Below are 57,671 nucleotides of genomic sequence, written 5' to 3'. Positions count from 1 at the left end.
GTGCGCGAGCTGATGGTCATCTCCCAGGACACCAGCGCCTATGGCCTGGACCTGCGCCATGCCGAGAGCGAGTTCAAGGGCCGCAAGGTCCGCGCCCACATGACCGACCTGGCCCGCGAGCTGGGCGGCTTGGGCGCCTGGGTGCGCCTGCACTACGTCTACCCCTACCCGCATGTGGACGAGGTCATCCCCCTGATGGCGGAAGGCCTGGTGCTGCCCTATCTGGACATTCCCTTCCAGCACGCCAGCCCCAACGTGCTGAAGGCCATGAAGCGGCCGGCCAACCAGGAGAAGGTGCTGGACCGGATTCGCGGCTGGCGCGACGTCTGCCCCGAACTGACCATCCGCTCCACCTTCATCGTCGGCTTCCCCGGCGAGACGGAGCAGGATTTCCAGTTCCTGCTGGACTGGCTGTCGGAAGCCAAGATCGACCGGCTGGGCTGCTTCAAGTATGAGGCCGTGGACGGCGCCCCCGCCAACGCCCTTGAGGGCGCCGTGCCGGAAGAGGTGAAGGAGGAGCGCTGGAACCGCCTGATGGCCCATCAGCAGGCCATCAGCGAGGAGCGCATGCAGGCCAAGGTGGGCCGCACCATCGACGTCATCATCGACGAGGTGGACGAGGAGGGCGCCATCGGCCGCTCCGCGGCGGACGCGCCGGAGATCGACGGCAGCGTCTTCCTGAACGGCGACACCAGCGTCGCGGTGGGCGACATCGTCCAGGTGACCGTGGAGCACGCCGAGGAATACGACCTGTGGGGCACCCGCGTGGACGCCTAAGTCCCCGCCCTGCCCCCTGTCCCACCAGTCCTTATTGAAGCGACGGGGCCGGCCAGTGATGGCCGGCCTTTTCCGTACAGGCATCGCGATCGGGCGATTGTCCCGCCATATCCAATATCCAACTTTCGTCAGCAGGCCCGCCCAGGGTCTTGGATTTCCGGCCGGTACCCCCGTATGCTCTCGCCCCAAGCGGCGCTATCGCGGGGGTAACCGCCGGCGACACGACCAAGACAATGGGGATTCGCACTTATGGGAGCCAGACTACGCACAGGGACCACGGCGCTGTTCGCCGCGGCCCTCGCGCTCGATGTCGGGGCCGCGGCGGTGGGGCAGGCCAAGGACGCCGCCCCGGTAACGCCCGAGGCCTTGTCGGCCCACGTCAAAATCCTCGCCTCCGACGATTTCCAGGGCCGCAAGCCGGGAACCGTGGGCGAGGAGAAGACCATCGCCTACATCCAGGACCAATTCAAAAAGATCGGGCTGAAGCCCGCGGCCGGTGCTAAGGGCTACCTTCAGGACGTGCCCATGACCGAGGTCACCAGCAAGGCCGACGGCCCCATGGTGTTCACGGCCACGGGCAAGGACGGCCAGGCCAAGAGCCTGTCGTACGAATACTTCAGCCAGATGATCGTCTGGAACCGGCAGCGCACCACCCATGCCGAGGTGAAGGACAGCGATCTGGTCTTCGTCGGCTACGGCATCACGGCACCGGAGTTCGGCTGGGACGACTATGCCGGCGTGGACGTGAAGGGCAAGACGGTCGTCATCCTGGTGAACGACCCGGGCTTCGCCACCGGCGACCCCGCCCTATTCGGCGGCGGCGCCATGACATGGTATGGCCGCTGGCCCTACAAGTACGAGGAAGCGGCCCGCCATGGTGCGGCCGCCGCCATCATCGTGCATGAGACGCGCGCCGCCGGTTACCCCTGGGGCGTGGTCGCCAACAGCAACAGCGTGCCCAAGCTGACCCTGATGCCCGCCGACGGCGGGCTGCAGAGCCGGTCGGCTGTGGAAGGCTGGGTGCAGCTGGACGTGGCCAAGGAGCTGTTCGCGGCGGCCGGCCTGGACTACGGCACGCTGAAGGACAGCGCCGCCCGGCGCGGCTTCAAGGCCGTGCCCATGAACGCCAAGATGTCGGTGGGCATCACCCCGGTGGTGCGCGACGTCGTCTCGCACAACGTGGTCGGCATCGTCCCCGGCGCCAAGCGTCCGGACGAGGTGGTGCTGGTGGGCGCGCACTGGGATCACCTGGGCGTGGGCCCGGCGGTCAACGGCGACACCATCTATAACGGCGCGCTGGACAACGCCACGGGCGTCGCCGGCCTGATCGAGATGGCCAAGCGCTATACCCACGGCCCCAAGCCGGACCGCACCCTGATGTTCATCGCCTACACGGCCGAGGAACAGGGCCTGCTGGGCTCGGAATACTATGCCCAGCACCCGCTGTACCCGGTGGGCAAGACGGTGGCCGGCTTCAACATGGACGGCCTGGGTGTGCTGGGTCCCGTGCATGACGTGGTCCTGGTCGGCGGCAAGAAGTCCGACCTGGAGGAACGGCTGAAGGCCTGGACCGATGCCCACGGCATGGTCGTGAATCCGGAGCCCTTCCCCGAGCGCGGCTATTACTACCGCTCCGACCACTTCAACCTGGCCAAGGTCGGCATCCCCGTCATCGACGCCGGCATGGGGATCGACAGCGTGGAGCACGGCGCGGAGTGGGGCAAGGCGAAGGAGGAGGAGTACACCCGCCTGCACTACCACCAGCCGTCCGACGAATGGTCGCCGGCCATGGACCTGCGCGGCGGCGCCGTCCAGGTCAACATGTGGTACGACATCAGCCGCGACCTGGCGTCCAGCGATGCCTGGCCCAAGTGGTACGACAAGGCCGAGTTCAAGGCCGCCCGGGACAAGTCCCAGGGCAAATGAGTGTAAAGGCCGCCATACCCCGGCAGAGGGGTGCGGCGGCCTTTTTTCAGTCGGGGGAGCGGCCCAACTGGGCCGTAACCCTGCCGGCGCCTGTAACCCCAGGCAGGGGGTATGGGCGGTTTGAGGGGCGCCAATGGACGCGCCCCGGGGAAAGATAAGGAACGCAAGAAACCCATGCGAACCCACACCAGAGGCGCCCGCCTGCTGAAAGGCACGGCGGCGCTGGCTCTCGCAGTGGCCGTGGCCACGCCGGCGCTGGCGGCCGGCAAGGTCACCAAGGACGTGGCCCCGGTGACGGCCCAGGCCCTGTCCGAGCACATCCGCATCCTGGCATCCGATGAATTCCAGGGCCGCAAGCCCGGCACGGCGGGCGAGGACAAGGCCATCGCCTACATCCAGGACCAGTTCAGGAAGATCGGCCTGAAGCCCGCCGTGGACGGCAGCTATCTGCAGGACGTCCCGCTGACGGAGATCGTCAGCAAGGCCGACGGCCCCATGGTCATCACCGGCCCCAAGGCCGCGCCGCTGTCGCTGGAGTATTTCAGCGACATGGTCGTCTGGACCCGCCAGCGCACCCCCCATGTCCAGGTCAAGGACAACGACATGGTGTTCGTGGGCTATGGCATCACGGCGCCGGAATTCGGCTGGGACGACTATGCCGGCGTCGATGTGCGCGGCAAGACGGTGGTCATCCTGGTGAACGACCCCGGCTATGCCACCGGCGATCCCGCCCTGTTCGGCGGCGGCGCCATGACCTGGTACGGCCGCTGGGTCTACAAGTTCGAGGAGGCCGCCCGCCATGGCGCCACCGCCGCCATCATCGTGCATGAGACGCGCGCCGCGGGTTATCCCTGGGGCGTGGTCGCCAACGGCGGCAGCATCCCCAAGCTGAGCCTGATGCCGGCCGACGGCGGACTGAAGACCCGGTCAGCCGTGGAAGGCTGGATGCAGCTGGACCAGGCCAAGGCCGTGTTCCAGGCCGCCGGGCTGGACTTCAACACCCTGAAGGACAGCGCCGCCCGCCGTGGCTTCAAGGCCGTGCCCCTGCCCCTGAAGATGTCGGTCGGCATCACGCCGACGGAGCGCGACGTCATCTCCCACAATGTCATCGGCACCATCCCGGGCACCAAGCACCCGGACGAGATGGTCCTGGTCGGCGCGCACTGGGACCACCTGGGTATCGGTCCGGCCATCAACGGCGACACCATCTACCACGGCGCCATGGACAACGCGTCCGGCGTCGCCGGCCTGATCGAGCTGGCCAAGCGCTACACCAAGGGTCCCAAGCCAGACCGCACCCTGCTGTTCATCGCCTACACGGCGGAGGAGCAGGGCCTGCTGGGGTCCGAGTACTATGCCCAGCATCCGCTGTTCGCGCCCAACAAGACGGTCGCGGGCTTCAACATGGACATGCTGAGCAGCGTCGGCCTGACCCGGGACATCGTGCTGGTGGGCGGACGCAAGTCCGACCTGGAGGACAGGCTGAAGGCCTGGACCGACGCCCATATGATGGCCCTGAACCAGGAGCCCTTCCCCGAGCGCGGCTACTACTACCGCTCCGACCACTTCAACCTGGCCAAGATCGGCATCCCGGTGATCTACGCCCACAGCGGCATCGACAGCGTGGCCAACGGCGCCGAGTGGGGCAAGACCAAGGAGGATGAGTTCACCCGCCTCCACTACCACCAGCCGTCCGACAAATGGTCGCCGGACCTGGACCTCAGCGGCGGCGCCATGGAGGTCAACATGATCTATGACCTCAGCCGCCCGCTGGCCTTCGGCACCGACTGGCCGAAATGGTACGACAAGGCGGAGTTCAAGGCCGCCCGCGACAAATCCATGGGGAAGTAGCCCCATGATGTGACGATAAGGGCCGCATCCCCACACCGGAAATGCGGCCCTCTCTTAATCCAGTCCGGCGCGTTCCGCCCGGTGCCTCAATTGATACGCGGCGCCAGCCCGGCCACCTGGGCCGTAATCTCGAACGACCGCCGCCGGGCGGCATGGTCGTGGATGGCGGCGGTCACCATGATCTCATCCGCGCCGGTCTGCTGCAGGATGGCGCCGAGGCCGTGGCGCACCGTCTCCGGCCCTCCCACGACGGAGTAGCGCAGCGCCCGGTCGGCCCAGGCGCGTTCCTCCGGGCTCCACTCCACACCCGGCTGCGGCGGGCGCAAGGGGCCGGGGTTGCCACGGGCCAAGGCCACGAACCGATCCTGCAGGGAGGTGAACAGCACCTCCGCCTCCTTATCCGTGTCGGCGGCGAAAACGTTGACGCCCACCATGGCATGGGGCTTGGGATTGGCGGCGGTGGGCTTGTAGTACTGGCGGTAGACGTGCAGCGCCTCCAGCAGCTGGTCGGGCGCGAAGTGGGAAGCGAAGGCGTAGGGCAACCCCAACTCCGCCGCCAGCCGAGCGCCGAAGGTACTGGAGCCCAGGATCCAGATCGGCACGTCCAGGCCGACGCCGGGCACGGCGCGCACCGCCTGCCCCGGCTGGGCCGGGCGGAAATAGGCCTGCAGTTCCTGCACGTCGCGGGGGAAGTTGTCGCCGTTGTCTGAGCGGTCGCGCCGCAGCGCCCAGGCGGTGCGCTGGTCGCTGCCCGGCGCGCGGCCCAGACCCAGGTCGATGCGGCCGGGGTAGAGGGACTCCAGTGTGCCGAACTGCTCCGCGATCACCAGCGGGGCATGATTGGGCAGCATGATGCCACCGGCGCCCACGCGGATGCTTTTGGTGCCGCCGGCGATGTAGCCGATGACCACCGAGGTGGCGGCGCTGGCGATGCCCGTCATGTTGTGATGCTCCGCCACCCAGAAGCGGCGGTAGCCCAGGGCCTCGGCATGGCGGGCGAGATCCAGCGTGTTGTGCAGGGCCTGGGCGGCGGTGCCGCCCTCGACGATGGGGGAAAGGTCCAGGACGGACAAGGGAATGGGAAGCGACACGGGGGGACCGGCCTTTCTTCGAACCGCGACGGAACTGCCAAGGGTTACCTAAGCACGCCCGCGCGGCTTTTCGAGGTGAGGCCGGTCACAGGGTTCCGGTTCCCGTTCAAGGCCGCTGCACCGCATCCACCGCCACCTTGAACGCCGCCAGTTCCAGGGCGTCCAGGTCACCGTCCCACAGCGACTGGTGCAGGCGCCCGCCGTCGTTGACCAGACGGTCGGACCCCACGACCACGCTGGCCGCCTTCAGGCCCATCAGGGTGGCCAGGGTGAAGAACGGCCCCTCCTCCATCTCCACGAAGGTGGGCTTATCCGGACCCTTGATGGCCAGCAGGTCGCGCAGGATGCTGCCCGGCTGGAAATAGTAGATGGGCATGGTGTAGCCGATGCCCCGGGCGCTGGGCAGGCCGGAGCGGGCGGCGGCGGCGCGCACCCGGGCGGTGAACTCCTGGTTCGGCCGTGCCACCTGCTGCTTGGCGTCGGGCGCCAGCAGGAAGGCACCGCCATCGCGGTAGGAGCCATCCGATACGATGATCTGGCCATAGGGCACGTCCGGCGACAGCAGGCCCGCCGTGCCGACATGGATGACGCGGCGCGCGCCCAGGGCCTGCAACTCCGCCACCTGGGTGGTGATGCCGCCGGCGCCGGGCAGGCCACGGGCCACGACGAAGGGGGCCGTGCCGGCCTTGCGCACCACCCACAGGTCGGTGGGGTCGGTGAAGCCGTAGGACAAACGGGTGTAGCTGCCCTGAAAGCCCGCCTGGTCCAGGTAGGTCTCCACATCCACCCGGTGCAGCACGATGGCGTCGGCCGGGAAATCGTCCAGCTCGCCATGTACGAAGCGGTTCTTGCGCAGCCAGTCCACCTCATCGGCCGGGGTGTTCAGCCGTTCCTGGTGGCCGTGACGGGCATAGCCGTCCAGCACCCGGTAGGGGGCATCGGCCGTGCCGGCCAGCGCCAAACCCGACATCTCTCCAGTGGCCGCACCCGCGGCGGCCATCATCAGGCCCGCCACCAACGCCGCGATCCCCTTCGCCATGCCCCGTCCCCTTCTTGGTCTTGATGGCTAAAGGGTCCGCAAAAACAAAGGGCTGCGCAATGGCCAAAGCGGCCCTGGCGCAGCCCCGGTTGTGAAGACCTCTTTTTACTTCGGCTTGCGGAACTTGAAGACGAACTGGTCGGTGTGGCCGCGCAGGGCGGGGTCGAAGACCTTGAGCGTGTGGTTATCCGCCGTGTTGTGCAGGGCGTCGTCCTGGCCCTCCAGCACGAAGCCCGCGGCCTCCACCTCCTTCTTCACCGTTTCGGGATCGATACGATGAAGGGTGTTGGTGTCGCGCACGCCGGAGCCGGCCTCGGCCACATGGTCCAGCACGATGTAGACGCCGCCGGGCTTCAGCGCGTTGAAGATGGCCTTGTTCACGGCCGCCGCCGCTTCCGCGCCCATGAAGGCGTGGACATCGTGGTAATTCTGCGAGGTCCAGACCACGTCCACCTTCTCAGGGAAGGTCAGCGCGTTCACGGGCTCGACCAGCGGCACGATGTTGCCATAGGCCTTGTCCCCCGCCAGCGCCTTCTGCCCGTCCACCGCTTTTTGCGAGCGGGTGGCGATCTCATTGGGCAGCAGGGAATAGACCCTGCCCTTGGGGCCGACCGCCTTGGCGAACAGGCGGGTGAAGTAGCCGGCGCCCGGCATGAAATCCACCACCTTGTCGCCCGCCTTCACGCCGGCGAAGGCCAGCATCTCGGCCGGCTTGCGATCGGCATCGCGATCCTTGTCGGCCTGGGGCCGGTTGCTGTCGGCGACGGCGGCGGTGATCGCGGGTGACGGCGCGGTGGCGGCGCTGGCGGTGAGCGCCAGGCTGGACACGGCCAGCCCCAGGGCCAGCGCGATGACGGAGACGCGAGACATTGTTCCCTTCCCTCCCTGGATGTCAGCCTTTGGCCAAGGATGGGCCCCCGATCAGGTTCCTCCCCGATCAAGTCCATTGCGGCCGGCTGCCGCTAGAAAGTGCGGAGCCGGCGCCATAAATCAATCCCGCGTCTCTGAAAAAACGACGGAATTGCAACCACCGGGTCATCGCGCCGCAGGGCAGACGGCCGGAGGCTGGATAGCCCTGGTGGCGCTTGCCTCCGCCCCCGGGGCGCCCGCCGTGGCACCCCGCCGCCGGGTGGCGGCCAGCAGCCCCAGGCCCGCAGCCATGAAACCGGCCGAAACCAGCGGCAGCGTGCCCACGCCGGCCAGGGGCTCTATCGCGCCGGCGGCAAAGGAGCCGGCGGCCATGCCGACATAGAGGGCCGACGAATTCAGGGCCAGCACCAGGCCGCGCACCTCCGGCGCCAGTTCCACCATGCGCCGCTGCTGCGAGGGCATGAAGAGGTCGTTGGCCAGCGCCCACAGCACCAGTAGGGCCAAGGCGGCCCACAGCCGGGCCGGGGCGCCGGCCATGGTCAGGAACATGACGGTCAGGCCCCCCAGGCTGAGGGCCACCAGCCGGTCGGCGGACCACAGGTCGGCCAGCCAGCGGGCGAGATAATTGCCGGCCAGACCAGACAGCCCCAGCACCATGAGGGCCAGCGACGTCTGCGCCGTATCGGCGCCGAAGCGGTCGCGCAGCAGCGGATTGATCAGGGTGATGGTGGTGAACAGTCCCGCCATCTGGCAGACCATGAGGGCGACGCCCCCCGCCACCCCCGGGCGCCGCAGGACGGTCGCCAGTTGCCCCAGACCCAGGGCATGACCCCGCCCCCGGTCCTTGACGCCCAACGCGACGGCCAGCGCCACGCCCCAGGTCCACACGCCCAGCCCGACGAACATGGGGCGCCAGCCGATCTGTTCCCCCAGCCAGGCGGACAGCGGCAGGCCGACGACCGACGCCATGGTCATGCCGCTGAAGACGATGGCCAGGGCGCGGCCTTGCCGCTGGGGCGGTACCAGGGTGCTGCCCAGGGCCGACACCACCGGCCCGACGCAGGCGGCCCCCACGCCCGAAATGATGCGCAGGATCAGCAACAAGGGATAGCTGGCCACCCCGGCCGACAGCAGGGTGCTGGCGCCCAGGATGCCCAGGCCGGCCAGCAACAGGGTGCGGCGCGGCAGGTGCCCCGCCACCATCTGCACCACCGGCGCGGCGACGGCGAAGGTGGCGGCGAAGGCGGACACCATCAGCGCCACCGCGCTGGGTGGCAAAGACAGCGAGGCGGCGATGGGGGGCAAGGCCCCGACCACCGCCAAGGTGCCGGTACCCATGGTGAAATAAGCCAGCGCCAGCAGGCGCAGGGGCCAAGCGGGCCATGGGGCGGCTGGGTCCGGGGAGCGGGATTGGGGCATGGTTGCCTCACGATCAGGGTTAGGCGGTGCCCTGGTGAGATAGGTCCCGCTTGGCTATAATTGAAATCGATCATCCATATTGGACCTATAACCATGATCGATCTCAAGGGAGTGGACCTGAACCTGCTGGTCTCGCTGGACGCTCTGCTGGACCAGGCCAACGTCACCCGGGCGGCCGCGCGCCTGGGCATCAGCCAGCCGGCCCTGTCGGCGCAATTGGCCCGCCTGCGCGACCTGTTCCACGATCCGCTGTTCGTGCCCTCGGAAACCGGCCGGGGCATGGTGCCCACCACCCGCGCGCTGGAACTGCAGGCGCCCTTGCGCGCCGCCTTGCAGGAGCTGGAGACGGTGGTGCGCCGGCCGCCGGGCTTCGACCCCCTGACGGCCACGCGCGATTTCGCCATCGCCGCCAGCGACAACAGCACGGTGGCGGTGGGGCTGGGCTTGATGGAGCGCCTGCGCGCCGTCGCGGGCCCGGGCATCCGCCTGTCCTTCCGCGCACCCAACGCCGAACGCGTCCTGGGCCAGATGCAGCGGGGCGAGGTCGATTTGCTGATCGGCTCGCAAAACATGGTCCAGGCCGGCATGACGGCGCGCCGCCTGGCGGGGGAGCGCTATCTGGTGGCCCAGCGCAAGGGCCATCCGCGCGGTGCCGGCCCCCTGGACCTGGACAGCTATTGCGCCCAGGAACATATCCTGGTGTCCACCGATGGCGGCGGCTTCGTCGGTTTCGTGGATGAGGTTCTGGAGCGGCTGGGGCGGCAGCGGCGGGTGGCCCTGTCCATCCACCAGTTCATGCTGGCCGTACCCATCCTGCTGGCCACCGACTATCTCTGCGTCCTGCCCAGCCGCTTGGCCCGCCGCTATGCCGAGAAGCTGGACCTGTTCGACCTGCCCCTGCCCAACCGGCACAGCTATGATTTCATGGCCGCCTGGCACCCCCGCCACCAAGCCGACCCCGGCCATGTCTGGCTGCGCCAGCAGGTGGCGGCGGTGGCGGAGGGGATGGGCTGCTGAGGGTCACCCGAACGCCGGCGGCGGGAACAGGCTGGCGATGATGCCCACCGACTGTTCGGCCAGTGGCCGGTCGGGCACGATGCTGTCGTCGTTGTAGCCGTAGTAGTCGTCCGGCCCCACCGCCTGGAAGACGAAGCCGTCGCGCCGGGGCACGAAGGACACGCCGTTGTAGAACAGGCCGTAGTGCACATCGTCCTGCGGGATCATGCGCGCCAGCTGGCCCCGCACCGGGATGATGGAGTTGTCGCCCATCAGGGAGCGGGCGCCGTAGCCGGTGCAGTTCACCAGCACCTTCTGAGCCACGCCGGCGAAATCCGCCGGGGTGTGGAATTCCCGCACCTCGATGCGGCCGCCGTTGGCGTGGAACTCATCCAGCAGAAGGCGGGTGTAGCTGGAAATGTTGAACACCATGTTGGTGTTGCGCCGAACAAAGCGCGCGCCGAAGGGATGCAGACCCGCCGGCACATCAACGGAATGGGGTGTCAGGGTTGGCAACAGCTCGTGCTGCAAGGCGTCGGCGAAGGGGGGCCGGCCGTCGGTCACCGGCTCGTGGCGCTCCCGGTTGGCCTGGTCCGAGACGTTGTAGTTGTCCACCCACTCGATGGGGGTGCCGGGCAGGCCCAGCAGGCTCTGGTAGGCCTGGAACGAGGTCAGGCACATGCGTGCCCACAGCGCCTTGAACTCAGGCGTGGCGTATTGTTCCAGGCAGATGCGCGAATCCGGTGACCAGACGCCGGTGGCGAAGCTGGACCGGGTGTCAGGCGGCAGGTCCTTGGCATAGATGGTGACCTTGGCGCCGGCGCGTTGCAGCTGCAGCGCCGTGGTCAGGCCGATAGCCCCGCAACCGATAACGGCGATGTCGCGCTCGCCCAAGGCCATGGCCTTCTCCGTGGCGACCAGACCCGTCCCCCAGGATAGGGACCAGCCGCTGCCGCCGTGGCCATAATGGTGGACCACCAGCTTCTGGCCGATGCGCTCCACCTCCAGCCGGGGGCCCTGGGCGCGGAAGGGGCGCGTGCAGACGGTGATGCGGGTGATACGGTCCGGCGTGGCCCGGATGGGCGTCAGCGCCAGGGGCGACCGCGCCGCCTCGGTCACGCCGCCATGCCGGCCCCCCTCCACATTGACCGCGCAACCCGCCAGCATCAGTGCCGCACCCGCACCGGCCAACAGATCGCGGCGGCCCACGCCGACGGCCAAACCCTTCATCCGCCCCACCGCCATGCCATCCCCCTTGTTGTTGCCGGACGGCGTCCAGGGCCGCTTGGAGAAGACGATACGGGAAAAGAAGGGCTTGAGAAACCGGGACTTGGCGGGGAAGGTAGACGCCGCTTATCGCGAGCTACGGGACCTGGCCGCCGCCATGTTCGAAAAGATCACCCACCTGGCGCGCGACTGATCCCGCGGCAGCCGGGCCGTTGGCCCGACCACCACTCCCAGGCAGCGCCCTTGTGACTACCAATCAGCGGACTGTTGACTTCCAATTAGCCGAGACTGATATTCCCAATCAGCCGACGCCTTGAGGGTAAGCATGTTCGAACGGTTTGTGGCGCATCGGGTGGAGGAAGCCCTTTCCGATACCCCCGTCGTCCTAGTCGTGGGGCCGCGCCGGGCGGGCAAGACCACGCTCGTCCGCAAGATGGGAACGAACAGCCGCGCCTATATCACGCTCGATGATCAAACCGCCCTCGCCGCCGCCCAATCCGATCCGGCTGGGTTCATCCGTGGGCTGGATCAGGCCATCATCGATGAGGTGCAGCGCGCGCCGGATCTGTTGCTGGCGATCAAGAAGACCGTTGATGAGGACTATCGCCCCGGTCGCTTCCTGCTCACGGGCTCCGCAAACGTGCTCACCCTGCCCAAGATCGCCGATAGCCTGGCGGGGCGGATGGAAACCATCCAGATGCTGCCCTTGGCCAGAGCCGAAATCGCCGGCCGGACACCCAGCTTCTTGGAACGCCTGTTCGACGGCAGGCTAGGCCCTCAACCGGACGCGCTTGTCGGTGACGAGCTGATCCGCGTCGTCTTGGCCGGGGGATTCCCGGAAGCGATCAGCCGCGACAAAGAACGGCGCCGGCAAGATTGGGCACGCGCCTACCTCACATCGATCCTGACGCGAGACCTGCGGGACATCGCCGATGTGGAAAAGCTCACCGAGCTGCCGAGGTTCGTGCGCCTGCTGGCCGAACACGCCGGCCAGTTGGTCAACTACTCGCAATTCGGCGCGGGCATCAACGTCAGCCACAAGACCGGCCAGCGCTATGTCGGGCTGCTGGAACAGGTCTTCCTGGTCGCAACGGTGCAACCCTGGTTCACCAACGCCCTGAAGCGGATCGTCAAGACGCCGAAACTGCATTTCCTCGACTCCGGCTTACTGGCGACCGTGCGGGGTCTGACGTTCGACCGGATCAAGTCCGACCGCACGGCCTTCGGCGCCCTGCTGGAAAGTTTCGTCTTCTCGGAAGTGCTGAAGCTCATCAGCGGCTCAGACCTGCGGGTGACCGCCCACCATTTCCGAGACCGCGATGGCCGCGAGGTGGACGTCATCCTTGAGCGTGACGACGGGATGGTCGTCGGCATCGAGGTGAAGGCCAGTGCCACCGTTAAGGCCACCGATTTCACCGGCCTGAAAGCACTGGCCGAGGCCTGCGGAGAGCGGTTCGCTTATGGCGTCATCCTGTATGACAGCGCCGACTTCGTTCCCTTTGGGGATAAGCTGGCGGCCGCGCCACTGTCATGCCTGTGGGGGTGAGCGGGAAAACTCAATAAAATTTCATCTGCTTGGGGCCAAAGTCAGTTCAAGATTAACAATTTATTGAACAATCAGCGACAAATACGACAGATATCGAGTGAAATTTAAATAGACCCCATAAAAGCAGATGAAATTCCAATAGATAATAGGAAATCTACCTAATTCTTTCTGAAGTCGATCATGGCGTATGGCCGCCGGTGGCTTTACATACCGATACAGGCCACCCTAGCTAACCGTCTGTTTAAATCATTAACTCGCTGGGAAGCCTGGGAAACGGGCACACCCGACCAGTCCGCTCCTCCGGATTTCATTGCCCTGAAATGTTTGTGGATTTTCCTGGCAGGTCACAGGCGTCCGCCAATGCGCGTTGCACTTACAGCTCATTTACAGGCGCGGCGCACTTCCCCACCGCAAACAGCTAAGTCTTTGAAAAGATTGGTGGGCCCGGCCAGATTCGAACTGGCAACCAGACCGTTATGAGCGGCCGGCTCTAACCGTTGAGCTACAGGCCCACGCGGGGCGCACTTTGCCGGGTGAGGCAGCGGGTTGCAACACCCTTCATAATTTTTTTACGACACCGCCCAAACCGTTGGAAACGCGCCGCTATCCTTTTGATTTGACGTGCGTTGCCAGGTGAATGCCATGTTGCCGCCTCAGGACTGAGGTGCTACCTTTGCAAGGCTTGGGACGGTGACTGCATCCTTTGTCCAGGCGGCAAATGGCCGCGCTGGCACCTGGGGTAGCGGTAACACCCGGCGAACGCGGGCCCCGGCAGGGCGACCCGCATGAGGCTCCGGCCAACGGGGTCCGCCAAAGCGGTTGAGTGTCAGGCCCAGGGTCATGCGCGCCCAGGGCCGGGGGGACATATACGCGAAGGGGGGCCAGCGGCAGCAATCCGACTTAAGACGTCCAACCGGACGCCCGTTACCAGGCCCCGCGGGGCCACCAGCGGCACGGCGCCGCCACCGGGCCGGGATCGCCCCGGGCTAGGAGCGTGAACGCCAGCACCAGCCCCGCCGCCAGCCAATACCAGAACATCCATGGGAGGAAGTCACGATGGCGAACATCGCCAGCAGCAGTACCAATGGGGCCTCGACCGGCATGACGAGGGAGGAACGCAAGGTCATTCTCGCCTCATCCCTCGGCACCGTGTTCGAGTGGTATGATTTCTATCTGTACGGTTCCTTGGCCGCCATCATCAGCGCCCGCTTCTTCTCGGGCCTGCCGACGCAGGGCGCCAAGGACGTGTTCACGCTGCTGGGCTTCGCGGCCGGCTTCTTCGTCCGCCCCTTCGGCGCCCTGGTCTTCGGCCGGCTGGGCGACCTGGTGGGCCGCAAGTACACCTTCCTCGTCACCATCGTCATCATGGGCCTGTCGACGGCCGTCATCGGCTTCCTGCCCAGCTATGAATCGGTTGGTGTGCTGTCGCCCATCCTGCTGATCAGCTTGCGCCTGCTGCAGGGCCTGGCCCTGGGCGGCGAGTACGGCGGTGCCGCCACCTACGTGGCGGAGCACGCGCCCCATGGCAAGCGCGGCGCTTACACCGCCTGGATCCAGATCACCGCCACCGGCGGCCTGTTCCTGTCGCTGCTGGTCATCCTGGCCTGCCGCACGAGCCTGCCGAAGGCGGACTTCGAGGCCTGGGGCTGGCGCATCCCCTTCCTGGTGTCGCTGCTGCTGCTGGCCGTGTCCCTTTGGATCCGCCTGCAGCTGGACGAATCGCCGCTGTTCAAAAAGATGAAGGCCGAGGGCAAGACGTCCTCCTCCCCCATCCTGGAAAGCTTCGGCAACCTCTATAACCTGAAGTTCGTGCTGCTGGCCCTGTTCGGCGTCGTCGCCGGCCAGGCCGTCGTTTGGTACTGCGGCCAGTTCTATGCCCAGATCTTTCTGAAGAGCACGCTGAAGATCGACCCCAACACCGCCGACACCCTTGCGGCCATCGCCCTGCTGTTCGCCACCCCCTTCTTCGTGGTGTTCGGCGCCCTGTCCGACCGCATCGGCCGCAAGAAGGTCATCCTGGCCGGCCTGGCCCTGGCCATCCTGACCTACTTCCCCATCTTCCGGGGCATCACCCACTTCGGCAACCCCGCGCTGGAAGCCGCCATGGCCGCCAGCCCGGCCACGGTGACGGCCGACCCGGCCGAGTGCACTTGGCAGCTGAACGTGGCCGGCACGTCCAAGTTCACGTCCAGCTGCGACGTGGCCAAGGCGGCGCTGGTGGGCAAGAGCGTGCCGTACAGCGCGGTCGATGGCGGCGCCGGCTCCGTGGCGCAGATCAAGATCGGCGACACGGTCATCGACAGCTACGACGCCAAGGCGCCGGACGCGAAGGAGAAGAAGGCCGCCTTCGACAAGGCGGTGGCCGACGCGGTGAAGGCCGCCGGCTACCCGGCCAAGGCGGATGACGCCGCCATCAACAAGCCGGCGCTGACCTTCCTGCTGTGGGTCCTGGTCATCTACGTGACCCTGGTCTACGGCCCCATCGCCGCCATGCTGGTGGAGATGTTCCCGTCGCGCATCCGCTACACTTCCATGTCCCTGCCCTACCACATCGGCAACGGCTGGTTCGGCGGCTTCCTGCCGGCCATCTCGCTGGCCATCGTGGTCACCACCGGCCAGATGTACGCCGGCCTGTGGTACCCGATCATCGTGGCCGCCATCACCTTCGTGATCGGCCTGCTGTTCGTGCGGGAAACCAAGGACACGGAAATCAGCCACGACAAGTAAGCGCGGCTTTGCGGCATCGAATGGCGAAGGGCCCGGACATCCCCGTCCGGGCCCTTTCTTCATGGGGTGGCCGACGCGATCGCCCGCCCGTTACCCATCACACCCGCCCCATCACACCCGTTGGCGCAGATGGCGGGAGAAGCGTAGGGGGGAAGGCACAAGGCCGCCCCAGCCTTTCAGCGACGACAGCTTCGGAAGCGACAGGGTGGCGATGCCCTTGCCGACCGCCATGACATTCTCGATCCGGCGGTCGAGGAAGGCCCAGGTGTCGGCATGGTCGGGCGACCGATCGCTCAACCAATACAGCACGGTGGCGGTCTGCACCGCGGCCAGCAGGGCCCGCTTGGTATAATAGTTGAAATCGGTCGCCTGATCGCCGGCGGCGTACCACGCGGCATCCACCGTGCGGTACAGCAGGCGGGCGGCCAACCCGGCATGGGTGGGCAGCGCCAGGAAGGAGCTGGCGCGCTGCACCGCCTCCGTCCACGGCGCCAGCAATTCCAGGCGCACGCGCACCGCCAGAGTGACCCGCGCCCGCACCTTCATCGTAGTCAGGTCCCGGCCCGCCAGCTGCGCCAGCATGGCGCGGTCGGCCCAGTCGCTGAACTGCGCCACCACGTCGGCCACACCGCCGGGGAACAGGGCCGCCAGCTGGGCCGCCCCCATGTCCGCGTCGGCCGCGCCCTGGCGCAGCGCCGCGGCCGACCAGCCGTCGAAGGCCACGTGCGGCAGAACGGCCAGCATCAGCCGGTCGCGCAAAACCAGGCGCTCATCCTGGGGTAAGGTGGCGGCTGTGGTGTCGGTGTCGGGGGCGACCATGGGAACCATCCCTTGTAACGAGGGCGACCGACCGGCGGCCGCGAGGTTGGCGCGAGTATAGGCCCGCGTCCCCGCCGTCTCTACCCCCTCGAAGGAAAGCGACGGTCCAGGTCAACCGGGCAGCTTGGGCACCGACTCGGTGCCGAAATACTTCATTTCTTCCGTGAAGCTGAGGAAGCGGAGGTCGTTCATGCGATCCAGATACAGCACGCCGTCCAGGTGGTCGCATTCATGCTGCACCACGCGGGCATGGAAACCCCGCGCCTCGCGTTCCACCACCGACCCGTCCAGGGCCAGGCCGCGATACCGGATGTGGTTGTAGCGGGGCACGGCGCCGCGCAGGCCGGGGATGGATAGGCACCCTTCCCAGCCGAACTGCATTTCCTCCGACAGGGGCTCCACCACCGGGTTGACCAGCACCTGGACATCGGCGGTCTCCCCGCCCGCCCGCTCCGCCGGGACGCGGAAGACGATGACGCGCCAGCCGACATGCACCTGGGGGGCCGCCAGGCCCACGCCCGAGGAATCGACCATGGTTTCAATCATGTCCTGGGCCAATTGGCGGACCACCGCGGGTATCGGCTCTTCCACCGGCACCGCCGGACGGCGCAGCACCGGATGGCCCATGCGGGCGATCTTCAGGATGGCCAACGTTCCCCCTTCCCCGAATCTTGGGATCAAGTGCCGCCTGGCCCCGCGCCGGCGCGCCCTAACCCCGATATAGGGGGTACCCTGTTAGTTTCCATGGGTTGAGGCGCCCTGTCACCCCGGACCCCGCCGCCTGTCCTTTGGATAAGGCCGCCCCAGCGGAATTCCGCACCCCTTACGCCAATTGCGAAAGCGCCCATCCGGGAACGCCCATTCATGAACGCATGGGGGCCCCGCGCGACCATGGCGGGATTCACTTCACAGGGCGGGGGGCCTGTGTTATACCACCGGCCTCCGATCGGGCTGCCTGCGCGACCGTGCGTCTTGGCTATTACCCGTTAACCTTTTACTCTGTTTGGAGTGGTGACGTCCCGTGCAAGTGCTGGTTCGTGACAACAACGTCGATCAGGCCCTCCGCGCTCTCAAGAAGAAGATGCAGCGCGAAGGCATTTTCCGTGAGATGAAGCTGCGTCGCAACTACGAGAAGCCCTCGGAGAAGCGCGCCCGTGAGAAGGCCGAGGCCATTCGCCGCGCCCGCAAGCTGCTGCGCAAGCGTCTGGAGCGCGAGGGCTACTAAGCCTCTCACGCGCTGTTAGACGCACGGACGGAGCCGCCCCTGAAGCTCAGTGGGCGGCTTTTGTCATGCCTGCGTTTTGGTTGCGCGCGGATGATTCCGTGGCGCGACTAGGATGCGACTGCATCCACCGGAGCTTTCCCGGATGCGAAGCGGACTGGAAAGCGAGGAAGCCCAGTGGGCGGATGCCCGCCGGGCGCCCGAGGGGCGCGCAAACGTTAGCGCCGCCGCGGTTCCGTCCTCGTCACGAACTCCGGCGGCTTGTTGGCAACCCAGCGGATGAAGGCGGCGATCGCGGGATGGGCGCGCAGGGCGTCCACCGTGGCGTAAGCCCCGGCCAGATCCCGCTCACTTAATTCGGCATGGATTTTCCGGTGGCAAACCCGGTGCAAGGGCACCGTCACCCGTCCGCCTTGGCTGCGCGGCACCAGGTGATGCTGTTCCACGGAGGGGCCGGGCACCAGGGGACGGCCGCACAGGGCGCAGAGACCCGGCTGGGAATCCGGCGCCGGTACCGCCGCAGCCTTGTCCAATCTTCCGAACTTCCGGCCCATATCCCAACCCCGTCCGGCCCTCTCTTTCAGGGGCCTGGAGGAGTATAGCGCCCTTAATGGCGGCGCGCGCCGTCCTCACCGAACACCACGACGGGATAGCCGTTGTAGTTCTCCGGCGCGCCATGGTCCGGCGCCGTGACCCGCAGATAGATCAGGCCCTCGCCGATGCCCACGCCCACCACCGGGCGGCCGGCTTCCGTCAGTTCCTTGAACAGGGCGCGCCCGGCCGCGGCCAGCGCATGGGAATCGGTCATCACGAACTCTCTCGTCCACATGGGCGTCACCCGCATCCTGTAAGGCCGTTGCTGTCTGATGACGGTTCAACGCCGGACGGGGGAACACCGGGCGCAGTTTAACGGCGCGATTTGGACCAAACCACCCCAATGTCCCGCATAGGCCTTTTTCGCCCCTGGCCTCGCGGCGCGTCCTCGCCCACCCTACCTCCTCCCGAGGCACCCAATCGACGGGGACCCCGTCCCGGCGTCCCGCATGGCTGGCCCTTATGGTAACCGGTGGACAATTCCACTTTCGCCTGTACACCCTGGCAATGGAGAGGGGGACGAATGGATGGCATTAATCACTTTTGCTGCGGAGCCTTGCACGCATCGTGACGGTTCCATGCGCACACCCCTCCGCTTCTTCACAAAGATTACCGGATAGGTCATGGTGGCCCAGCGTCATCACCCTTCCGCGATAAAGACGTTCTCGCGGCCAAATTGAATCAAGCTGGCCCAAACCCAGCGTCACGGGGTCCAGCGATCATGGGGAGCGTAACCAATGAAAATCGGCGTACTTAAAGAACGTCGACCGGGGGAGCTGCGCGTCGCCGCCTCGCCCGAGACGGTACGGAAATTCGTCGGGCTCGGATTCGACGTCACCATCGAGACGGGCGCCGGTGTCGGCGCCGCCATCACCGATGATGCGTTTGCCGCCGCCGGCGCCACCATCGCGCCCGACGCCGCCAGCACCCTGGCCGATGCCGACGTGGTGCTGAAGGTGCAGCGGCCGGAACCGGAAGAGCTGGCGCTGATCAAGCGCGGCGCCAAGCTGGCCGCCATTCTCAGCCCCTACGGCGACGCGGAGCGGGTGAAGAGCTACGCCGACGCAGGCGTCGATGCCTTCGCCATGGAGTTCATCCCCCGTATCACCCGCGCGCAGAGCATGGACGTGCTGTCCAGCCAGGCCAACCTGGCCGGATACCGCGCCGTGCTGGACGCGGCGTACGAGTTCGGCCGCGCCTTCCCCATGATGATGACGGCCGCCGGCACCGTGCCGCCGGCCCGCGCCTTCATCATGGGCGTGGGCGTGGCGGGCCTGCAGGCCATCGCCACCGCCCGCCGCCTGGGCGCCATCGTCTCGGCCACCGACGTGCGCCCGGCCACCAAAGAACAGGTGCAGTCGCTGGGCGCCACCTTCGTCGCGGTGGAGGATGAGGAGTTCCAGCAGGCGCAGACCGCCGGCGGCTACGCCAAGGAGATGAGCGCCGAGTACAGGGCCAAGCAGGCGGCCCTGGTGGCCGAGACCATCAAGAAGCAGGACATCGTCATCACCACGGCGCTGATCCCCGGCCGCAAGGCCCCGGTGCTGGTGACCGACGCCATGCTGCGGACCATGAAGACCGGCGCCGTGGTCGTGGACCTGGCGGTGGAACAGGGCGGCAATGTCGAGGGCAGCGAGCCCGGGAAGATCGTCGAGAAGTACGGCGTGAAGATCGTGGGCCACACCAACGTGCCCAGCCGCATCGCCGTGGACAGCAGCGCGCTCTACGCCAAGAACCTGCTGAACTTCCTCACCCCCCTGGTGGACAAGGAAGCCAAGGCGCTGAAGATCGACTGGAACGACGACATCATCAAGGGCACGGCCCTGACGCGCGACGGCGCCGTCGTCCACCCGACCTTCGCCCCGGCGGCCCCGCCGCCCGCCCCGGCGCCCGCGCCTGAACCCGCCCCGGCCGCCGAACCGGCCGCCGCGCCTGAGAAAGCGGAGTAAGCCCCATGGACGCGCAAAACTACGCCAAGAACGCGGCCGACCTCGCCACCAACGCGCAGAAGCTGGCCGAGCAGGCCGCCAACGTGGCCAACCAGGCGACCCAGATCGCCACCGACCAGGCCCAGCAGGGCATGCCCTTCATCGTCACAGGCCTGACGGTCTTCGTGCTGGCGGTGTTCGTCGGCTACTACGTGGTCTGGCGGGTGACGCCGGCCCTGCACAGCCCGCTGATGAGCGTCACCAACGCCGTGTCGTCAGTCATCATCGTCGGCGCGCTGATCGCCACGGGTGCGCACCACTTCGGCTTCTCCATGGTGATGGGCTTCCTGGCCGTCATCCTGGCGTCGGTGAACATCTTCGGGGGCTTCATGGTCACCCAGCGCATGCTGGCCATGTACAAGAAAAAGGCCCCTGCCCAGGGCGCCAAGAAGTAAGGGGGCCGGACCATCATGCTGATCGCGACTTCGCTCGCCTATCTCGCGGCCGCCGTGTGCTTCATCATGGCGCTGCGCGGGCTGTCCAGCCCGGAAACGGCCCGCACCGGCAACGCCTACGGCATCGCCGGCATGGCCATCGCCATCATCACCAGCCTGTTCGTGCTGCCACAGTTCTCCGTCCTGGCGGCCGTGCTGATCATCGTCGGCATCGCCATCGGCGGTGCGGCGGGCGCGCACATCGCCCGCACCATCAAGATGACCTCGCTGCCCCAGCTGGTGGCGGCCTTCCACAGCCTGGTGGGCCTGGCCGCCGTATTCATCGCGGCCGCCGCCTTCTACGCGCCGGAGGAATACCGCATCGGCACCGACGGCGACATCCATGTCGGCTCCCTCATCGAGATGAGCCTGGGCATCGCCATCGGCGCCATCACCTTCACCGGCTCGCTGGTCGCCTTCCTGAAGCTGGACGGCCGCATGAGCGGCAAACCCCTGGTCTTCCCCATGCAGCACCCGCTGAACGCGGCGCTGGCGGCGGGCCTGATGCTGCTGATCCTGCTGCTGTGCACGACGCAGAGCGCCTTCTTCTTCTGGCTGATCATCCTGGTGTCGCTGGGCCTGGGCTTCCTGCTGATCCTGCCCATCGGCGGCGCCGACATGCCCGTGGTCGTGTCCATGCTGAACAGCTATTCCGGCTGGGCGGCCTGCGGCATTGGCTTCACCCTGCAGAACCCGCTGCTGATCATCACCGGCGCGCTGGTCGGCTCCTCCGGCGCCATCCTCAGCTACATCATGTGCAAGGGGATGAACCGGTCCATCTTCAACGTCATCCTGGGCGGCTTCGGCGGTGATGCCGCCGCCGGCGCCGCGGCGGGCCCGGCGGGCGACCGCAGCTTCAAGTCCGGTTCGGCCGACGACGCCGCCTTCATCATGAAGAACGCGTCCAGCGTCATCGTCGTGCCCGGCTACGGCATGGCCGTGGCCCAGGCCCAGCACGCCGTGCGCGAAATGGCGGACATCCTGAAGAAGGAAGGCGTGGACGTGAAGTACGCCATCCACCCGGTGGCGGGCCGCATGCCCGGGCACATGAATGTGCTGCTGGCCGAGGCCAACGTGCCCTATGACGAGGTGTTCGAGCTGGAGGAGATCAACCGCGACTTCGGCCAGGCGGACGTCGCCTACGTCATCGGCGCCAACGACGTCACCAACCCCGCCGCCAAGACCGACCCCAGCAGCCCCATCTACGGCATGCCCATCCTGGACGTGGAAAAGGCCAAGACCGTGCTGTTCATCAAGCGGTCCATGGGTGCCGGCTACGCCGGTGTGGAGAACGAACTGTTCTTCCGCCCCAACACCATGATGCTGTTCGGCGACGCCAAGAAGGTGACCGAGGAGATCGTGAAGGCCATGTCGGGCGGGCATTGAGCCCTTTAGAGCCCAGAGTGTAAGACAAGGCCCGGCGGAGCGATCCGTCGGGCCTTTTTCTACGAGAAAAAGTATCGATTTCTATAGAATTCTCTCTTCCAATACGCCGATAAGTCCGCGCACACGACGATAAATCTCAATATTTCCCCATCGATCTGATGATTTGACTTTTCCTATTATTTCATCAATAAATTCTTTTCCAGCATCGTAACCTATCACGATTGAATGTATCGCCTGCGATGGAATTTCAAATAGGAAGACTCGATTTCCAAATTTGTCAATGCTATCGGACCTCACTGCCTCACTCACCATTCTTAGCAGGCGAACCTCTTCTTCATGTTGCCAATCAATTTTCTTCCTTAATAATATTGCTAGCGGGAACCCATTAGATTTTATGGCCTCTTCAATTTTCCGATCCAGAGCTTCTTCGATGCTAATTCTTTGGCCACAGATACGTAGCATTCCACCTTGATTAGATACGCGAACAGGCTCGTCACTGTATTGAACAGGATGCGAGCGATCCCTAAAGAATAGGTGATCTTGCCAAAAGCGGACCTGCAAACCTGAATGGCTTCCACCATAATAGGCCCACATTGGCTCTGAAATAAGTTTAGACGAAAGACTAAAAATGGCAAAATTCTCGTTAGCATAATTGTTATATAATTCGACAACTCGCTCGGATATCGCCTGATCAAATTCCGATATTTTAGAAAAAGGTTCCGCTCTTAAACGTGGCTCCGACATTGGCCACAAGCCAGGGAAGCTCTCTTCATCGTAGCGATGGGCTGGGCACGACGCTAGAAATAACGCCTCAATCGTGCTTCGAGGAGCTCCATCCAGACCAACACTAGCTGCGTCTGCGTACGCCACCGCCCAATCTTCATCAGAATATCCGCTAAATAGAACCTCCGGCAGCGCTTCCCGAAAGTCATTCAGCGATTTCGGTTGCGAGAATCGAAATAAATTATTGTCTATGAACCCGGTGTGATTTGTATATTTAGCAAGAAGTCTCATCCACTCCCCCTCCTTTTTACCCCACCACCCCGCTCTCCAGCACCGTCAGGGTGTGGGCCGTAGCGTCCAGGTGGGCCTGGGCGCCCAGTGGCACGGTCAGGGTGTCGTCGGTGTGGCCCAGGGCCAATCCTGAGAAGACGGGGATGCCCAGGTCGCCCAGCACCAGGTCGAACACCTCGTTCAGTCCGTAGGGCGAGGCGTCGGAGGGCTTGTCGCAGCCGGCGCAGGCGCCGACGACGATACCGGCGGCGGTCTGCAGCTTGCCGGCGTGCCGCAGGGTCCACAGCATGCGGGCGATGGCGTAAGGCGCCTCGTCCACATCCTCGACCATGAGAATGGCGCCGCGCGTGTCGATCTCCCAGGGCGTGCCCATGGCGGCCATGATCATGGACAGGTTGCCACCCACCAGCCAGCCGGCGGCCTGGCCGGGTACGATAGTGCGCAGGGGGTAGTTGGGGCGGAGCGGATTGCCCTCCTCCGGATTGGGGAGGGTGCCCAGGGGGTCCGGCGCGCAGATGGCGCGGCGCAGCGCCTCCAGCGAAAAGGGCGTGAACTTGGCCAGGCCCGGCATGCGGCCATGGAAGGTGACCAGCCCGGCCTTGCGCGCGATGGCCAGATGCAGCAGCGTCGGATCGCTGAAGCCGAGGAAGACCTTAGGCTTGCGGCGGATGAGATCGTAGTCCACCCCGTCCACGATCTCACTGATGCCATAGCCACCGCGCGCGCAGAAGACACCGCGGATGGCCGGGTCGTTGATGAAGCCGTGCAGGTCGGACAGCCGCTCCTGGGCGGAAGCCTTGAAGGCCCGCGAGCGGTCGAAGAGATGCGGCGACAGCACCGGCACCAGGCCCAGGGCTTGGACGACAGCCGCCACCCGGTCGGCGACGGCAGGGTCATAGACGGCGGTGCTGAGATCCAGCACGCCCACCTTGTCGCCCGCCCGCAACATCGGGGGGCGCAGCATGGTCGGCTTGATCAGCGATGGTGATGACGCCGCGTGGGCGCCATCGGCCGAAGACGCGATGACGGCGGCGGTACCCGCCGTCGCCAGGAATGAACGCCGATCCACTGCCGCCCCCTATACTGCCGCCCCCTGCCATGAGGACGGCAGCTTAAAGGATGCCGGCGGGCCCGCAAACCCGCCGGATTTAATCTCAGATGGGCGCCGTCGCGGTGGCCAGCCAGGCGGCGGCATCAGCCTCCAGGTGTGGCCCCACCTTTTCCGCCACGCGGGCGTGATAGGCGTTCAGCCAGGCCTTCTCCGCCTCCGTCAGCAGCGCGGGCTCGATCAGATTGCGGTCGATGGGCGCCAGAGTCAGGGTCTCGAACGCCATCATGGGGTGGTCGCCGCCGGGAATGTCCGCCGCCGGCCGCACCAGCACCAGGTTCTCGATGCGGATGCCGTACTGGCCCGTGCGGTAATAGCCGGGCTCGTTCGACAGGATCATGCCCGGCACCATGGCCACCGCGTTGGGGGCCTTGGCGATGCGGGCCGATTCCTCATGCACCGACAGGAAGCTGCCCACGCCATGGCCGGTGCCGTGGTCGTAGTCCAGGCCCTGGGCCCACAGGAACTGGCGGGCCAGGATGTCGATCTGCGAGCCGGTGGTGCCCTTGGGGAAGCGCAGGGTGGCCAGCGCGATGTGCCCCTTCAGCACCAGGGTGAAGTGGCGCTTGGCGTCGGCCGGCGGGGTGCCGACGGCCACCGTGCGGGTGATGTCGGTGGTGCCATCCAGGTACTGCCCACCGCTGTCGATCAGGTAGACGCTGTCCTTCTCCAGCACGCGGTTGGTCTCGGGTGCTGCGCGATAATGGACGATGGCGCCATTGGGCCCGGCGCCGGAAATGCTGTCGAAGCTGGTGCCCCGGAACATGGGCTGTTCCTTGCGGAACTCGAACAGCCGATCCGACGCCTCGATCTCCGTCAGGGTGCCGGCCGCCGCCGCACCGCTCAGCCAGTGCAGGAAACGGGTGACGGCGACACCGTCGCGGGCATGGGCGGCGCGGGTACCGGCGATCTCGACCGTGTTCTTGGCGGCCTTGCGGAAGACGGTGGGGTCGCGTTCCTTCACCACCCGGGCGCCCGCCTCGGTCAGGCGGTCGAACACCCAGGACGCCGTCCAGATGGGGTCGACCCGCACCTTGCCGCCGGTGGCGCCCATGGCCTCCAAGGCGCCGCGCAATTCCTCCGGCTTGCGGACCGAGACTTGGTTGCCCAGGTGGACCTCCAGCCCCGGCACCAGTTTGCGGCTGTCGATGAACAGGTCGACGTCGCCGTCGTTGGTCAGCAGGGCGTAGGATAGCGGCAGGGGCGTGTTGGGCACGTCGCCGCCGCGGATGTTCAGCAGCCAGGCGATACCGTCCGGCTGGGTCAGCACGGCCGCCAGTTCGCCATTGCGCTTCAGTTCGGCCGCGATCTCCGCCCGCTTATCGGCGGAGGACTGGCCGGCCTGGGCCAGGGCCTGGGCCACCACCGGCCCCAGCGGGGCGGAGGGGCGGTCATGCCAGATGGCGTCCAGCGGGTTGGTGTCGACCGCCACCAGTTCCGCGCCGGCGCGGCCCAGGGCCGTCTTCATGCGGTCGATCCAACCCACGGTGTGCAACCACGGATCATAGCCGATACGGCCGCCCTTCTTCACGATGCTGGCGATCCAGTCGCCGTGGAAGGTCTCGGTCAGATGATGGCGCTCATAGAGGCTGGCCGACACCTGGGCCTCGGCCTGCAGGGTGTAGCGGCCGTCGACGAAGACGGCGGCGCGGTCCCGCATCACCACGGCGACACCGGCGGAGCCGGTGAAGCCCGTGATCCAGGCCAGGCGCTCCGACCGGGCGGGCACATACTCACCCTGGAATTCATCGGCGCGGGGAATGACGAACCCGTCCAAATCCATGCGCGCCAGTTCGGCGCGCAGCGCTGCCACGCGGGCGGCGATGTCACCCACCTGCGGCGGGGGCGGCGCCTCGATCAAGGACTTCAAGGCGGCCAGCTGGGCCGCCAGTTCCTCCGGCAGGTCGCGGCCGAACAGGGACAGGAAATGGCCCGGGTCCACATCCTCCGGCGCCGCCCGCACCCCGCGTAGCAACTCCCGCACCCCGGCCACGTCACGGTCGATGCCGGCGGCCCTCAGCAGGCGGGCCAGCTCAGCATCGCCCCGGTAGGGTTCAATGGCGGGGTGCGGGGTATGATGGGTGCTATCCACGGATAAGACGCCTCTCTCAAGGCCGCGAGGATCGGCGGCCGATTGATTTGGGGGACGAAGCTAGGACGCGGCACACGCGCGCGCAAGGATATGCGCCCGATGGAATCCCGGACATCGCGGGCATGCCCTGTGACCACCCTAAAGCCCCCTTGCCGCCAGTGTAGGCGAGGCTTTTGACAGCATCAAATTTTTTGGTGGGAGGCCCTCACGCGGGGGAGGGAAAGCGTCGCGGCGGGGACCAACGCGGGGAGAAGACCCCCGCCGCGACTTACCGGCGCCGGTCGCCCGATGCCGTATCCGTTGGGCCGTCCGTCCCGCGCGGGACGGCGGTGCCCAAGGCCTTCGTGATACGCTTGGCAGCCCACCCCTGTCTGCCGCGTTTACACACGCGTTACATGAATTTACAGGCGTGAAAACGCGCCCGGAAAAGACGAACGCCGGCCCAGGGCGGGACCGGCGTTCAACATCCTGAAAATTTTGGATTCCAGAAATTTTGGACTGGGGGGCTCAGCCCTTCATCACCAGTGTGTTCCACTCACCGATCTGGTAGCGGCGCACCAGCTTCAGACCCTGGCGGCGGTGGGCGGCGATGACCAGCTTCTCCTGCCGGGCCAGCAGGCCGGACAACACGGCGACGCCGCCCCGGCGCAGGTTGCGGCGCAGCTGCGGCGCCATGCGGGCCAGGGGGCGGGCCAGGATGTTGGCGACGATCAGGTCATAGGGGCCCTTCTGCCGCACGATGGGGGTGCGATAGCCATCGCCGCCGCGGCAGGTCACCAGCTTGTTCACCTTGTTCAGGCGGGCGTTCTCGGCGGCGATCATGATGGACAGGGCGTCGATGTCCACCGCCGCCACAGGGGCGTGCCACAGCTTGGCGATGGCGAAGGCCAGGATGCCGGAGCCGCAGCCCATGTCCAGCGCCCGGGTCACGGGCATGGACTTGTTGAGGTCGCTCAGCGCCCGCAGGCAGCCCTGGGTGGTGGCATGCTCACCGGAGCCGAAGGCCATGGCGGCCTCGATCAGCAAGCCGATGGCGCCGGCGGGCACCGGCTTCTTGTGGTGGCTGCCGTGGACGAAGAAGCGGCCGGCGCGGATGGGCGGGAAGCTGAGGTAGGTCTGGGTCACCCAGTCTATGGGGGCCAGCGGCTCCACCTCGATCTGGGGCTGCGGCACGCCCAGGGCCATGGCCAGCACGGTGACGCGGGCCACCAGGCGGGACTGGTCGGGCTCGCCATGGCTGGTGCCCTCGATCAGCCAGTTGCCGCCCTCTTCCAGTTCGAAGGTAGACACGGCGTCGACATGGCTCTCCAGCACCTGGGCGAAGTTCTGCACCACGTCCTCATGCACCGTCAGTGCGACCCGCCACATGCCCGACATCACCCACACTCCCGCAAAATCATGAAAGCCCATGGCAAAAGGTTCCGGCGGGCTGCCCCGCCGGAACCTGCGCATTCTCTATAAACGGTGCTGATTCGCCTGTGAAGAAAATCAGTCCTTCTGATCCAGCAACCGTTCCATCTCGGTGATGACGGCGTCCATGCGGCGTACCAGCGCCTGGTAGGGGGCGGGTGAGGCCATGTCCAGGCCGGCCTTCCTCAGCACGTTGACCGGATAGTCCGACCCGCCGGCCTTCAGCGCCGCCAGGTAGGTGTCGCGCGCCGCCGGCCCACCGTCGCGGATCTTCTCCGTGAAATAGGCGGAGGCCGAGATGGAGGTGGCGTACTGGTAGACGTAGAACGGCCGATAGAAGTGGGGGATGAAGGCCCACTCCGCCGCGTACACCGGATCGATCTGCATCACGCCCTGGTCGGCGCCGTGGTACTTGCGCAGCAAGCCCAGGTAGATTTCCGTCATGCGCTTGCCCGACATGGGCTCACCCTTCTCCACCGCGTCATGCACCTGCAGTTCGAACTCGGCGAACATGGTCTGGCGGAAGAAGGTGGCGCGGATGGTCTCCAGCTCATTGCCCAGGTACAGCAGCTTCTCTTGCTTGGTCTTGGCGTTGGCCAGCATGTAGTCGGACAGCAGGAATTCGTTCGCCGTGGACGCGATCTCCGCCATGAACAGGGAATATCCCGCCAGCTCATAGGGCTGGGTGCGGTTGGCGAAGGTGGTGTGCATGGCGTGGCCCCATTCATGGGCCAGCGTGGACACGGAGTTGTAGTTGTCCTGATAGTTCAGGAAGACAACGGGGTGCAGCCCGTAGACGCCCGTCTGGTAGGCACCGGACTGCTTGCCCTCTTGCGGGTAGGCATGCATCCAGCGATGGGCAAAGCCGTCCGCCAGCGCCTTCTGGTAGTCGTCCCCCAGCGGCTTCACCGCCGCCAGCACCAGCTTCTCACCCTCCTCGACGGGGAACTTGGCGTCGGACGACACCAGGGGCGGATAGATGTCGTAATAGTGCAGGTCGGGCAGGTTCAGCATGCGCTGCCGCAGCTTGAAATAGCGGTGCAGCGTGGGCAGGCCCTTGTTGGCCTCCGCCACCAGGGTGCGGTAGACGCCCTCGGGAATGTCGTTGTTGGACAGCGAGGCCGCCACCGCCGATGGGTAATGGCGCAGCTTGGACTGGATGACGTCGCCCTGCACCGTGTTGCCCAGGGTAGAGCCCATGGTGTTGGAGTATTGGCCGAACTTGGTCCAGAAGGCGTCGAACACGGCCTTGCGCACGGCGCGGTCCGGATCCTCGCGATACTTCTGGTAATTGGCCTGGGTCAGCTTCACCGACTGCCCATTGGGAAGGGTGACGGTGGGCCAGTCGATGTCGGCGTTAGACAGCAGGTTGTAGGTGGTGCCGCCGCCGCCCAGCGCCGGGCTCAGCGCCGCCAGCACCCCCTCGGCCTCCGCCCCCAGGGTATGCGGCTTCAGGCGCAGCGCGTCGTGCAGGGCGAAGCCGAACTTGGCCAGCTTGGGCTCGGCCTTCAGGTAGGCGTCGACCTTGGCGGCGCCCAGCGCCTGGATCTCCGGCGACAGCCAGGCGGTCGCGGCCGAGACCTCACCCGACAGGTCCTGGGCCAGGCCGTCCCGCTCCTGCGCCGGCGCGTCGCGCGTGTCGGTGCTGGCGATGGTGCTGGCGTAGGTGCCCACCTGCTCCAACTCATGATAGACGCCGTAGATGGCCTCCAGCGCCGCCAGCGTGGCCGCCGGCCCCTTGGCCAGCGTGCCCTTGTACTTGGCCAGGCCCGGCAGTTCGGCCTTGATCTTGGCCCGCGCGGCGTCCCAGTCCGCCGGCGACTTGTAGTAGTCGCTCAGGTCCCAGATGTATTTGGGATCGACCTTGGGATCGTCGGCGGCGCGCGCCGGCAGGGTCAGCGCCAGCAGGGAAACGGTGGACGCCGCCGCCAGGATGGCGCGGCGCAGAGTGATCTTGCCCGACATTAAGCAAAGCCCCCGATGTTCATGGGCGGAAGCCGGCGACACGGGCTTCCGCAGGTTGGGGCCCTTTATATCAGGCACTTGCAGCCAAGGCGCGGGGTGGTTTGTAACACGGGCGTAACGGCGAAGTGCTGCAGCCCCTCCACCCATTTGCCTTGAATTGCCGCCGGGCAGCCGGTCTTATCACGGCACGCCACGGCAAGGAGCGGCCCCCGAGATGAGCACCCCCGCAGCCCTGTTCCGAGAGGCGTTGATCGCGCACCGCGCGGGTGACCTGCCCCGGGCGGCGGCGGCTTATCAGCGGCTGATCGACCAGACGGGGCCGGAGCGGCAGGAGCACCGCGACGCGCTCGGCAACCTGGGCGCCCTGCGCTTGGCCCAAGGTGATGCCGCCGAGGCCGACCGCCTGTTCCAGGCGGGTTTGGCCCTGGCACCCCGCGACGCCGCCCTGCTGGACAACCGGGGCATCGCGCTGAAGTCCCTGGGCCGGCTGGCCGAAGCGGCGGACCACCACCGCCAGGCCATCGCCGCCAATCCCAGCCATACCAACGCCTACAGCAATCTGGGCGTCTGCCTGACGGAACAAGGCGACCTGCAGGGCGCCCGGCGCTGCCTGGAACGGGCGGTGGCGCTGGCCCCGGGCAGCGCCGATTCCTGGCACAATCTGGGCAAGGTGCATGAGGGGCTGGGCGACAGCCCCGCCACCATCCAGGCCTATCGCCATGCCGTGGCGGCGGATGCGGCCCACCGGCCCGCCTGGATCAATTTGGGCACGATCCTGGACCACACCGGCGACAGCATGGGCGCGCTCGCCGCCTATGATGCAGGCTTGGCGCTGGCCCCCAACGACGCCAAGATTCGATGGAACCGGTCGCAGGTCCTGCTGAAGCTGGGCCGCCTGGCCGAAGGCTGGGCCGAAGCCGAATGGCGCTGGACCGGCAATGCGGGCCTGGCGGCGCAGCGCCGCCCCTTCCCCATTCCCCTGTGGATGGGCGAGGACTTGGGCGGCGGCACCTTGCTGGTCCATTCCGAACAGGGCTGGGGCGACACCTTGCAGATGCTGCGCTTCCTGGCGCCCGCGGCGCGGGCCGCCAACGCGCGCCTGGTGGTGGAAACGCGGGCGGAACTGATCCGGCTGATCGAGGCCAGCTGGGATTTGCTGGATCTGGCGGCGGTTCGCCCCACGCTGCTGCCCCTTTCGGCGGACTTCCCCGGCGTCGGCGGCCTGCCCCCAGCCGATGCCCACCTGCCGATGATGAGCCTGCCCGGCCGCCTGGGCGTCACGCTCGATACCCTGCCCGGCGGGTCCATCCCCTATTTGCGGGCGCCGGAAGACAGCCGCCTGCGATGGGCCCCGCGCATCGCGCACGGCCGGAACGGCCGGCGCCTGACCGCCGGGCTGGTCTGGCAGGGCAACCCCGGCCACTGGAACGACCGCCGCCGGTCCCTGCCGCCAGAGACGCTGGCGCCACTGCTGCGCCGCGCGGATATCGCCTGGCACAGCCTGCAGAAGGACGGGGCGCCGGTGACCGGGCTCATTCCCCTGGGACCGGACCTTACCGACTTCGCCGAAACGGCAGCGGCCATCAGCGCCCTGGATCTGATCATCACCGTGGACACCGCCGTGGCCCACCTGGCGGGGGCCCTGGGGCGGCCCACCTGGCTGCTCCTGCCTTACGTGGCGGAGTGGCGGTGGATGGACGAGCGCACGGACAGCCCCTGGTACCCGTCGATGCGCCTGTTCCGCCAGCCGGCACCGGGCGATTGGCCGGCCGTGATGGCGGCGGTGGTGGAAGCGCTGGATACTTTTTAGTCCCGGGAAACCGCCTCCGCCTGGGCCGCCCATTCCCGGTATTCGCGCTGCTGCCGCTCCCCGGCCTCATCGAACAGGAAGGGCAGGTAGGCATAGCGGCGGCCCCGGGTGACCGGCAGGGCCTCATGCAACAGGCTGCAGGAAAAGACCACGGCGCCGCCGGTGGGCGCGCGATAGATGCGGGGGCCGAATTCGGGGAAACGCAGTTCCCCGCCCTCATAATCTTCCGTGTTCAGGTTCAGGGTGACGGCGAAGCGGCGATGGGCGGTGCCGGCGGAGGTGTTGTCGCGGTGCGGGCGGAAATAGCCGCCCTCCGCCGCGTCATAACAGGCGACCACATGACGCTCCATGCGCGTGGCCTCGAAGGCGAAGGCCTGACGCACCTGGGGCAGCAGGCGACGGGCGATGCGCTGGGTCGCCGCCTGGCACAGCGCCTCCTCCTCCATGAAATAGTCGCGGCGGCGCTTGCGCGTATAGTCGTAGACACCGACCAGCCGGCCGTCGACCTCGTTCATCACGCCGGAATCCAGGCCGCCGCGATCCTGATGCAGGGCGATCAGCAGGCGGCAGAAGTCGGGCTCGAACACCCGGGGCACTACCAGCACGGGCGCCTGCACCGCCATGCCGGCGTGCAGATCCGAGGGCGGCAGGGCCGCCACCGCCGACATCACCCGGTCCGCCTCGGCGGCAGGGGCCGCCATCAGGACCCGCAGGGTGGGATCCAGCAGCAGCCAGAAGCCCGTGTGGGCACCATCCGCGCCGATGGCGCCATAGCCCCGGCTGAGGCTGGAATCGTAATCCAGGAAATAGCGGATGCCGGGCAGCTGTGGCGTGATGTGGCCGGCGGCATCGTCACCGGGGCTGGTGGTGACGCCGAAAAAGCAGACCCGATCGTCATCGAACAAGGCACGGTTCGCGGCCACCGCGCGCAGCATGCCGGCACCCGCCGCCTCCCCGGCCGACGCGAAGAAGCCCAGCAGCACATGGCGGCCGGCCACCGTGTCCAGCGCGAACCGGGGATGTGTATGGGTGGGACCGTTGAACCACGGCACGGGCTCGCCACAGACGAACCGTTCCCAAGGACCTGATGCCGACATCGCTGACCTGACTTCCAACCGCGTCGCGTGATGGCCACCATAGCAGCAACCCGCCCCCCGGCCGCCAGTGCGCGTTCTGCCAGGGACGTTCGGTCGCTGGCCCCGGCGGCGTGTCAGCCTCCGTCTACCGCCGCCGCGAGATAGGCGGAGAGCACCAGCCGCATCTCCTGGAACAGGGCCGCGGCCTCCGCCTCCTCCGCCAATTCGGGAATGGTCTTCATCAGGTGCAGCACCATGACCGAGAGGAGGTCGGCCCGTTCCGCCGACAGCCCAGGCGCATGGGCGGACAGCATGCCGGCCATACGGCCACGGATGACACCGCGCAGGTACTGCCGCCGGTTGGCGCCGTCCACCCGGGCGTCCATCAGCACCTTCAGGGCCGTGCGCTCGCTTTTCAGCGCCATCATCAAATCCAGCAGCGCATCCGCCATCTGGGCCACCGTCATGGCGGAGGCATGGGCGGCGATGGCGTCCAGTCCCGCTCCCGCCCGCTCGCCATAGCGATGCAGCAGCCCCTCGGCCAGAGCCTCCTTGGACGGGAAGAAGCGATAGAGGGAGCCAATGGCCGTGCTAGACCGTGCCGCGATCTCCGTCATCGTGGCCGCGTCATAGCCTTTTTCCGCGAACACCACGGTGGCAGCATCCAACAAGGCGGCCACGCGCTGCCGCCCGCGCGCCCGTTTGGGCGCCCGCCCGGCCGCGTTGGGGGCAGCCTCGGGGGCGGTATCCGGGGCGGCTGTTGACTTTTGCGAGGACATCCTCAACTATCCGTTATGCGAGTCCATCCTCGCATAACACGGGCCGCCGCCGCCGTCACCTCCTCACCTGGGCGCCCCTCACCACCTGACGCGGGAGGAACCGCATGAGGACCACCCTGGACAGCGGCCTGCCCCCCTTGATCCTGGACCGCGGCCACGGCACGCGCCCCGCCGCGCCCAAACGCCACTGGCTGGGCCGCCTGCTGCGGGGCCTGCGTGCGGGGGACGCCCGTCTGGTCGTCAACCATCCCCTGGTGAAGGATGCGCCGGCCAGCCTGCGCCTCAGCAGCCCTGCCTTCGCCGAGGGCGCGGCCATTCCCCGCCACCATGCCGGCAGCGGCGTGGGCGAGAACCTGTCCCCAACGCTCAGCTGGACGGGCGTGCCCGCCGGCACGGCGGCCTTGGCCCTGGTGATGCAGGATCCGGACGCGCCCTTGCCCCGGCCGGTGACCCACCTGCTGGCCACGGCCATCGCCCCCAAGCGCAAGGGTTTCGAGGAGGGGGAGCTGTGCCCCCAGGTGGGCAACGGCGTCATCCTGGGCCGGGGCCTGTTCGGCCGCGTCGGCTATGCCGGGCCGCGTCCGGTGCGCGGCCACGGCCCCCATCGCTACGTCTTCCAGCTGCTGGCCCTGGAACACCCGCTGGCCCTGCCGGACCTGCCCAGCCTGGCCGACCTGCTGGCCGCCCTAACGCCCCAGACCGTGCTGGCCTGGGGCACCCTGACCGGCACGTATGAGCGGGCATGAGGGTTTGCGCCCCTGCCCCTATTTCCCCGCCTGGTCCGCCGGCACGACGAAGCTGTCCATGACCTTCTTCGTGCCGGAGTGTTCGAAGTAGATTTCCAGCTTGTCGTTCTCCACCGCCTTCACCACGCCATAGCCGAACTTCTGGTGGAAAACGCGGGCGCCGGGGCGGAAAGGGGCATCGGGGCGGGCGCGCGGGGTAACATCCAGGGCCGTGCCCTCGATCAGGCGGCTGGTGCGGTTGCCGGCGGGCGCCTGGCGCCCCATGCGGTTGAAGCTATCGCTGAAATTGTCGCTGCGGGCACCCCAGGACGACCCGCCCCGGCCATAGCCGCCGTCACCGCCAGCCATCCCTTGCCCCCAATGGCCTGAGGTCAGGCCGGGATCGTTTTCCACCGCGATGTGCTCATCGGGCAGTTCCCCGATGAAGCGTGACGGCAGGCTGGTGGACCAGGTGCCATGGATGCGGCGGTTGGCGGCGTGGCTGATGTAGACGCGCTTGCGGCCCCGGGTGATGCCGACATAGGCCAGGCGCCGTTCCTCCTCCAATCCCGCGATGCCGTTCTCATCCAGAGTGCGCTGGCTGGGGAACACCCCCTCCTCCCAGCCGGGCAGGAAGACCACGTCGAACTCCAGGCCCTTGGCGCCGTGCAGGGTCATGAGCGAGACCTGGGCGGAATCGACCGTCTCCGCGTTCTCCATCACCAGGCTGACATGCTCCAGGAAGCCCAGCAGGTTCTCGAACTCGCCCATGGCGTTGACGAGTTCCTTCAGGTTTTCCAGGCGGCCCGGCGCCTCCGGCGTCTTGTCCTCCTGCCACATGCGGGTGTAGCCGCTCTCATCCAGGATGGACTGGGCCAGGTCGGTGTGGCGCGCCGTGTCCATCTGCGCCCGCCAGCGGGCGAAATCCTCCACCAAGCCGCGCAGGGTGCCGCGCACCTTGGGCTTCAGCTCATCCGTCTCCGTCAGGCGCCAGGTGGCCTCCAGCAGCGGCACGCCCAGCGCCCGGCTGGTCTGGTACAGCTGCTGGATGGTGGCGGGGCCGATGCCGCGCTTGGGCGTGTTGATGATGCGCTCGAACGCCAAATCGTCCGCCGGCTGGGCCACGACGCGCAGATAGGCCATGGCGTCGCGGATTTCCAGGCGTTCATAGAAGCGCTGGCCGCCCACCACGCGGTAGGGCAGGCCCAGGGTGATGAAGCGCTCTTCGAACTCGCGGGTCTGGAAGCCGGCGCGCACCAGCACGGCCATCTGGTCCAGGCTGGTGCCCTTGCGCTGCAGCGCCTCCACCTCGTCACCCACCCAGCGGGCCTCGCTGTCGGCGTCCCACAGGCCGCGCAGGCGCACCTTCTCCCCGCCCTCGGCCTCGGTCCACAGGGTTTTGCCCAGGCGGCCCTGGTTGTGGGCGATGACACCGGCGGCGGCGCCCAGGATATGGCCGGTGGAGCGGTAGTTCTGTTCCAGGCGGATGACCTTGGCGCCGGGGAAGTCCTGCTCGAACCGCAGAATGTTGCCCACCTCCGCCCCGCGCCAGCCGTAGATGGACTGGTCGTCATCGCCGACGCAGCAGATGTTGTGGTGTCCCTGGGCCAGCAGGCGCAGCCACAGATACTGCGCCACGTTGGTGTCCTGGTACTCATCCACCAGGATGTAGCGGAAGCGGCGATGGTAATCCGCCAGCACGTCCGCATGCGCCTGGAACAGGGTGATGTTGTGCATCAAGAGGTCGCCGAAGTCGCAGGCGTTCAGCGTGCGCAGGCGGTCCTGGTATTGGCGGTACAGGGTCAGCACCTTGCCGCCGGCGGCCTCGCCCGCGTCTTCGGGGCGCAGGCGGTCGGGCGGCAGGGCCCGGTCCTTCCAGCGCTCGATGACCGACAGCAACAAACGGGCCGGCCACTTCTTGCTGTCCACCCCTTCCGCCTCCATCAGCTGCTTCAGCAGGCGCAGCTGGTCGTCGGTATCCAGGATGGTGAAGCTGGAGGTCAGGCCCACCAGCTCGGCATGGCGGCGCAGGATACGGGCGGCCAGGGCGTGGAAGGTGCCCATCCACCAGCCCTCGGTGTCCGTGCCCATCAGCGCGCCCACGCGCTCCCGCATCTCGCGCGCCGCCTTGTTGGTGAAGGTGACGGCAAGGATGTTCCAGGGGCTGACGCGCCGGGTCATCAGCAGGTGGGCCAGGCGTGTGGTCAGGGCCCGGGTCTTCCCCGTGCCGGCGCCAGCCAGCACCAGGACGGGGCCGTCCAGCGACTCCACCGCCTCGCGCTGCGCCGGGTTCAGCGCGTCGAGATAGGCGGGCGACCAGCCGGCCGGCCCATGGGCAGGCATGGGCGGCGGCGGGGCCGGCGCGGGGCGAGGCGCGGCGGTGAAGGGCACAACCTTCTCAGGCTCGTCCTTCTTGGGCGGGGCGGGCGGGTCCAGACGGGAAAACAGATCGGTCATGATGGGAACATATATAGCACAAGGCCCGCTTTCGTCTGCCCCCGCGATGGCCTTTTCCCCGTCCTTCCCCTTTCCGCCAGGGTGCCCTCCCCTAAAGGCCGGCCAGCTACCCGTTGCACAAGAGGTTCATATGGTGGAAAGATGATGATCAACGTGATGAAGCCGTTCGCATGGTTCCGCGCCCCTCCGGGCGGCGGCCGGCGAAGCGGGGAGTGAACCGATGAACCTGCGCTTGAACGACACCAAGACGCTGCAAGCGATCGGCATCCTGGCCGACGTCCTGGACGACCTGTCGGGGCCGGAGCGGCTGGAATGCCTCATGGCGGCCAACGCCCTGCGCCAGGTTCTGGAAACCCGGTCGGAGAATGCGCTGGTATTCGCCCGGGAGGCGTTCGAGTCGCTGGAATCGGACGTCCGGCATCAGATCCACACCGACGCCACCGAGGCCGCCATCAAGGTTGTGGCCGCCACCCGCGCCCAGGGCACGCTGCGCGCCACCCGCGACCGCAAGTCCACCGGCAGCCCCTTCCTGGACGCCATCAACGCCGGCGGCATGAAGACCGAGCGCAAGTGGTGAGGCGCTGAAGGCATCTTCACCTTCCCCACTGGCTTGTAAAAACTAGGCCGCGACTGCGGCCGCCGCAGATTTCCGGGAAGCGTCAGCGGACTGGAAATCGAGGATAAGGCAAGCGGGCGGATGCCCGCGCCCGCCGTTTGAGGGACTCAAACAAAAGCCGCTTCGGTGTCCACGTGAGCCCGCACTTGGTTGCGGCCTTCGTGCTTGGCCATATAAAGCGCCTCGTCCGCGCGCTGGACGAAACGGCCCAGCGATTCCCCGGGTTCATACAGCGCCACGCCCACCGACAAGGTGATGTTGCCGATGGCAGCGCCCGAGGTGCGCTTGACGATGCGGCGGTTGGCGATGGTGGCCCGCGTCTTCTCCGCGAAGGCCAACGCCTCGTCCAGGGTGCATTCCGGCATGATGATGGCGAATTCCTCGCCGCCGAAGCGGGCGGCGGTATCGCGGCCACGCACGGAGTCCTTCAGCGTGCGCCCCACCAGCTTCAGCACCTGATCGCCCACGACATGGCCGTGGTTGTCGTTGAATTTCTTGAAGAAATCGATGTCGATCATCAGCAGGCACAGGGGCCGGCCATCCTCCATGGCGGTGGCGGCGGCCTCGCGCAGGGCCTGGTCGAACTGCTTGCGGTTGGCCAGGTCCGTCAGGGCGTCGGTCATGGCCTCGCGCCGCACGGTGTCCAGGTCGCGGCGCATGGTTTCCAGCTGCTGCGCGCTGTCGCTCAGCTGGGTTTGCAGGAACTGGTTGCGCACGGCCACGCGCTGGGCCTGTTCGGTCATGGCGCGGATGACGCCGCGCAACTGATCGAGGGTGTCGGATAGGTCGACCTGGCCCTGGAACATTTTCAGGGCCGCGCCGAAATTGCCCACGTCGTTGCCGGCGGACGCGACGGCGCCGGTGACGCCGGCCAGGGCTTCGGTCAATTTCACGCCGATCTCCTGGATGGCCTGGATCTCGTCATCGGCGGCGAAGAACTTGTGATAGAGGTCGGCGCAGCGCGCCTCGGTGAAGGGCAGGCCGTTGCTGGCGATGATGTCCACCGCTCGGGTCAGGTCGGGATAGCGGCCGCTGCAGTAGGCATACCAGACGGTGAAGTTGTGCGGGTGTGGGGCCACCGCCTCGGCGCGCATGCGCTCCATCGCCCGTTGGGCGAGGTGGCCGGCAGCCTGTGGTCCCTCCGCGAACAGCACGTGCTCTCCTACGCCATCTGATCCGGGGCGCGATCCACGGCCCCCTCATGCGGGCTGGGCGGTTCTCGGTTCGCTACCCCTATAGGTAGACCTTTTCAGGACGGCCGCCCCGCGCCCCTACCCCGTAAGAATAAGTCACAAAACCGCGTGGATGGAAACGACGGAAAATCGGAAAGAGTCGCCATATCCGAAATTGTTCGTTGCCCCCTAGGCTGCGCGATCAAGGGGCGCACTCAAAAAAGCGTGTGGCACGCGCAAAGAAACAGGCCCGCGCCTGAGGGTGCTTCCCCCGCGCGGGCCCGCGAATACAAAGGCGACTCTTGAACGAGCCACCGCAGCCTTATCAAGCGGAAGTGATCGCCCGCTCGACCAGCTGGCCCAGGTGCTGGGTGCGCTTGGTCAGGCTCTGCAGAACGGCGGAGATTTCAGCGGTGGCGGCGGCGGTCTGGCCCGACAGGTTCTTCACTTCGCCGGCGACGACGGCGAAGCCCTTGCCAGCCTCGCCCGCGCGGGCGGCTTCGATGGTGGCGTTCAGGGCCAGCAGGTTGGTCTGCTTGGCGATGGCGTCAATCTGCTGGGCAACGGTGCCCACCTTTTCGATCTCGGCGCGCAGGCCTTCCAGTTCCCGGCTGATTTCCTGGAGGGCGGAGGACAACTCGGTCTTCGACAGACTGGTGGGCGTGGAGCTCATCGATGGCACCTGAGGTTGATTAGGGTGTCGCTGGATCGGTGGCCGGGAATGGTGGCCGGGTGTCCCCTGCCGGAACGGCCAGCCCGGTGCCTTCTAATACCACAGAAGAACAGGGGCCGGGACGCACAAAATCAACCCTTGCGCATATAGCCGGATTTATTTGGTTCGGCTTCGAAACAATCTTGACGCGAGGCCGTGGGCATAAGAAAAGGCCGCCCCAGGTCTCCCCGGGGCGGCCTTTCTGATCACGACGCGGGATCCCGCCTCAGGCCTGGAAGCGCAGGGCCTTGGCGCGGACCACGCTGGGCAGTCCCTGGATGCGTTCCAGCAGCCCGTCCCCTACCTCCTGGTCCACCGACACCAGGGCGATGGCATTGGCGCCGGCCTCGGTGCGGCCGAGGTGGAAGGTGGCGATGTTGACGCCGGCGTCGCCCAGGGTGGTGCCCAGCTTGCCGATGAAGCCGGGCTTGTCCTCGTTGCGGATGAACAGCATGTGCTCGCTCAGTTCCGCCTCGATCGGCACTTCCTCGATCTGCACGATGCGGGGCTTCTCGCCGCCGAACAGGGTGCCGGCCACGGTGCGGGTCGCCCGCTCGGTCTGCACCACCACGCGGATCAGGGTCTGATAGTCGGCGGCGTCATCCCGCTTGGTCTCCGCCACCTTGATGTCCCGCTCGCGGGCGATGACGGGGGCGTTGACCATGTTGACCGACGCCAGCAGGGGCGACAGCAGGCCCATGAGGACGATGGCGGTCAGGGGACGGGTGTTCAGGTCGGCGACCTGGCCCTCGTACTCCACCGTCACAGACTTCAGGCCGGTCTCGGTGATCTGGCCGGCGAAGCCGCCCAGCTGCTCGGCCAGCTTCATGTAGGGCTTCAGCTTGGGCGCGTCCTCGGCCGAGACTGAGGGCATGTTCAGCGCGTTGACCACGGCGCCGGTGACCAGGAAGTCGGACATCTGCTCGGCCACCTGCAGGGCCACGTTCTCCTGCGCCTCGGTGGTGGAGGCGCCCAGGTGCGGGGTGCAGATGATCTTCTCATTGCCGAACAGGATGCTTTCCTTGGCCGGCTCTTCCGCGAACACGTCCAGGGCGGCGCCGGCGACATGGCCGCTGTCCAGCGCCGCCTTCAGGTCGGCCTCGACGATCAGGCCGCCGCGGGCGCAGTTGATGATGCGCACGCCCGGCTTGGTCTTGGCCAGGGCCTTGGCGTCCAGGACGTTGCGGGTGGCGTCGGTCAGCGGCGTGTGCAGGGTGATGAAGTCGGCGCGGCGCAGCAGCTCGTCCAGCTCCACCTTCTCCACGCCCAGGTCCTGGGCGCGCTCGGCCGACAGGAAGGGGTCGAAGGCGACGACGCGCATCTTCAGGCCCACGGCGCGGTCGGCGACGATGGAGCCGATGTTGCCGCAGCCGATGACGCCCAGGGTCTTGCCGTACAGCTCCACACCCATGAAGCGGTTCTTTTCCCACTTGCCGGCATGGGTGGAGGTGTTGGCGGCCGGGATTTCACGGGCCAGCGCGAACATCATGGCGATGGCGTGCTCGGCGGTGGTGATGGAATTGCCGAACGGGGTGTTCATGACCACCACGCCGCTGGCCGTGGCGGCGGGCACGTCCACGTTGTCGACGCCGATGCCGGCGCGGCCGACCACCTTCAGGTTGGTGGCGACGGCCAGCACTTCCTTGGTGACCTTGGTGGATGAGCGGATGGCCAGGCCATCGTACTTGCCGATGATGGCCTTCAGCTCATCGGGCTTCAGGCCGGTGATGACGTCGACCTCGACGCCACGCTCCTTGAAAATCTCGACGGCGCGGGGGCTCAGGCTGTCCGAAATAAGAACCTTGGGCATGGCTCTCTGATCCTTCTAGAGGATGGGCCGGCGCCGCCGCTGGATGGAGTCCAGGTGCATGGCGGCGCCAAGCCGTTATGTCTCGGGAATAGGCGTTAAGACGCTAAAGGCGCGGCTCAGGCGACCAGTTCGGCCGCGACCGTGGCGTAGGCCCAGTCGATCCAGGGCAGCAGCGCCTGGATGTCCGACCGCTCCACCGTGGCGCCGCCCCAGATGCGCAGGCCCGGCGGGGCGTCTCGGTAAGCGCCGGCGTCCAGCGCCACGCCTTCCTTTTCCAGCAGGGATGCCACCTTCTTCGCCACCTCAGCCTGGACTTCCGGCGTCTGGCCGGCCAGCTTCGGATCGGCGAACTTCAGGCAGATGGAGGTGCAGGAACGGGTGGCGGGCACCTCGGCCAGGAAGGCCGCGGTGGTGCCGGCGGCAACCCAATCGGCCACGGCGGCCAAGTTGCTTTCGGACCGTTCGATCAGGCCCTTCAAGCCGCCCACGGACTCGGCCCAGCGCAGGCCGTCCAGAGCGTCTTCCACCGCCAGCATCGAGGGAGTGTTGATGGTCTCGCCCTTGAAGATGCCTTCGACGATCTTGCCGTCCTTGGTCATGCGGAAGATTTTGGGCAGCGGCCAGGCCGGCTTGTAGCTTTCCAGGCGGGCGACGGCGCGGGGGCTCAGCACCAGCATGCCGTGTGCCGCTTCACCGCCCAGCACCTTCTGCCAGGACCAGGTGACGACATCCAGCTTGTCCCAGGGCAGGTCCATGGCGAACGCGGCGGAGGTCGCGTCGCAGATGGTCAGGCCTTCGCGGTCGGCGGCGATCCACTCACCGTCGGGCACACGCACGCCAGAGGTGGTGCCGTTCCAGGTGAAGACCACGTCGTTCTTGAAGTCGACCTGCGTCAGGTCGGGCAGCTTGCCATAGCCGGCGGTGAAGGTGCGGGCGTCGGCCAGCTTCAGCTGCTTCACAACGTCGGTCACCCAATCCTTGCCGAAGCTTTCCCAGGCGACCATGTCGACGCCACGGGCGCCCAACAGGGACCACAGGGCCATTTCCACGGCGCCGGTGTCGGAGGCCGGGACGATACCGATGCGGTAATCGGCCGGAATGTTCAGCAGGGCGCGGCTGCGGTCGATGACGTCTTGCAGCTTGGCCTTGCCGGGCTTGGACCGGTGCGAGCGGCCCACCAGGGCGCCCTTCAAGGCTTCTAGCGTCCAACCCGGACGCTTGGCGCAAGGACCAGAGGAGAAATTCGGATTCGACGGCCGGCTCTCGGGCTTCGGCGGTACGGTCATGATGCTATTCCTTGCAGAATAGTTGCGCCTCGTTGGGGAGGCGTGTCCCGCCGCGGACATTATGGTCGCCGCGCAAGAACGTCAATCATGACGGCATGGCCGCGACACATTGCTGCCATGCCGGAACGCATCGCGAAATATCCTTTCGGATGTAGGCAGGGTGGTGGGATCAGGCCGCCGCGTGGGGGATAAGGGCCGGGGGAACCAGGCGGCTGGCGGCCAGATTCTCACACAGCTTGAAGTAGTTGTCCCGCCGCTCCGTGGCGCTCTCGAATCGCTCCAGATAGTTCAGGATGAACTCCGGACGGCGCAGGGCCGTGGTCAGCGTCTCGCTGGCGAAGGTGCGGGCCCTGCCCTCCGGCAGGCCGCCACAGGTGTTGATCAGGGCCAGCATGCGGTCGGCGAAGCCCATGGCCTGGTTGCCGACAATCTCCGTCCGCACCGTCTCGAACAGGGCGCTGTCCAGGATGTCCAGCATCTCCCGCTTGGAGGTTTCAGGCAGGCCGGCGTTCTGGATGCGGTCGGACAGCTCGCTCAGCGGCTGGATGATGTCCATACGCCGATTCTGGCAGCCCATGTCCCAGACGATGTCGTCCGGCACGATGAGGGAACGCAGGTAGGGCGCCAGCTTGGCCTTGGCCTGGCGGCCCGGCGCCATGTTCACCAGGCTCAGGATCAGGTTGATCTTGGAATAGGTGCCGCGGGCCAGGGCCATGACGTCCGACATGCCTTCCGGCTGAATCAGCTTGTCGGCGCGCAGCGCGATGGCCTCCTGGATTTCCTCGTCATTCACCAGGGTGGGCGCCGTGACCTTCAGGTGGTCCTGGATGCGCACCAGGGCGCGCAACTCGTCCTGAATGTTACGCTCGCCATGGAATGGCAGGCGGGCGTGCAGGTGGCGCAGCAGGCCCAGGCGCAGCTCCGCCAGCGTGCGCGGCAGCACCCCCTGCGCCAGCAGTTCCGACAGGGTGATGACGCCCGGCAGGTGGCTGCCGGCGGCGTCCATCTCCACCTTGCCCAGCTTGCCGACGTAGAGGTTGATGGCGTTCAACACCAGCTCGATGCGGTCGGCCTCCTTCCCCACCAGCTCGCGCAAGGCCAGGGAGGAACCCATGATCTCAGCGGCGATGCTGTCGATGATGCGCATCTCGCGCACCGTCAGCTCTGGGCTGAACAGGCGGAACAGCCGGTCCAGCTTTTCCATCCAGGTCTTGCAACCGGCGAGATAGGCGGCGGTGGCGCGATAAAGGCCAGGGATGGGGTCTGCCCCGCCGGCGGCCAGCTTGTCCGATAACGCCTTCAGGCCGCCTGGCGCCAGCGCCGGCACGGGGTTGCCCTTGGCCTTGGCCAACAGACGGCTGAGACCGTCGTCCACCATGGCCATCAGTTCCTTCATGCGCGACACAGCACTCTGCTGGCTGCCGCGCACCTGCTGGCTGGCCAGGCGCTGCAGGGCGCCCTGGACCAGCGTGCCGGCGTTGTCCAGCGCGCGGGCCGCCACCTCGTAGTACAGCACCTCCAGCGGGGTCACGCGGACATCATCGAGGTAGCGGGCGAACAGGCCGCGGATGACCTGCCGCTGGACATCGCCGGTGAAATCCTCCGGCTTGTCGCACCAGGAGGCGTCGCGACCGGGGTTGGCGATCTGCAGCGGGTCGGTTTCCGCCACACCGGGGCGCAAGCGCTTGCGCACGGTGATGTGGCTCTTGAAGTCGTGGTCCAGGTAATCGCGGCGGCGCACGATGCGCACGCCGTCGACCTCCTTGCGGTCGATCAGCAGGGCGGCCGCGGGCTCAATCTGCCGCAGGTCAGGCCCTTCCTTGACCAGAAGCCACTGGTCATTGTGCAGGCTGTGCAGCTCGAACGCGGTTTTCACCGTTCCGACCAGTTGCTGTTGCCTTTCCACCGGGACCCTGGCTCCAACGAATAGCTGGGCGCGGCCGTAGTGTTAATACAGCTTGAACGCCCGGTTTTATGAATGCGTCGCGCATCATCCCGCATCCACAGGGCCGGGTAAACGGCTATGTCCGCAACCACCCCTTCCGTAACCGGCATGCCAGCGAAAACGGAGGGATTTCGCACCCTGTGGTCGGGGTCACCCGGAGCGGAAGGGTCAAACCATCAGTTGGGGGCAGACCAACCGACGCCATACCCCTTCCGACTCCGAAGCATTCGGGCATCCTCCCCAAAAGATGGGGGCCGGATCAATCGGCTGAACGGCATAGACCGCTCCCCTTTTCCAGTGAGAAGCAGTGGGCTGCCGCTCGGAACCAGCGGGCGCCGGGTCAGATATGGATATACCCCTCCAGGAACAGGACAGCGTCGCCGCCGATGCGTACACGATCGCCATCCAGCCGGCAGGTGAGCGCCCCACCCCGCCGCGACACCTGACGGGCGGACAGGCGGTCGGCGTTCAGGCGCTGCGCCCAATAGGGAATGAGGGTGCAATGGGCCGACCCCGTCACCGGGTCTTCCGGCACGCCCTTGGCCGGCGCGAAGAAGCGGGAGACGAAATCCACGCCCGGCTCGTCCCCGGGCGCGGTGACGATGACGGCGAAACGGTCGATGCCCAGCAGCCCGGCCATGTCAGGGGTCAAGGCGCGCACGGCGGCGGCATCGTCGTAGACCACCAGGTAATCCCGCGCGGCCAGGATGGCGACGGGGGCCGGCCCACCCAGGGCCGCGATCAGGCCATCATGCACCCTGTCCGGTGTCTGAGGCGGGCGGGCGGGGAAGTCCAGGGTCAGCCTTCCCTCCTCCCGCACCACGGTCAGCAAGCCGGCCTTCTGGGTGCGGAACACCACGCGCTCCGTACCCGGATGCAGGATGTTCATCATCAGGTGGGCAGTGGCCAGCGTGGCGTGGCCGCATAAGTCGACCTCCACCGCCGGGGTGAACCAGCGCAGGCCCCAGGCGCCGTCATCCTGCGGCCCCGGCGGCACGAAGAAGGCCGTCTCCGACAGGTTGTTCTCCATGGCGATGGCCTGCAGCGTCGCGTCCGGCAGCCAGGTGTCCAGCGGCACCACGGCGGCGGGGTTGCCACCGAACGCCGCGCTGGTGAAGGCGTCGATCTGATAGATGGGCAGGCGCATGGGGAAAATCTCCTCCGGTAGGGTGGCAATGGCAGTGACGCCGCATGAAGGCAGATGACAATGGAGACAATTCCGGAATAAAACAGAGACATATCTTCATCAATGCCGATATTGTCGCCATGACAATGACCGAGAAGCAGCCACATTGGCTGCCCGACATCACCCACCGCCCGGGCCCGCGCTATCGCGCCATCGCCGCCGCCCTGCAGGACGACATCGGCAGCGGCGCCCTGCCCATCGGAGCCAAGCTGCCCACCCATCGGGATCTGGCCTGGCGCCTGGGCGTCACCGTGGGCACGGTCACCCGCGCCTACGCGGAAGCCGAGCGCAGCGGCCTGATCGGGGGGGAGGTCGGGCGCGGCACCTTCGTGCGCGATCCCCGGCCGGCGGAGGCGCCGGTGGACAACACCGGCATCATCGACCTGTCGGTCAACGCCCTGGCGCAGCACCCCAACGAAGAACGGCTGCGCCAGGCGCTGCTGGGCCTGGCGTCGCGTAACGACCTGTCGGGCCTCATGCACTATCCCCCCGTGAACGGCAGCGCCCGCCACCGCCAGGCCGGGGCGGCGTGGATCGCCCAGACCACGGGCCTGACGGTGGACCCGGCGCTGGTGCTGCCCACGGCCGGGGGGCAGAACGCCATGCACCTGGCCCTGGCCGCCATCACCCGCCCGGGCGACAGCCTGCTGGTGGAGCAACTGTCCTATCCGGCGGTGAAGCCCCTGGCCGGGCTGCTGGATCTGCGGCTGGTACCGGTGGCCATGGATGACGGGGGCCTGCTGCCCGACGCGCTGGAGCAGGCGGCCCGCGCCCATGGTGCCCACGCGCTCTACTGCATGCCGCGCCTGCACAATCCCACCACGGTGACGCAAGGGCCCGACCGCCGCCAGGCGGTGATGGCCGTGTGCCGGCAGGCCGGCATCCGGGTGGTGGAGGACGACGTCTACGGCTTCCTGGCCGACGATCCCGGCCCACCGCCCCTGGCGGCGCTGGATCCGGAGCGGGTGCTGTTCCTGACCAGCCTGTCCAAGAACCTGATGCCCGGGTTGCGCACCGGCTTCCTGCTGTGCCCGCCGCCCCTGATGGACCGGATGCGTACCCTGCTGCGCGCCACCCTGCTGGGCGTCAACCCGCTGGGGGCGGAGCTGTCGGCGGAGTTCATCCTGTCCGGCGCGGCCATGGAAAGCGCCATTCAGCGTCGCGCCCTGGTGGCGGACCGTCAGGCCCAGGCCCGCCGCCTGTTGCCTGGCGCCGCCTCCGACCCCGCCTGCCCGCACCTGTGGCTGCCCCTGCCCGAGCCGTGGCGGCGCGAGGATTTCGCCCGCGCGCTGCTAAGCCGGGGCGTGCGCGTCACGCCGGCCGACGCCTTCGCCGTGGCCCGCGGCGACACGCCCCACGCCGTGCGCGTCTGCATCGGCGGGGTGGAGCGGGTGGAGGTGCTGGAACACGGCCTGCGCATCCTGGCCAACCTGCTCTCGGAGCCCGCCGCCATGGGGGAGAGTTTTGTTTAGGGAAACGGCCTGACCGTGTGCGTGTGGTTCAGCGGGCCATGGCCGCCACCGAAGCCGGGCGCGGTGCGGATGGCCGCCTGCACGTAGGCATGCGCCCGTTCCACCGCCTGGGGGGCAGCCAGCCCCTGGGCCAAACCGCAGGCGATGGCCGACGCCAAGGTGCAGCCGGTCCCGTGGGTGTGCACACTGTCGAATCGGGGGGCGCTGTAGCTGTGTTCCCCACCCCGGGTGACCAGCAGGTCGGTCACCACCGGGCCGGCGCGGTGGCCGCCCTTGACCAGCACGGCGTGGGTGCCGAAGTCCAGCAGGCGGTCGGCGGCGCGGCGCATGCCGTCCAGGCTGTCACCCTCGAAACTTTCCAGGGGCAGGCCGGTCAGGGCCGCCGCCTCCACCGTGTTGGGTGTCAGCAGCGTGGTGATGGGCAGCAGCCGCGTGATCGCCACCGACACGGCGCGATCCTCCAGCAGGCGCTGGCCGCCTTTGGCCGCCATGACCGGATCGACCACCAGGGCGGGCACGCCCACCTCGCTCAGTACCTCGGCCACCGTCTCGATGACCTCGGCGGAGGCCAGCATGCCGGTCTTGACCGCGTCGGCGCCGATATCGGCCAGGCAAAGCCGCATCTGCAGGGCGATGAACTCCGGCGGAACGGGCATCACCGCCTGGACGCCATGGGTGTCCTGCGCCGTCAGGGCCGTCACCGCCGTCATGGCGTAGCCACCCAGCGCCGTCACCGCCTTGATGTCCGCCTGGATGCCGGCGCCGCCGCCGCTGTCGGACCCGGCGACGATCAGGACACGGCCGCGCACGGGCTTATTCCGCGACCTTGGAGGCGGGCGCCGGGGCGGCGTCCCTGATGGCGGCGACGATGTCGTCCACCACCGCCGTCACCAGGCCCTGGTCGTCGCCTTCCGCCATGACGCGGATCAACGGCTCGGTACCCGACTTGCGGATCAGGACGCGGCCGGTGCCGCCAAGCCGGGCCTCGCCGACGCGGATGGCGTCCTGAACGCTGCTGGCGGCCAGGGGCGTGGTGCCGCCCGCCGGCTCGAACCGCACGTTCTTCAGCACCTGCGGCAGGGCCTGGAAGACCCGCAGCACCTCAGACGCCGGCTTGCCCGACTGCTGGATGACGGCCAGCACCTGCAGGGCCGCCACCAAACCGTCGCCCGTGGTGCCGTGGTCGGACAGGACGATGTGGCCGGACTGCTCACCGCCAACGTTGTAGCCATGCTCGCGCATATGCTCCACGACGTAGCGGTCGCCCACCGGCGTGCGAGCCAGGCTCAGGCCCCGGCCCTTCAGGTGCAATTCCAGGCCCAGGTTGGACATGACGGTGGCCACGACGCCGCCGCCGCGCAGGGTGCCGGCATCGGCGCAGGCGCAGCCGATCAGCGCCATGACCTGGTCGCCATCGATCTGGGTGCCGGTCTCATCCGCCAGGATCAGGCGATCGGCGTCGCCGTCCAGGGCGATGCCCAGGTGGGCGCCGTGGGCCACCACAGCGTCGCGCATGGCCTTGGGCGCGGTGGCGCCGCACTCCTTGTTGATGTTGAAGCCGTCGGGCGACACCGCCACCGGGATGACCTCGGCCCCCAGTTCCCACAACACCTTCGGCGCCACCTTGTAGGCGGCGCCGTTGGCGCAATCGACCACGATCTTCAGCCCATCCAGGCGAAGGCCGCGCGGGAAGGTGGCCTTCGCCTGTTCGATATAGCGGCCGATGGCGTCGTCCAGGCGCTGGGCGCGGCCCAAATCCTTGGCGCCGGCCAGATCACCGGCGAAGCCCTCCACCATGCGCGCCTCGATGGCGGCCTCGACCTCGTCGGACAGCTTGTAGCCATCCGGCCCGAACAGCTTGATGCCGTTGTCGTAATAAGGATTGTGCGAGGCGGAGATCATGACGCCCATGTCGGCACGCAACGACCGCGTCAGCATGGCCACCGCGGGCGTGGGCATGGGGCCCACCAGGGTCACGTCCATGCCCATGGAGACGAAGCCGGCCACCAGCGCCGGTTCCAGCATATAGCCCGACAGGCGGGTGTCCTTGCCGATGACCACCAGGTGGCGGTGGTTGCCGCGGCGGAACTGCAGGGCGGCCGCCATGGCCACCTTCAGGGCCGTCTCCGCTGTCATGGGTTCGGTATTGGCCGTGCCCCGAATGCCGTCGGTACCAAAGAGTTTACGCGCCATCGTCTTTCACGCCGCTATCAGAAGTCTAAATATCGAAGCCGTTCAGCGCCTGCCACAGGGCCCGCGCCTGCACCGTCTCCGCTACATCGTGCACCCGCAGGATATGCGCGCCCCGGTCCAGGCAGGCAAGGCCGGCGGCCAGCGATCCGGCCACCCGGTCCTTCGGCGCCTCCCCCCGCGACAGGGCCGCCAGGAATCGCTTGCGCGACAGGCCCACCAGCAGGGCGCAGCCGGTGCCATGATAGAGCGCCGTGTGGCGCAGAATGTCCAGATTATGCGCCACCGTCTTGCCGAAGCCGATGCCGGGATCGACGGCGATGCGTGCACGGGGGATGCCGGCGGCCACGCACGCCTCCACCCGCGCCAGCAGATAGTCCATGACGTCCAGGGCGGCGTCGGCGTAGCGCGGCTCCAGCTGCATGGTGCGGGGATCGCCCTGCATGTGCATGAGCACGACCGGGCAGCCGCGCGCCGCCACCAGGGCCAGGCTGTCGGGATCGCCCTCCAGCGCGCTGATGTCATTGATGATGCGGGCGCCGGCATCCAGCGCCGCCGCCATGACCGGGGCGTGGCGGGTGTCGACGGAGATGACCGCCCCCGCCGCCGCCAGCGCGCGGATGACGGGCACCACCCGCGCGGTCTCCTCTGCCGGCGACACCGGGGCGGCGCCCGGCCGCGTGCTCTCGCCGCCGATGTCCAGGATGTCGGCGCCCGCCGCCATCAGCGCCCGGCCATGGGCGATGGCGGCATCGGCGGCGGCGTAGTCCCCTCCGTCGGAAAAGCTGTCGGGCGTGACGTTGACGATGCCCATGACCAGGGGGCGGGAAAGGCCCAGGCCCGCGAAGGCCGGACGGGGTGCAGACAGGACGGCCAACCGCCGGCCGACAGCCTCGCCCACACCGGCAGCGGCGGCCCAATCGGCCAAGTCGCGCGACTCCATCACCTTGCGGGCGACCGCATCAGGGCGGCGCACCGCCACCTCCATCTGGGTGAAGGACAAGGCCGTACCCGCCAGCGGATGCCCATCGGGGGCATGCAAACCTGACAACAGCCCCACAGGGGTCAGGTACACGTCTTCGGCGGCAACGGGTGCCCCGGAAGCCCACGGATCCAACGGGATGGAAGGCAGGTCAGATGGCATGAATGTCCTCTCACGCGATGCCGCGATCCTAGTCCCCTGCCCGCGCCGGCGTCATCCGCCCTGGCGACAGCCCTGCCCCACGGCGGACCGCCACCAAAAAAACAAAACCCCCGGGCGCCAGGGCGACCGGGGGTTCTGGGAAGAGGGTGCAGCTGGATAAGGTCCCAGGCTGCGGCTCCGGCGTGAAGGGGCCGGGTTCGGCACTGGTGGCGCCGCTGGTGGTGGGCACCGAGGTGCGGCGGCCGACGCCGCGCGGCGGTACCTTGGGCGGCTCCGTCGATTCCGGACGCACGATGCTCTCGCCCCGCAGCAGGGCGCGGACCTCGTCGCCCGACAGCGTCTCGTATTCCAGCAGGGCGTTGGAGACGTTGTGCAGGTCGTCCATGTGCTCCGTCAGGATGCGGCGGGCATGGCCCTCGGCCTCCTCGATGATGCGGCGGATTTCCTCATCGATCAGCTGAGAGGTGGCTTCGGAGATGTTCTGCTGCTGGGTCACGGAATGGCCCAGGAACACTTCCTGCTCGTTGGCGTTATAGCGCACCCGGCCCAGCCGCGCGCTCATGCCGAACTCCGTCACCATGCGGCGGGCCATGTTGGTGGCCTGCTGGATGTCGTTGCCGGCGCCGGTGGTCACCTGCTCCGCCCCGAAGATCAGCTCTTCCGCCACGCGGCCGCCAAACATCATGGCCAGCTTGGATTCCAGCTCGATCTTGGAATAGGCGTACTTGTCACGCTCCGGCAGGCTCATGGTCACGCCCAGGGCGCGGCCACGCGGCACGATGGTGACCTTATGCAGGGGGTCGCTCTCCGGCATGAACAGGCCGACCAGGGCGTGACCGGCCTCGTGATAGGCGGTCAGCTTCTTTTCCCGGTCGGTCATGACCATGGACCGGCGTTCGGCGCCCATCATGACCTTGTCCTTGGCGGCCTCGAACTCGCCCATGCCCACCACGCGGCGGCCGGCGCGCGCGGCCAGCAGGGCCGCCTCATTCACCAGGTTGGACAGGTCGGCGCCGGAGAAGCCGGGGGTGCCGCGGGCGATGGTGCGGGCGTCCACGTCGGGGGCCAGCGGCACCTTGCGCATGTGGACCTTCAGGATCTTCTCACGGCCCTGCACGTCGGGGTTGGGCACCACCACCTGGCGGTCGAAGCGGCCGGGGCGCAGCAGGGCCGGGTCCAGCACGTCGGGACGGTTGGTGGCGGCGATGAGGATGACACCCTCGTTCGCCTCGAACCCGTCCATCTCCACCAGCAGCTGGTTCAGGGTCTGCTCACGCTCGTCGTTGCCGCCGCCCAGGCCGGCGCCACGGTGGCGGCCGACGGCGTCGATCTCGTCGATGAAGATGATGCAGGGGGCGTTCTTCTTGCCCTGCTCGAACATGTCGCGCACACGGGACGCGCCCACGCCGACGAACATTTCCACGAAGTCGGAACCGGAGATGGTGAAGAACGGCACGTTGGCCTCACCCGCGACGGCGCGGGCCGTCAGGGTCTTACCGGTACCCGGCGGGCCCACCAGCAGCACGCCTTTCGGGATCTTCCCGCCCAGGCGCTGGAACTTCTGTGGATCCTTCAGGAACTCCACGATCTCTTCCAGTTCCTGCTTGGCCTCGTCGATGCCGGCCACGTCGTCGAAGGTGACGCGCCCCACTTTCTCGGTCAGCAGGCGGGCCCGGCTCTTGCCGAAGCCCATGGCCTTGCCGCCGCCGGACTGCATCTGGCGCATGAAGAAGATCCACACGCCGATCAGGACCAGCATGGGCAGCCAGGAAATGATGATGCTGAACAGGGTCGGGTTGCCGCTGTCATCCGGCACCGCGGTGATCTTCACGTTCTTGTCGGCCAGGCGGGTCACCAGATTGCTTTCCGGCGGCACATAGGTCGAGAAGGTGCGGTTGTCGCGATAATGGCCGGTGACCTGCGGGCCTTTGATCGTCACGTCGGCAACGGTGCCGCGATCAACTTCTTCCAGCAGCTCGCTGAAGGGGATGCTGGCTTGCGTCGTCCGATTGGTGGAAGTCTGGAAAAGGTTGAACAGAACGAACAGCAAGACGCCGATAAAAGCCCACAGCGCCAAATTTTTACCGAAGTTGTTCACGTCTCTCAGCCTTTCCTCGACCAACCGCGCCCTGCCACCCGGCCCGCATGGCCGGTTTCAATGGCGGGGGTCGCAGCCCACCCAGCGGATTTCGCGCATTTCACGCGGATATCCACCGGGACCGTTTCCATTAGATAATGACGCGGGCGTCAGAGACAACTGCCATCACGTCTAGGCCGGCCTCCATAGGCGGCAAAAACGGGGGAGGTGCCAGGGGCGACAGCGGGCGGAACGCCAGCCGGGGCAAGGTTCGCTCCCCCGCCGGCGTCTCCTCGCCCGCCGAAAGCGGCTCCATGGCCCAGGCCAAATGTGGCACCGCCACCAGCAGGCCGTCCCGGCGCAGGGCCGGCAGGGTGGGCCAAACCGGCTTGGGAATCCGCATAAGCGCCGGCAGGCCCAGGGCCGCCAGCCGCCGCGCCTCGACCGGGCCCAGGGCGCCCAGCGTCAGCCCCCCCTCCCCGCAATCCCCGACCGTCTGGAAACGCCCATCCCAGCGGCAGGCCGCACCCGTCAGCGGGACCGGCGGCGCCATGCGTCCCGCCTGGCGCAATAACAACAAGCGTCGCCTGTCCCCGCTACCGCCCAGTCGCCGCGCCTGGGTGCCGGCCAGGGTCAGCGCCAAGGCGCCGGCCTCGGCCATCCACAAGCCGGGCAAGGCTGCCAGCAGACGCTCCGCCCCTTGCGTCGATGGCAGGTAGGGCTGCCCGCCCACGGCCGCCGCCAAGCCGGCCAGCAGGCGCAGGGCCACGGGCCTGGGCAGCGTCCAAAGGGCATCCGCGTCCAAGACCGCATAGCCTTCGGGCGCCAGCAGCACATGGCGGGCCACGGCATCGGCCAAGCCGGACTCCATCGCTACCCGCGCTTGGCCCGCCTGCGCCGCCTGGGCCAGCAGGTCGCCCAGCGGCACGCCCTGGCGCCGCAACCTGCCCCGGGCATAGCGCTCCATGAGGTTGGATGGGTCGTCGATCCAGGGCTGGTCGAAGGCCTGGCAGGTTGCACCAAGATCGGCGCGGCTGACGGTCAGCAGGGGGCGCAGCAGGCGCACATCGGCCAGGGCGCGGGCGGCGGCCATGCCGGCCAAACCCTCCACCCCGCTGCCCCCGGCTTGGCGCAGGGCCACGGTCTCGGCCTGGTCTTCCCGGTGGTGGGCCAGGCACAGGTGCAGGATGCCGCGTGCCCGGCAAGCGGCGGCCAGCAGATCATAGCGGGCCTGCCGTGCCGCCGCCTGCAAGCCGGTGGCGGGCTTGGCGCCCGTCCAGGTGAGGATGGTGTGGGAAATGCCCCGCGCCGCCAGCCAGCGGCCGACCTGTGCCGCCTCCGCCGCCGACTCCGGCCGCAGGGCGTGGTCCACGGTCAAAGCCTCGACCCGGCCGCCCTGGGCGCGCGCCCAACGGTCGGCCAACAGGGTCAGCGCCAAACTGTCGCGGCCGCCTGAAACGCCGACGGCCAGGGTGGGGGCGGTCTCAAACGGGCCCAACGGGGCCAAAAGGCGCGCGAATTGGGCGTCATCGATCGCCACACCCCGCGACTCGCCTGGCTCCATGAATGATGCGGGGGGCGCCCGGCCGTCGCCCATGGCGCCCCCCTTTCCCTCTTACTTGCAGCCCAGGCGGTTCTTCTGGTCCTCGCCCCGGCGCTTCAGCGTGGGGGCGGCGTCCTTGTCGGCGTCCAGCTGCTTCAGCACCACACAGGCGCTGGCCTTGTCGCCCAGGCCGTCCAGGGACAGCGCCAGCTTCAGCAGGTAGTCGGCGCCCTTGTTGCTCTTCGGGTATTTCTTGTAGCCGTCACCGAAGGCCACGGCGGCGGACTTGTAGTTGCCCCGCATATAGAAGGTCTCCCCCAGCCAGTATTGGGCGTTGGAGGCCAGCGGGCTGTCGGGGTTCTGCTTCAGGAATTGGGTGAAGGCCTTTTCCGCGTTGGGGGCGTCGCCCTGGCGCAGCAGGTTGAAGGCGTAGTCGTACTGGTCCTGCGCCGGGCCGGCCGGCAGAGTACCGCCGGAATCGGCGGGCGCCGTGGCCGGGGCGCCGCCCTTGTTGCCGCCCGGGGGCGGCACCGGGCCAGTGTCGGTGCCGGGCAGCGGCGGCTTGCCACCGCCCTTGAGATCGGGTGACGGCGGGGTCCCGGCATCGCCGCCACCGGTGGACGCGCCCAGGCCGATACCGGCCTTGTCCTCCAGCTTCTGCAGGCGCAGGTCGATGTCGGCCGACAGCTTGTCCAGCCGCTCCTTCATCTGGCTGACCTGGTAGGCCAGCTCCTCATACTTGCCGGTCTGCTGCTGCGTCTGGGTTTCCATCTGCAGCTTCAGCACCTCGATCTCCGCCGCCGCGGATGAGCCGCCGCCACCGGGGGTGCCGGTCATGGGGCCCGAGGGCTTGACGCCATTGCGGTAGACGTCCCGTGACAGGGTCTGCACGTCCGTCTCCAGGCGGGACAGGCGGTTCAGCAGATCCTGCATGTCCCGGCTTTGCGCCCCGGCCGGCACCGGCGCGAGCAGCGGGACGGCGACCAGGGCGGCCATGCTGCACAGCGCCATCCAACGGGAAGCGCCCTGCCACCAGCGGCGGCCGCCACGGTTGTGGGAAGGGGAAAGGGTCGGGGACGACAGCGACGGCGTCATGGATCGGTTCCGGGGAAGATCAGCGGGGAACGGAAGACAAGCTTGGCAAGGGCCAGGCGGCCCGCCAAGCGCGACCTTAGCGCGGGGCCCGTCCGCCCGGAAGAGGCATCCAAGGTCCACGCTACCTCAAAAGCAGTATTACTCTAACCGAAAGTAATATTCGCTAAATAAAAAAGCGCCGTCCGACCTCACGGGTCGAACGGCGCCTCTTAACTGGCCACCCGAGTGGGGGGGGGCAGCTTAGTTGATGACCGTCACGCCGCGACGGTTCTGCGCCCAGGCGGCCTCGTTGGAACCGAGGACGGCGGGACGCTCCTTGCCGTAGCTGATCACCTGCACGCGGGCCAAGTCGACGCCGGTGGCGGTCAGGTAGTTCTTCACGGCGTTGGCGCGACGCTCACCCAGGGCGAGGTTGTACTCGCGGGTGCCGCGCTCGTCAGCGTGGCCTTCGATCGTGATCGTGACCTGGCCGTACTTCTTCAGCCAAGCGGCCTGCTTATCCAAGGTCGCGGTGGCTTCCGGGGTCAGGTCGAACTTGTCGTAGCCGAAGAACACGCGGTCACCAACGTTGACCACGAAGTCTTCCTTGGAACCCGGGACCGGGCCAGTCGGCTTGGCGGCCGGCGGCGTGGTGGTGGTGGTGGCGGTACCGCCGGTGGCGACTTCGGCCTTCTTCTCCGGGGTGGAGGAGCAAGCGGCCACCAGGGCCAGAGCAGCACACAGGCTCAGATAGTTCATGCGCATAGTTTGAGACCCCCTACGGACAACTTTAAAGTGGGATTGCTATTATCGCGACCGCGATCTCGATTGAAGTGAGGTGGCGGCGGCAGCTGTCAAGCCGCCACCGCCACTTATTCCCGTCTCTGTAGACCGACAAGTCTTACGTCGCTCTTGCGCTGCGAAAGTACTGTGGGCTTATCACGGAATCAAGGGCGACCAAGCGGGGTCGGAGGCGTCCGTGGGCGTCAGCATCTGCCGTTCGTTGCGTCCGGTGAGGTCGATGGAGTAGAGGCGGACCTGGCGCTGGCGGCCGCCTTCACCCGTCGGCTTTTCCTTGAAATACATCAGGACACGGCCGTTGGGCGCCCAGGTCGGGCCCTCAACCAAGTAACCGGTGCTCAGCTCACGCTCACCGGAACCATCGGGGCGGATCACGCCGATTGAGAACCTGCCACCGTTGATCCGTGTGAAGGCGATGAGGTCACCGCGGGGCGACCACACCGGCGTGCCATACTTGCCGGCACCGAAAGTAATGCGCTGAACATTCGTGCCGTCAGCATTCATCGTATAGATCTGCTGACTTCCGCCTCTATCAGATTCGAAAGTAATTTTACTTCCGTCGGGTGAGAAAGAAGGAGCCGTATCAATGGCCGGATTGTCGGTCAGGCGGGTCTGACGGCGGGTGCGCAGGTCCAGCAGATAGATGTCGGTGTTGCCGTTCTGGGCCAGGCTCATGATGACCTTGTTGCCGTCGGGCGAGAAGCGCGGGGCGAAGGTCATGCCGGGGAAGTCACCCAAAACCTCCTGCCGGCCGGTGTCCACGTTGAAGATGTACACCCTAGGCCTGTTGTTGAAGTAACTCAGGTATGTAATTTCCTGAGCCGTGGGCGAGAAACGCGGCGTTAACACCAGCACCCGGCCATCGGTCAAATACAGGTTATTCTCGCCATCCTGGTCCATGATGGCCAGGCGCTTCTGCCGCGCCGTCGCCGGACCTGATTCGGCGATGTAGACGATGCGGGTGTCGAAGTAGCCGTCCTCACCCGTGATGCGCTTATAGATCGCGTCGGCGATGATGTGGGCGATGCGGCGCCAGCCGTCGGGCTGGGTGAAGTAGGCCAGGCCGGTCAGCTGCTGCTGCGCCAGCACGTCGAACAGGCGGAACTCCACCTTCAGGCGGCCATCGGGCTGCACGCTGGCCGTGCCGCTGACCAGGGCCTGGGCGTTGATGACCTTCCAGTCGCCATAGCGCGGCAGGCCGTTGGCCAGCTGGTCCGGAGTCTGGATGAAGGCGCGGTGGTCCAGCGGGCGGAACAGGCCGGAGCGTTCCAGGTCGGCCTCGACCACATTGGCGATCTGCGCGCCCACCGCCTCACCATAGAACTGGGTGACGGCGATGGGCAACGGCTGGACATTGCCCGTGGTGATATCGAGATGCAGCTCGGCCTTGGCCTGAACCGCGACCGCCATAATCATCACGGCAGCCAGGGCGATGGCGCGCCGTAAGGCGGTTAGCGTCTGTCGCGTGGTCATCAGAACATGTCCTTCGGGCTGAACGTGAACACGATAGACCCGGCCCCGCCGTACTTTTCCTTGGGCAGGCGCAAGGTCGAACACTGATCCTTTTGCAGCGCGCGGAGGGTGCTTTCCACGAAGCTGCGGTACGTTGGGTTGGACAGCGAGCCGTTGCCGGACACGTAGTCCACCTTAGTGACGCGCATGGAACTGTCGAAGGTGACGCGAATGTCGGCGCTCATCTTGTCCACGTCCTTGCCGCCAGCCGGCACCGCCCAGCAACCCGCCAATTGCGAGCGCAGGGCATCCTGTTCTGACGCCGAAAGATGGTCGGATTGAGGCTGAGCCACCGAGGTCTGCTGCGTCTTCGGCGTGTCTTTCGCCGGGGTGTCCTTCGCCGTCTCCTTGGGCTTGTCTTCCTTCAGCTTGTCCACGTTCTTCAGGATGCTGTCCAGGGACGGCGTATCCTTCTTCGGCGGCTCAGGCTTCTTGGGTTCGGGCTTGGGCGGCTCGGGCTTTGGTTCCGGCTTCGGCACCGGCTTGGGCTGTTCCAGCTCCATCGTCTTCTGCTCTTCCACCTTGGGCACCTCCATCTTCTTGATGGGCAGGGCCTCGGGCTCCGGCGGGGGCGGCGGGGTGGGCGCGGGCTTGGGCGGTTCCGGCTTGGGCGGCTCGGGCGGGGTCGGCTTCTCCGGCACCTTTTCCGGCGGCGGCGGAGTCGGCTCGGCCTCGGCCTGCTGCTGCGGCGGGGTGGGTGGGGTCGGGTCGGGCTGCGGCTCGGGCGCCCTGGGCGCTGGCGGCTGCGGGGTTTCCGGCGGCTTGACCGACGTGTTGGTCAGC

General features: G+C 67.3%; 46 protein-coding genes and 1 tRNA gene (2 of these 47 running past the window's edge). 14 read left to right on the top strand and 33 right to left on the bottom strand.

All coding sequences use genetic code 11. The features are described from left to right. The 3 genes from rimO to FBZ88_RS13165 all read left to right on the top strand — a co-directional run. Positions 1-777, top strand: partial view of a 30S ribosomal protein S12 methylthiotransferase RimO gene (gene rimO, locus FBZ88_RS13175; RefSeq protein WP_145617403.1) — the 3' portion only. 579 nt of this gene lie to the left of the window's left edge; the window shows 777 of its 1,356 coding nt (coding positions 580-1,356); its start codon lies beyond the left edge, outside the window; it ends in the stop codon at positions 775-777. Positions 778-1,026: 249 nt separating this feature from the next. Beyond that, positions 1,027-2,703 carry a M28 family peptidase gene (locus FBZ88_RS13170; protein ID WP_145617401.1) on the top strand — a complete coding sequence of 559 codons (1,677 nt, stop codon included), beginning with the start codon at positions 1,027-1,029 and terminating at the stop codon, positions 2,701-2,703. A 174-nt stretch (positions 2,704-2,877) separates the two neighbouring features. After that, the gene (locus FBZ88_RS13165) at positions 2,878-4,554 is read left to right on the top strand and encodes a M28 family metallopeptidase (protein WP_246138643.1); all 1,677 of its coding nucleotides are present in this window, start codon (positions 2,878-2,880) and stop codon (positions 4,552-4,554) included. Between the two features lie 86 nt (positions 4,555-4,640). Here FBZ88_RS13165 and FBZ88_RS13160 read toward each other — a convergent pair whose 3' ends face one another. From FBZ88_RS13160 to FBZ88_RS13145, 4 genes are all read right to left on the bottom strand, one after another. Beyond that, the gene (locus tag FBZ88_RS13160; protein ID WP_145617399.1) at positions 4,641-5,645 is read right to left on the bottom strand and encodes an LLM class flavin-dependent oxidoreductase; all 1,005 of its coding nucleotides are present in this window, start codon (positions 5,643-5,645) and stop codon (positions 4,641-4,643) included. Positions 5,646-5,751: 106 nt separating this feature from the next. Continuing rightward, the gene (locus FBZ88_RS13155; RefSeq protein WP_145617398.1) at positions 5,752-6,684 is read right to left on the bottom strand and encodes a phosphorylase family protein; all 933 of its coding nucleotides are present in this window, start codon (positions 6,682-6,684) and stop codon (positions 5,752-5,754) included. Positions 6,685-6,789: 105 nt separating this feature from the next. Continuing rightward, complete coding sequence (locus tag FBZ88_RS13150) at positions 6,790-7,554, bottom strand: class I SAM-dependent methyltransferase (protein WP_145617396.1); 765 nt, start codon at positions 7,552-7,554, stop codon at positions 6,790-6,792. Between the two features lie 165 nt (positions 7,555-7,719). Then, entirely contained in the window at positions 7,720-8,973 is a 1,254-nt protein-coding gene (locus FBZ88_RS13145) for an MFS transporter (protein WP_145617394.1), read from the bottom strand. Positions 8,974-9,066: 93 nt separating this feature from the next. Between FBZ88_RS13145 and FBZ88_RS13140 the strand changes: the two genes are divergently transcribed. Continuing rightward, positions 9,067-9,990, top strand: coding sequence for a LysR family transcriptional regulator (locus FBZ88_RS13140; RefSeq protein WP_145617393.1), 924 nt, complete (start codon positions 9,067-9,069; stop codon positions 9,988-9,990). A 3-nt stretch (positions 9,991-9,993) separates the two neighbouring features. On the opposite strand, the gene FBZ88_RS13135 is transcribed toward FBZ88_RS13140, so the two are convergent. Continuing rightward, positions 9,994-11,214, bottom strand: a complete 1,221-nt coding sequence (locus FBZ88_RS13135; protein WP_246138642.1) for an FAD-dependent oxidoreductase — start codon at positions 11,212-11,214, stop codon at positions 9,994-9,996. 307 nt (positions 11,215-11,521) lie between these two features. Here FBZ88_RS13135 and FBZ88_RS13130 point away from each other — a divergent pair, with 307 nt between their 5' ends. Then, positions 11,522-12,742 (top strand): ATP-binding protein, encoded by a 1,221-nt coding sequence (locus FBZ88_RS13130; protein ID WP_145617392.1) that lies wholly within the window; start codon positions 11,522-11,524, stop codon positions 12,740-12,742. Positions 12,743-13,178: 436 nt separating this feature from the next. On the opposite strand, the gene FBZ88_RS13125 is transcribed toward FBZ88_RS13130, so the two are convergent. Next, positions 13,179-13,254: transfer RNA gene (locus FBZ88_RS13125), tRNA-Ile, on the bottom strand. A gap of 544 nt (positions 13,255-13,798) precedes the next feature. Between FBZ88_RS13125 and FBZ88_RS13120 the strand changes: the two genes are divergently transcribed. Then, complete coding sequence (locus tag FBZ88_RS13120; RefSeq protein ID WP_145617391.1) at positions 13,799-15,469, top strand: MFS transporter; 1,671 nt, start codon at positions 13,799-13,801, stop codon at positions 15,467-15,469. 111 nt (positions 15,470-15,580) lie between these two features. Here the strand turns inward: FBZ88_RS13120 and FBZ88_RS13115 are convergent, their stop codons facing one another. Further along, entirely contained in the window at positions 15,581-16,288 is a 708-nt protein-coding gene (locus FBZ88_RS13115; RefSeq protein ID WP_145617390.1) for a COQ9 family protein, read from the bottom strand. Positions 16,289-16,399: 111 nt separating this feature from the next. Then, positions 16,400-16,939, bottom strand: a complete 540-nt coding sequence (def, locus tag FBZ88_RS13110) for a peptide deformylase (protein WP_145617388.1) — start codon at positions 16,937-16,939, stop codon at positions 16,400-16,402. 370 nt (positions 16,940-17,309) lie between these two features. Between def and rpsU the strand changes: the two genes are divergently transcribed. Beyond that, complete coding sequence (gene rpsU, locus FBZ88_RS13105) at positions 17,310-17,513, top strand: 30S ribosomal protein S21 (protein ID WP_012567245.1); 204 nt, start codon at positions 17,310-17,312, stop codon at positions 17,511-17,513. A gap of 215 nt (positions 17,514-17,728) precedes the next feature. Here the strand turns inward: rpsU and FBZ88_RS13100 are convergent, their stop codons facing one another. Both FBZ88_RS13100 and FBZ88_RS13095 read right to left on the bottom strand, forming a co-directional pair. After that, the gene (locus FBZ88_RS13100) at positions 17,729-18,043 is read right to left on the bottom strand and encodes an HNH endonuclease signature motif containing protein (RefSeq protein ID WP_246138641.1); all 315 of its coding nucleotides are present in this window, start codon (positions 18,041-18,043) and stop codon (positions 17,729-17,731) included. A 74-nt stretch (positions 18,044-18,117) separates the two neighbouring features. Beyond that, positions 18,118-18,318, bottom strand: coding sequence for a hypothetical protein (locus FBZ88_RS13095; RefSeq protein WP_244909245.1), 201 nt, complete (start codon positions 18,316-18,318; stop codon positions 18,118-18,120). A gap of 523 nt (positions 18,319-18,841) precedes the next feature. Here FBZ88_RS13095 and FBZ88_RS13090 point away from each other — a divergent pair. From FBZ88_RS13090 to FBZ88_RS13080, 3 genes are read left to right on the top strand one after another with little or no spacing between them, the layout of a single operon-like run. Next, complete coding sequence (locus FBZ88_RS13090; RefSeq protein WP_145617386.1) at positions 18,842-20,053, top strand: Re/Si-specific NAD(P)(+) transhydrogenase subunit alpha; 1,212 nt, start codon at positions 18,842-18,844, stop codon at positions 20,051-20,053. Positions 20,054-20,058: 5 nt separating this feature from the next. After that, complete coding sequence (locus FBZ88_RS13085) at positions 20,059-20,487, top strand: NAD(P) transhydrogenase subunit alpha part 2 (protein ID WP_040848625.1); 429 nt, start codon at positions 20,059-20,061, stop codon at positions 20,485-20,487. A 15-nt stretch (positions 20,488-20,502) separates the two neighbouring features. Further along, positions 20,503-21,912 (top strand): NAD(P)(+) transhydrogenase (Re/Si-specific) subunit beta, encoded by a 1,410-nt coding sequence (locus tag FBZ88_RS13080; protein ID WP_145617385.1) that lies wholly within the window; start codon positions 20,503-20,505, stop codon positions 21,910-21,912. A gap of 81 nt (positions 21,913-21,993) precedes the next feature. Here FBZ88_RS13080 and FBZ88_RS30250 read toward each other — a convergent pair whose 3' ends face one another. The 5 genes from FBZ88_RS30250 to pepF all read right to left on the bottom strand — a co-directional run bounded on the left by FBZ88_RS30250 (position 21,994) and on the right by pepF (position 29,501). Further along, positions 21,994-22,926 carry a DUF2971 domain-containing protein gene (locus tag FBZ88_RS30250; protein ID WP_186464371.1) on the bottom strand — a complete coding sequence of 311 codons (933 nt, stop codon included), beginning with the start codon at positions 22,924-22,926 and terminating at the stop codon, positions 21,994-21,996. Positions 22,927-22,942: 16 nt separating this feature from the next. After that, positions 22,943-23,995 carry a S66 peptidase family protein gene (locus tag FBZ88_RS13070; protein ID WP_246138640.1) on the bottom strand — a complete coding sequence of 351 codons (1,053 nt, stop codon included), beginning with the start codon at positions 23,993-23,995 and terminating at the stop codon, positions 22,943-22,945. Between the two features lie 85 nt (positions 23,996-24,080). Continuing rightward, the gene (locus tag FBZ88_RS13065) at positions 24,081-26,126 is read right to left on the bottom strand and encodes an aminopeptidase P family protein (RefSeq protein WP_145617384.1); all 2,046 of its coding nucleotides are present in this window, start codon (positions 26,124-26,126) and stop codon (positions 24,081-24,083) included. A gap of 507 nt (positions 26,127-26,633) precedes the next feature. Beyond that, positions 26,634-27,503: a 50S ribosomal protein L11 methyltransferase gene (locus FBZ88_RS13060; protein ID WP_145617383.1), complete on the bottom strand. Its 870-nt coding sequence runs from the start codon at positions 27,501-27,503 to the stop codon at positions 26,634-26,636. Positions 27,504-27,614: 111 nt separating this feature from the next. Continuing rightward, on the bottom strand, positions 27,615-29,501 hold the full coding sequence (pepF, locus tag FBZ88_RS13055) for an oligoendopeptidase F (protein WP_145617381.1): 1,887 nt from the start codon (positions 29,499-29,501) through the stop codon (positions 27,615-27,617). Positions 29,502-29,715: 214 nt separating this feature from the next. On the opposite strand from pepF, the gene FBZ88_RS13050 reads away from it, so the two are divergent. After that, a complete protein-coding gene (locus FBZ88_RS13050) occupies positions 29,716-31,311 on the top strand; it encodes a tetratricopeptide repeat protein (protein ID WP_145617379.1) in 1,596 nt (531 codons plus the stop codon). Here FBZ88_RS13050 and FBZ88_RS13045 read toward each other — a convergent pair. Next, positions 31,308-32,408, bottom strand: a complete 1,101-nt coding sequence (locus tag FBZ88_RS13045) for a 2OG-Fe(II) oxygenase family protein (protein ID WP_145617377.1) — start codon at positions 32,406-32,408, stop codon at positions 31,308-31,310. The genes FBZ88_RS13050 and FBZ88_RS13045 overlap by 4 nt on opposite strands. Before the next feature lie 113 nt (positions 32,409-32,521). Next, positions 32,522-33,166, bottom strand: coding sequence for a TetR/AcrR family transcriptional regulator (locus FBZ88_RS13040; protein WP_145617375.1), 645 nt, complete (start codon positions 33,164-33,166; stop codon positions 32,522-32,524). Positions 33,167-33,270: 104 nt separating this feature from the next. Between FBZ88_RS13040 and FBZ88_RS13035 the strand changes: the two genes are divergently transcribed. After that, positions 33,271-33,912, top strand: coding sequence for a YbhB/YbcL family Raf kinase inhibitor-like protein (locus FBZ88_RS13035; RefSeq protein WP_145617373.1), 642 nt, complete (start codon positions 33,271-33,273; stop codon positions 33,910-33,912). 18 nt (positions 33,913-33,930) lie between these two features. Here the strand turns inward: FBZ88_RS13035 and FBZ88_RS13030 are convergent, their stop codons facing one another. Continuing rightward, positions 33,931-36,348 (bottom strand): ATP-dependent helicase, encoded by a 2,418-nt coding sequence (locus tag FBZ88_RS13030; protein ID WP_211102635.1) that lies wholly within the window; start codon positions 36,346-36,348, stop codon positions 33,931-33,933. Positions 36,349-36,568: 220 nt separating this feature from the next. Here FBZ88_RS13030 and FBZ88_RS13025 point away from each other — a divergent pair, with 220 nt between their 5' ends. Further along, on the top strand, positions 36,569-36,925 hold the full coding sequence (locus FBZ88_RS13025; RefSeq protein WP_050898563.1) for a hypothetical protein: 357 nt from the start codon (positions 36,569-36,571) through the stop codon (positions 36,923-36,925). Positions 36,926-37,071: 146 nt separating this feature from the next. On the opposite strand, the gene FBZ88_RS13020 is transcribed toward FBZ88_RS13025, so the two are convergent. The 6 genes from FBZ88_RS13020 to FBZ88_RS12995 all read right to left on the bottom strand — a co-directional run bounded on the left by FBZ88_RS13020 (position 37,072) and on the right by FBZ88_RS12995 (position 45,036). Continuing rightward, entirely contained in the window at positions 37,072-38,118 is a 1,047-nt protein-coding gene (locus FBZ88_RS13020; RefSeq protein WP_145617371.1) for a GGDEF domain-containing protein, read from the bottom strand. Between the two features lie 343 nt (positions 38,119-38,461). Continuing rightward, entirely contained in the window at positions 38,462-38,809 is a 348-nt protein-coding gene (locus FBZ88_RS31335; protein WP_004273812.1) for a methyl-accepting chemotaxis protein, read from the bottom strand. A 265-nt stretch (positions 38,810-39,074) separates the two neighbouring features. Then, positions 39,075-40,658 carry a phosphoglycerate dehydrogenase gene (serA, locus tag FBZ88_RS13010; protein ID WP_145611655.1) on the bottom strand — a complete coding sequence of 528 codons (1,584 nt, stop codon included), beginning with the start codon at positions 40,656-40,658 and terminating at the stop codon, positions 39,075-39,077. A 116-nt stretch (positions 40,659-40,774) separates the two neighbouring features. Further along, a complete protein-coding gene (locus FBZ88_RS13005) occupies positions 40,775-41,944 on the bottom strand; it encodes a phosphoserine transaminase (protein ID WP_145617370.1) in 1,170 nt (389 codons plus the stop codon). A gap of 169 nt (positions 41,945-42,113) precedes the next feature. Beyond that, positions 42,114-43,850, bottom strand: coding sequence for a hypothetical protein (locus tag FBZ88_RS13000; RefSeq protein ID WP_145617369.1), 1,737 nt, complete (start codon positions 43,848-43,850; stop codon positions 42,114-42,116). Positions 43,851-44,229: 379 nt separating this feature from the next. Then, entirely contained in the window at positions 44,230-45,036 is an 807-nt protein-coding gene (locus tag FBZ88_RS12995) for a PhzF family phenazine biosynthesis protein (protein WP_145617368.1), read from the bottom strand. 119 nt (positions 45,037-45,155) lie between these two features. Between FBZ88_RS12995 and FBZ88_RS12990 the strand changes: the two genes are divergently transcribed. Further along, on the top strand, positions 45,156-46,547 hold the full coding sequence (locus FBZ88_RS12990) for an aminotransferase-like domain-containing protein (RefSeq protein WP_186464370.1): 1,392 nt from the start codon (positions 45,156-45,158) through the stop codon (positions 46,545-46,547). Here FBZ88_RS12990 and thiD read toward each other — a convergent pair. The 9 genes from thiD to FBZ88_RS12945 all read right to left on the bottom strand — a co-directional run. Then, the gene (thiD, locus tag FBZ88_RS12985) at positions 46,544-47,356 is read right to left on the bottom strand and encodes a bifunctional hydroxymethylpyrimidine kinase/phosphomethylpyrimidine kinase (RefSeq protein WP_145617365.1); all 813 of its coding nucleotides are present in this window, start codon (positions 47,354-47,356) and stop codon (positions 46,544-46,546) included. The two genes, FBZ88_RS12990 and thiD, sit on opposite strands and share 4 nt — an antisense overlap. Positions 47,357-47,360: 4 nt before the next feature. Beyond that, a complete protein-coding gene (gene glmM, locus FBZ88_RS12980; protein ID WP_145617364.1) occupies positions 47,361-48,740 on the bottom strand; it encodes a phosphoglucosamine mutase in 1,380 nt (459 codons plus the stop codon). A 25-nt stretch (positions 48,741-48,765) separates the two neighbouring features. After that, complete coding sequence (gene folP, locus FBZ88_RS12975; RefSeq protein WP_342780169.1) at positions 48,766-49,740, bottom strand: dihydropteroate synthase; 975 nt, start codon at positions 49,738-49,740, stop codon at positions 48,766-48,768. 169 nt (positions 49,741-49,909) lie between these two features. Next, positions 49,910-51,979: an ATP-dependent zinc metalloprotease FtsH gene (ftsH, locus tag FBZ88_RS12970; RefSeq protein ID WP_281290131.1), complete on the bottom strand. Its 2,070-nt coding sequence runs from the start codon at positions 51,977-51,979 to the stop codon at positions 49,910-49,912. 130 nt (positions 51,980-52,109) lie between these two features. After that, on the bottom strand, positions 52,110-53,498 hold the full coding sequence (gene tilS / locus FBZ88_RS31330; RefSeq protein ID WP_186464369.1) for a tRNA lysidine(34) synthetase TilS: 1,389 nt from the start codon (positions 53,496-53,498) through the stop codon (positions 52,110-52,112). 75 nt (positions 53,499-53,573) lie between these two features. Further along, complete coding sequence (ybgF, locus tag FBZ88_RS12960) at positions 53,574-54,596, bottom strand: tol-pal system protein YbgF (protein ID WP_145617361.1); 1,023 nt, start codon at positions 54,594-54,596, stop codon at positions 53,574-53,576. A gap of 240 nt (positions 54,597-54,836) precedes the next feature. Beyond that, on the bottom strand, positions 54,837-55,340 hold the full coding sequence (gene pal / locus FBZ88_RS12955; protein WP_145611637.1) for a peptidoglycan-associated lipoprotein Pal: 504 nt from the start codon (positions 55,338-55,340) through the stop codon (positions 54,837-54,839). 174 nt (positions 55,341-55,514) lie between these two features. Beyond that, the gene (tolB, locus tag FBZ88_RS12950) at positions 55,515-56,849 is read right to left on the bottom strand and encodes a Tol-Pal system beta propeller repeat protein TolB (RefSeq protein WP_145611635.1); all 1,335 of its coding nucleotides are present in this window, start codon (positions 56,847-56,849) and stop codon (positions 55,515-55,517) included. Further along, on the bottom strand, positions 56,849-57,671 hold the 3' portion of the coding sequence (locus tag FBZ88_RS12945) for a hypothetical protein (protein WP_145617359.1). It continues 134 nt past the right edge of the window; 823 of the gene's 957 nt are visible here — the last part of the coding sequence; its start codon lies off the right edge, out of view — the gene reads right to left on this strand; it ends in the stop codon at positions 56,849-56,851. The genes tolB and FBZ88_RS12945 overlap by 1 nt, the downstream gene beginning before the upstream one ends.

The sequence above is a fragment of the Nitrospirillum bahiense genome, assembly GCF_007828025.1.
GTDB classification, from domain to species: domain Bacteria; phylum Pseudomonadota; class Alphaproteobacteria; order Azospirillales; family Azospirillaceae; genus Nitrospirillum; species Nitrospirillum amazonense.
Note: the sequence above shows the minus strand (reverse complement) of the source record. Positions and strands in the feature narration are given on the sequence as shown.

Excerpts from the sequence above, each read along its gene's own strand:
- FBZ88_RS13115 (WP_145617390.1), bottom strand. The coding sequence starts at position 16,288 with ATGGTCGCCCCCGACACCGACACCACAGCCGCCACCTTACCCCAGGAT.
- glmM (WP_145617364.1), bottom strand. The coding sequence starts at position 48,740 with ATGGCGCGTAAACTCTTTGGTACCGACGGCATTCGGGGCACGGCCAAT.
- FBZ88_RS13060 (WP_145617383.1), bottom strand. The coding sequence starts at position 27,503 with ATGTCGGGCATGTGGCGGGTCGCACTGACGGTGCATGAGGACGTGGTG.
- pal (WP_145611637.1), bottom strand. The coding sequence starts at position 55,340 with ATGCGCATGAACTATCTGAGCCTGTGTGCTGCTCTGGCCCTGGTGGCC.
- FBZ88_RS13040 (WP_145617375.1), bottom strand. The coding sequence starts at position 33,166 with ATGTCCTCGCAAAAGTCAACAGCCGCCCCGGATACCGCCCCCGAGGCT.
- FBZ88_RS13005 (WP_145617370.1), bottom strand. The coding sequence starts at position 41,944 with ATGACCGTACCGCCGAAGCCCGAGAGCCGGCCGTCGAATCCGAATTTC.
- FBZ88_RS13165 (WP_246138643.1), top strand. The coding sequence starts at position 2,878 with ATGCGAACCCACACCAGAGGCGCCCGCCTGCTGAAAGGCACGGCGGCG.
- FBZ88_RS13095 (WP_244909245.1), bottom strand. The coding sequence starts at position 18,318 with ATGACCGATTCCCATGCGCTGGCCGCGGCCGGGCGCGCCCTGTTCAAG.
- FBZ88_RS13145 (WP_145617394.1), bottom strand. The coding sequence starts at position 8,973 with ATGCCCCAATCCCGCTCCCCGGACCCAGCCGCCCCATGGCCCGCTTGG.
- tolB (WP_145611635.1), bottom strand. The coding sequence starts at position 56,849 with ATGACCACGCGACAGACGCTAACCGCCTTACGGCGCGCCATCGCCCTG.
- FBZ88_RS13130 (WP_145617392.1), top strand. The coding sequence starts at position 11,522 with ATGTTCGAACGGTTTGTGGCGCATCGGGTGGAGGAAGCCCTTTCCGAT.
- serA (WP_145611655.1), bottom strand. The coding sequence starts at position 40,658 with ATGCCCAAGGTTCTTATTTCGGACAGCCTGAGCCCCCGCGCCGTCGAG.
- FBZ88_RS30250 (WP_186464371.1), bottom strand. The coding sequence starts at position 22,926 with ATGAGACTTCTTGCTAAATATACAAATCACACCGGGTTCATAGACAAT.
- FBZ88_RS12990 (WP_186464370.1), top strand. The coding sequence starts at position 45,156 with ATGACAATGACCGAGAAGCAGCCACATTGGCTGCCCGACATCACCCAC.
- FBZ88_RS13155 (WP_145617398.1), bottom strand. The coding sequence starts at position 6,684 with ATGGCGAAGGGGATCGCGGCGTTGGTGGCGGGCCTGATGATGGCCGCC.
- FBZ88_RS13170 (WP_145617401.1), top strand. The coding sequence starts at position 1,027 with ATGGGAGCCAGACTACGCACAGGGACCACGGCGCTGTTCGCCGCGGCC.
- FBZ88_RS13085 (WP_040848625.1), top strand. The coding sequence starts at position 20,059 with ATGGACGCGCAAAACTACGCCAAGAACGCGGCCGACCTCGCCACCAAC.
- ybgF (WP_145617361.1), bottom strand. The coding sequence starts at position 54,596 with ATGACGCCGTCGCTGTCGTCCCCGACCCTTTCCCCTTCCCACAACCGT.
- FBZ88_RS13030 (WP_211102635.1), bottom strand. The coding sequence starts at position 36,348 with ATGACCGATCTGTTTTCCCGTCTGGACCCGCCCGCCCCGCCCAAGAAG.
- FBZ88_RS13120 (WP_145617391.1), top strand. The coding sequence starts at position 13,799 with ATGGCGAACATCGCCAGCAGCAGTACCAATGGGGCCTCGACCGGCATG.
- FBZ88_RS13035 (WP_145617373.1), top strand. The coding sequence starts at position 33,271 with ATGAGGACCACCCTGGACAGCGGCCTGCCCCCCTTGATCCTGGACCGC.
- FBZ88_RS12995 (WP_145617368.1), bottom strand. The coding sequence starts at position 45,036 with ATGCGCCTGCCCATCTATCAGATCGACGCCTTCACCAGCGCGGCGTTC.
- FBZ88_RS13025 (WP_050898563.1), top strand. The coding sequence starts at position 36,569 with ATGAACCTGCGCTTGAACGACACCAAGACGCTGCAAGCGATCGGCATC.
- FBZ88_RS13150 (WP_145617396.1), bottom strand. The coding sequence starts at position 7,554 with ATGTCTCGCGTCTCCGTCATCGCGCTGGCCCTGGGGCTGGCCGTGTCC.
- FBZ88_RS13140 (WP_145617393.1), top strand. The coding sequence starts at position 9,067 with ATGATCGATCTCAAGGGAGTGGACCTGAACCTGCTGGTCTCGCTGGAC.
- FBZ88_RS13050 (WP_145617379.1), top strand. The coding sequence starts at position 29,716 with ATGAGCACCCCCGCAGCCCTGTTCCGAGAGGCGTTGATCGCGCACCGC.
- FBZ88_RS13080 (WP_145617385.1), top strand. The coding sequence starts at position 20,503 with ATGCTGATCGCGACTTCGCTCGCCTATCTCGCGGCCGCCGTGTGCTTC.
- FBZ88_RS13045 (WP_145617377.1), bottom strand. The coding sequence starts at position 32,408 with ATGTCGGCATCAGGTCCTTGGGAACGGTTCGTCTGTGGCGAGCCCGTG.
- FBZ88_RS13135 (WP_246138642.1), bottom strand. The coding sequence starts at position 11,214 with ATGGCGGTGGGGCGGATGAAGGGTTTGGCCGTCGGCGTGGGCCGCCGC.
- FBZ88_RS13090 (WP_145617386.1), top strand. The coding sequence starts at position 18,842 with ATGAAAATCGGCGTACTTAAAGAACGTCGACCGGGGGAGCTGCGCGTC.
- FBZ88_RS31335 (WP_004273812.1), bottom strand. The coding sequence starts at position 38,809 with ATGAGCTCCACGCCCACCAGTCTGTCGAAGACCGAGTTGTCCTCCGCC.
- pepF (WP_145617381.1), bottom strand. The coding sequence starts at position 29,501 with ATGTCGGGCAAGATCACTCTGCGCCGCGCCATCCTGGCGGCGGCGTCC.